This is a genomic window from Variovorax sp. OK212 (assembly GCF_900112425.1).
Classification (GTDB): Bacteria; Pseudomonadota; Gammaproteobacteria; order Burkholderiales; family Burkholderiaceae_C; genus Variovorax.
Window position 1 is genome coordinate 110753 of record NZ_FOLP01000008.1, and the last position, 55180, is coordinate 165932.

The 55180-nt window shown below is 68.1% G+C and carries 55 protein-coding genes (2 of these 55 cut by a window edge); 29 read left to right on the forward strand and 26 right to left on the reverse strand.

Annotated features, from left to right (window positions below; translation table 11 throughout):
* Window positions 1-64: the final stretch of an IclR family transcriptional regulator gene (locus tag BM004_RS22960; protein WP_093217404.1), read on the forward strand. The gene continues 698 nt to the left of window position 1, outside the view; the window shows 64 of its 762 coding nt (coding positions 699-762); its start codon lies off the left edge, out of view; the stop codon is at window positions 62-64.
* Between the two features lie 169 nt (window positions 65-233).
* Here the strand turns inward: BM004_RS22960 and BM004_RS42510 are convergent, their stop codons facing one another.
* Entirely contained in the window at window positions 234-362 is a 129-nt protein-coding gene (locus BM004_RS42510; protein WP_371270310.1) for an RcnB family protein, read from the reverse strand.
* A gap of 556 nt (window positions 363-918) precedes the next feature.
* Here BM004_RS42510 and BM004_RS22970 point away from each other — a divergent pair.
* The gene (locus tag BM004_RS22970) at window positions 919-2562 is read left to right on the forward strand and encodes an OPT/YSL family transporter (protein WP_256220002.1); all 1644 of its coding nucleotides are present in this window, start codon (window positions 919-921) and stop codon (window positions 2560-2562) included.
* A 47-nt stretch (window positions 2563-2609) separates the two neighbouring features.
* Window positions 2610-3674, forward strand: coding sequence for an S-methyl thiohydantoin desulfurase domain-containing protein (locus BM004_RS22975; protein ID WP_093217081.1), 1065 nt, complete (start codon window positions 2610-2612; stop codon window positions 3672-3674).
* A gap of 120 nt (window positions 3675-3794) precedes the next feature.
* Here the strand turns inward: BM004_RS22975 and BM004_RS22980 are convergent, their stop codons facing one another.
* Window positions 3795-6095 (reverse strand): NADP-dependent malic enzyme, encoded by a 2301-nt coding sequence (locus tag BM004_RS22980; RefSeq protein WP_093217084.1) that lies wholly within the window; start codon window positions 6093-6095, stop codon window positions 3795-3797.
* A 217-nt stretch (window positions 6096-6312) separates the two neighbouring features.
* On the opposite strand from BM004_RS22980, the gene BM004_RS22985 reads away from it, so the two are divergent.
* Window positions 6313-7650 carry an NAD(P)/FAD-dependent oxidoreductase gene (locus BM004_RS22985; RefSeq protein ID WP_093130334.1) on the forward strand — a complete coding sequence of 446 codons (1338 nt, stop codon included), beginning with the start codon at window positions 6313-6315 and terminating at the stop codon, window positions 7648-7650.
* 12 nt (window positions 7651-7662) lie between these two features.
* On the opposite strand, the gene BM004_RS22990 is transcribed toward BM004_RS22985, so the two are convergent.
* Genes BM004_RS22990 through gcl form a run of 3 tightly spaced genes read right to left on the reverse strand, consistent with a single transcriptional unit; the run spans window position 7663 to window position 11191 of the window.
* Window positions 7663-8571: a 2-hydroxy-3-oxopropionate reductase gene (locus BM004_RS22990; RefSeq protein WP_093130133.1), complete on the reverse strand. Its 909-nt coding sequence runs from the start codon at window positions 8569-8571 to the stop codon at window positions 7663-7665.
* Window positions 8572-8594: 23 nt separating this feature from the next.
* Window positions 8595-9380, reverse strand: a complete 786-nt coding sequence (gene hyi, locus BM004_RS22995) for a hydroxypyruvate isomerase (RefSeq protein WP_093217086.1) — start codon at window positions 9378-9380, stop codon at window positions 8595-8597.
* A gap of 17 nt (window positions 9381-9397) precedes the next feature.
* Window positions 9398-11191 (reverse strand): glyoxylate carboligase, encoded by a 1794-nt coding sequence (gene gcl, locus BM004_RS23000; RefSeq protein ID WP_093217089.1) that lies wholly within the window; start codon window positions 11189-11191, stop codon window positions 9398-9400.
* A gap of 111 nt (window positions 11192-11302) precedes the next feature.
* Here gcl and BM004_RS23005 point away from each other — a divergent pair, with 111 nt between their 5' ends.
* Complete coding sequence (locus tag BM004_RS23005) at window positions 11303-12205, forward strand: LysR family transcriptional regulator (RefSeq protein WP_093217091.1); 903 nt, start codon at window positions 11303-11305, stop codon at window positions 12203-12205.
* A gap of 40 nt (window positions 12206-12245) precedes the next feature.
* On the opposite strand, the gene BM004_RS23010 is transcribed toward BM004_RS23005, so the two are convergent.
* Window positions 12246-13112, reverse strand: a complete 867-nt coding sequence (locus tag BM004_RS23010; RefSeq protein ID WP_093217094.1) for a LysR family transcriptional regulator — start codon at window positions 13110-13112, stop codon at window positions 12246-12248.
* Between the two features lie 213 nt (window positions 13113-13325).
* Between BM004_RS23010 and BM004_RS23015 the strand changes: the two genes are divergently transcribed.
* A complete protein-coding gene (locus BM004_RS23015; protein WP_256220023.1) occupies window positions 13326-14174 on the forward strand; it encodes a DMT family transporter in 849 nt (282 codons plus the stop codon).
* A 28-nt stretch (window positions 14175-14202) separates the two neighbouring features.
* On the opposite strand, the gene BM004_RS23020 is transcribed toward BM004_RS23015, so the two are convergent.
* From BM004_RS23020 to BM004_RS41805, 5 genes are all read right to left on the reverse strand, one after another.
* Window positions 14203-15345 carry an AI-2E family transporter gene (locus BM004_RS23020; protein WP_093217099.1) on the reverse strand — a complete coding sequence of 381 codons (1143 nt, stop codon included), beginning with the start codon at window positions 15343-15345 and terminating at the stop codon, window positions 14203-14205.
* Between the two features lie 161 nt (window positions 15346-15506).
* Window positions 15507-16211, reverse strand: a complete 705-nt coding sequence (locus BM004_RS23025) for a GntR family transcriptional regulator (protein ID WP_093130126.1) — start codon at window positions 16209-16211, stop codon at window positions 15507-15509.
* Between the two features lie 5 nt (window positions 16212-16216).
* Window positions 16217-17569 (reverse strand): C4-dicarboxylate transporter DctA, encoded by a 1353-nt coding sequence (locus BM004_RS23030; RefSeq protein ID WP_093217102.1) that lies wholly within the window; start codon window positions 17567-17569, stop codon window positions 16217-16219.
* A gap of 653 nt (window positions 17570-18222) precedes the next feature.
* Entirely contained in the window at window positions 18223-19182 is a 960-nt protein-coding gene (locus BM004_RS40755; RefSeq protein ID WP_143072480.1) for a hypothetical protein, read from the reverse strand.
* A 6-nt stretch (window positions 19183-19188) separates the two neighbouring features.
* Window positions 19189-20013: a hypothetical protein gene (locus BM004_RS41805; protein ID WP_218152717.1), complete on the reverse strand. Its 825-nt coding sequence runs from the start codon at window positions 20011-20013 to the stop codon at window positions 19189-19191.
* On the opposite strand from BM004_RS41805, the gene BM004_RS42515 reads away from it, so the two are divergent.
* The 4 genes from BM004_RS42515 (at window position 20006) to BM004_RS23060 (ending at window position 23353) form a co-directional block, all read left to right on the forward strand.
* Window positions 20006-20551 (forward strand): hypothetical protein, encoded by a 546-nt coding sequence (locus BM004_RS42515; RefSeq protein ID WP_177206575.1) that lies wholly within the window; start codon window positions 20006-20008, stop codon window positions 20549-20551. The two genes, BM004_RS41805 and BM004_RS42515, sit on opposite strands and share 8 nt — an antisense overlap.
* 252 nt (window positions 20552-20803) lie before the next feature.
* Entirely contained in the window at window positions 20804-21799 is a 996-nt protein-coding gene (locus tag BM004_RS23050) for an ABC transporter substrate-binding protein (protein ID WP_177206576.1), read from the forward strand.
* A 1-nt stretch (window position 21800) separates the two neighbouring features.
* Complete coding sequence (locus tag BM004_RS23055) at window positions 21801-22577, forward strand: ABC transporter permease (protein WP_093217112.1); 777 nt, start codon at window positions 21801-21803, stop codon at window positions 22575-22577.
* Window positions 22578-22585: 8 nt separating this feature from the next.
* Window positions 22586-23353, forward strand: coding sequence for an ABC transporter ATP-binding protein (locus BM004_RS23060; RefSeq protein WP_093130122.1), 768 nt, complete (start codon window positions 22586-22588; stop codon window positions 23351-23353).
* A 75-nt stretch (window positions 23354-23428) separates the two neighbouring features.
* On the opposite strand, the gene BM004_RS23065 is transcribed toward BM004_RS23060, so the two are convergent.
* From BM004_RS23065 to hutG, 4 genes are all read right to left on the reverse strand, one after another.
* Entirely contained in the window at window positions 23429-24361 is a 933-nt protein-coding gene (locus tag BM004_RS23065; protein WP_093217114.1) for an electron transfer flavoprotein subunit alpha/FixB family protein, read from the reverse strand.
* Window positions 24362-24363: 2 nt separating this feature from the next.
* Window positions 24364-25113: an electron transfer flavoprotein subunit beta/FixA family protein gene (locus BM004_RS23070; protein ID WP_093130120.1), complete on the reverse strand. Its 750-nt coding sequence runs from the start codon at window positions 25111-25113 to the stop codon at window positions 24364-24366.
* A 148-nt stretch (window positions 25114-25261) separates the two neighbouring features.
* Window positions 25262-26263 (reverse strand): LysR family transcriptional regulator, encoded by a 1002-nt coding sequence (locus BM004_RS23075; RefSeq protein ID WP_093130119.1) that lies wholly within the window; start codon window positions 26261-26263, stop codon window positions 25262-25264.
* 103 nt (window positions 26264-26366) lie between these two features.
* Complete coding sequence (gene hutG / locus BM004_RS23080) at window positions 26367-27185, reverse strand: N-formylglutamate deformylase (protein WP_093217117.1); 819 nt, start codon at window positions 27183-27185, stop codon at window positions 26367-26369.
* A 186-nt stretch (window positions 27186-27371) separates the two neighbouring features.
* Here hutG and BM004_RS23085 point away from each other — a divergent pair, with 186 nt between their 5' ends.
* Together BM004_RS23085 and BM004_RS23090 are read left to right on the forward strand one after the other, a co-directional pair.
* Window positions 27372-28556 carry an NAD(P)/FAD-dependent oxidoreductase gene (locus BM004_RS23085; RefSeq protein ID WP_093217119.1) on the forward strand — a complete coding sequence of 395 codons (1185 nt, stop codon included), beginning with the start codon at window positions 27372-27374 and terminating at the stop codon, window positions 28554-28556.
* Between the two features lie 3 nt (window positions 28557-28559).
* On the forward strand, window positions 28560-29147 hold the full coding sequence (locus BM004_RS23090; RefSeq protein WP_093217122.1) for a HutD/Ves family protein: 588 nt from the start codon (window positions 28560-28562) through the stop codon (window positions 29145-29147).
* A gap of 30 nt (window positions 29148-29177) precedes the next feature.
* Here the strand turns inward: BM004_RS23090 and BM004_RS23095 are convergent, their stop codons facing one another.
* On the reverse strand, window positions 29178-30143 hold the full coding sequence (locus BM004_RS23095; protein WP_093217124.1) for a Bug family tripartite tricarboxylate transporter substrate binding protein: 966 nt from the start codon (window positions 30141-30143) through the stop codon (window positions 29178-29180).
* 76 nt (window positions 30144-30219) lie between these two features.
* Entirely contained in the window at window positions 30220-31479 is a 1260-nt protein-coding gene (locus tag BM004_RS23100; RefSeq protein WP_093217128.1) for a CaiB/BaiF CoA transferase family protein, read from the reverse strand.
* Window positions 31480-31587: 108 nt separating this feature from the next.
* Here BM004_RS23100 and BM004_RS23105 point away from each other — a divergent pair, with 108 nt between their 5' ends.
* Complete coding sequence (locus tag BM004_RS23105; RefSeq protein ID WP_093217130.1) at window positions 31588-32490, forward strand: SMP-30/gluconolactonase/LRE family protein; 903 nt, start codon at window positions 31588-31590, stop codon at window positions 32488-32490.
* Between the two features lie 26 nt (window positions 32491-32516).
* Here BM004_RS23105 and BM004_RS23110 read toward each other — a convergent pair whose 3' ends face one another.
* Entirely contained in the window at window positions 32517-33428 is a 912-nt protein-coding gene (locus BM004_RS23110; protein ID WP_093130112.1) for a LysR family transcriptional regulator, read from the reverse strand.
* A 99-nt stretch (window positions 33429-33527) separates the two neighbouring features.
* Between BM004_RS23110 and BM004_RS23115 the strand changes: the two genes are divergently transcribed.
* From BM004_RS23115 to BM004_RS23160, 10 genes are all read left to right on the forward strand, one after another.
* Window positions 33528-34619, forward strand: coding sequence for an LLM class flavin-dependent oxidoreductase (locus tag BM004_RS23115; protein ID WP_093130111.1), 1092 nt, complete (start codon window positions 33528-33530; stop codon window positions 34617-34619).
* A gap of 38 nt (window positions 34620-34657) precedes the next feature.
* Window positions 34658-35641 carry a flavin reductase gene (locus BM004_RS23120; protein WP_093217133.1) on the forward strand — a complete coding sequence of 328 codons (984 nt, stop codon included), beginning with the start codon at window positions 34658-34660 and terminating at the stop codon, window positions 35639-35641.
* Between the two features lie 95 nt (window positions 35642-35736).
* A complete protein-coding gene (locus BM004_RS23125; protein WP_093217135.1) occupies window positions 35737-36945 on the forward strand; it encodes an acyl-CoA dehydrogenase family protein in 1209 nt (402 codons plus the stop codon).
* Window positions 36946-36954: 9 nt separating this feature from the next.
* Window positions 36955-38085, forward strand: a complete 1131-nt coding sequence (locus BM004_RS23130) for an acyl-CoA dehydrogenase family protein (RefSeq protein WP_177206578.1) — start codon at window positions 36955-36957, stop codon at window positions 38083-38085.
* A complete protein-coding gene (locus tag BM004_RS23135; protein ID WP_093217138.1) occupies window positions 38082-38843 on the forward strand; it encodes an enoyl-CoA hydratase/isomerase family protein in 762 nt (253 codons plus the stop codon). Before BM004_RS23130 ends, BM004_RS23135 begins: the two co-directional genes overlap by 4 nt.
* 3 nt (window positions 38844-38846) lie before the next feature.
* Entirely contained in the window at window positions 38847-40988 is a 2142-nt protein-coding gene (locus BM004_RS23140) for an acetate--CoA ligase family protein (protein WP_093217140.1), read from the forward strand.
* Entirely contained in the window at window positions 40985-41749 is a 765-nt protein-coding gene (locus BM004_RS23145) for an SDR family NAD(P)-dependent oxidoreductase (protein ID WP_093130105.1), read from the forward strand. Before BM004_RS23140 ends, BM004_RS23145 begins: the two co-directional genes overlap by 4 nt.
* On the forward strand, window positions 41746-42138 hold the full coding sequence (locus BM004_RS23150; protein WP_093130104.1) for a VOC family protein: 393 nt from the start codon (window positions 41746-41748) through the stop codon (window positions 42136-42138). The genes BM004_RS23145 and BM004_RS23150 overlap by 4 nt, the downstream gene beginning before the upstream one ends.
* Window positions 42135-42695, forward strand: coding sequence for a nuclear transport factor 2 family protein (locus BM004_RS23155; protein ID WP_093217143.1), 561 nt, complete (start codon window positions 42135-42137; stop codon window positions 42693-42695). The genes BM004_RS23150 and BM004_RS23155 overlap by 4 nt, the downstream gene beginning before the upstream one ends.
* A complete protein-coding gene (locus tag BM004_RS23160) occupies window positions 42692-43861 on the forward strand; it encodes an acyl-CoA dehydrogenase family protein (RefSeq protein ID WP_093217145.1) in 1170 nt (389 codons plus the stop codon). Before BM004_RS23155 ends, BM004_RS23160 begins: the two co-directional genes overlap by 4 nt.
* Window positions 43862-43877: 16 nt before the next feature.
* On the opposite strand, the gene BM004_RS23165 is transcribed toward BM004_RS23160, so the two are convergent.
* Together BM004_RS23165 and BM004_RS23170 are read right to left on the reverse strand one after the other, a co-directional pair.
* A complete protein-coding gene (locus BM004_RS23165; RefSeq protein ID WP_093217148.1) occupies window positions 43878-44522 on the reverse strand; it encodes an FMN-dependent NADH-azoreductase in 645 nt (214 codons plus the stop codon).
* The gene (locus tag BM004_RS23170) at window positions 44519-44986 is read right to left on the reverse strand and encodes a GNAT family N-acetyltransferase (protein WP_093217151.1); all 468 of its coding nucleotides are present in this window, start codon (window positions 44984-44986) and stop codon (window positions 44519-44521) included. Before BM004_RS23170 ends, BM004_RS23165 begins: the two co-directional genes overlap by 4 nt.
* Window positions 44987-45258: 272 nt before the next feature.
* On the opposite strand from BM004_RS23170, the gene BM004_RS23175 reads away from it, so the two are divergent.
* The 3 genes from BM004_RS23175 to BM004_RS23185 are packed head-to-tail and all read left to right on the forward strand — an operon-like array spanning window position 45259 to window position 46982.
* On the forward strand, window positions 45259-45408 hold the full coding sequence (locus BM004_RS23175) for a hypothetical protein (RefSeq protein WP_093130100.1): 150 nt from the start codon (window positions 45259-45261) through the stop codon (window positions 45406-45408).
* A gap of 32 nt (window positions 45409-45440) precedes the next feature.
* The gene (locus BM004_RS41495; RefSeq protein WP_177206579.1) at window positions 45441-45782 is read left to right on the forward strand and encodes a hypothetical protein; all 342 of its coding nucleotides are present in this window, start codon (window positions 45441-45443) and stop codon (window positions 45780-45782) included.
* A gap of 51 nt (window positions 45783-45833) precedes the next feature.
* Window positions 45834-46982 (forward strand): YihY/virulence factor BrkB family protein, encoded by a 1149-nt coding sequence (locus BM004_RS23185; RefSeq protein WP_256220003.1) that lies wholly within the window; start codon window positions 45834-45836, stop codon window positions 46980-46982.
* 19 nt (window positions 46983-47001) lie between these two features.
* Here BM004_RS23185 and BM004_RS23190 read toward each other — a convergent pair whose 3' ends face one another.
* The gene (locus tag BM004_RS23190; protein ID WP_093130098.1) at window positions 47002-47196 is read right to left on the reverse strand and encodes a hypothetical protein; all 195 of its coding nucleotides are present in this window, start codon (window positions 47194-47196) and stop codon (window positions 47002-47004) included.
* A 403-nt stretch (window positions 47197-47599) separates the two neighbouring features.
* Here BM004_RS23190 and BM004_RS41500 point away from each other — a divergent pair, with 403 nt between their 5' ends.
* Window positions 47600-47758, forward strand: a complete 159-nt coding sequence (locus BM004_RS41500; RefSeq protein ID WP_177206580.1) for a hypothetical protein — start codon at window positions 47600-47602, stop codon at window positions 47756-47758.
* An 84-nt stretch (window positions 47759-47842) separates the two neighbouring features.
* On the opposite strand, the gene BM004_RS23200 is transcribed toward BM004_RS41500, so the two are convergent.
* The 3 genes from BM004_RS23200 to BM004_RS23210 form a co-directional block, all read right to left on the reverse strand.
* Window positions 47843-48181, reverse strand: coding sequence for a PRC-barrel domain-containing protein (locus BM004_RS23200; protein ID WP_093217158.1), 339 nt, complete (start codon window positions 48179-48181; stop codon window positions 47843-47845).
* A 265-nt stretch (window positions 48182-48446) separates the two neighbouring features.
* Window positions 48447-48644 carry a hypothetical protein gene (locus BM004_RS23205; protein WP_093217161.1) on the reverse strand — a complete coding sequence of 66 codons (198 nt, stop codon included), beginning with the start codon at window positions 48642-48644 and terminating at the stop codon, window positions 48447-48449.
* Window positions 48645-48708: 64 nt separating this feature from the next.
* Complete coding sequence (locus tag BM004_RS23210) at window positions 48709-50049, reverse strand: MFS family transporter (protein WP_093130095.1); 1341 nt, start codon at window positions 50047-50049, stop codon at window positions 48709-48711.
* Window positions 50050-50257: 208 nt separating this feature from the next.
* Between BM004_RS23210 and BM004_RS23215 the strand changes: the two genes are divergently transcribed.
* Window positions 50258-50506: a type II toxin-antitoxin system RelB/DinJ family antitoxin gene (locus BM004_RS23215; RefSeq protein WP_093217163.1), complete on the forward strand. Its 249-nt coding sequence runs from the start codon at window positions 50258-50260 to the stop codon at window positions 50504-50506.
* A gap of 175 nt (window positions 50507-50681) precedes the next feature.
* On the opposite strand, the gene BM004_RS23220 is transcribed toward BM004_RS23215, so the two are convergent.
* Together BM004_RS23220 and BM004_RS23225 are read right to left on the reverse strand one after the other, a co-directional pair.
* Window positions 50682-51296 carry a response regulator transcription factor gene (locus BM004_RS23220; protein ID WP_093217166.1) on the reverse strand — a complete coding sequence of 205 codons (615 nt, stop codon included), beginning with the start codon at window positions 51294-51296 and terminating at the stop codon, window positions 50682-50684.
* Window positions 51293-53482, reverse strand: a complete 2190-nt coding sequence (locus BM004_RS23225) for a sensor histidine kinase (RefSeq protein ID WP_093217168.1) — start codon at window positions 53480-53482, stop codon at window positions 51293-51295. The genes BM004_RS23220 and BM004_RS23225 overlap by 4 nt, the downstream gene beginning before the upstream one ends.
* 641 nt (window positions 53483-54123) lie before the next feature.
* Here BM004_RS23225 and pgaA point away from each other — a divergent pair.
* On the forward strand, window positions 54124-55180 hold the beginning of the coding sequence (gene pgaA / locus BM004_RS23230; protein ID WP_177206581.1) for a poly-beta-1,6 N-acetyl-D-glucosamine export porin PgaA. Its footprint extends 1229 nt past the window's final position; 1057 of the gene's 2286 nt are visible here — the first part of the coding sequence; the start codon lies at window positions 54124-54126; the stop codon falls past the right edge of the window.

A 55180-nucleotide genomic window follows, 5' to 3' on the forward strand; every position in this document is an offset into this window, starting at 1 on the left:
CTACGCATTGGCCGGCCGGCCGACGGCGCAGACACCCGCTGTCGTTTCGACCTGGCATCCCTGAGACCCCAGAGATCCCAGAGATCCGTGGGGAGGTCCGGCCAGGTCGTCGCGCGCGTCACGCGGTTCGATGAGGAGAGCCGGGCGAAGGGCTGAGCCGGCATCGCAGGCGCCACTGCAACGGCCACGTTGCAGCCGTTGCGGCCGTTGCAGTGGTGGGGGTAACGATCCGCTTACTGGGCGGCAATGATCTGCGCGATCACGCCGGTGGCGATGGCGGCCAGCACGAAGCCGCCTCCCACACCCACCCATGGGTAGCCGCGCGGCGGCTGTTGCAGGCGATGGCCGCGCCAGTCGTCCACGACGTGGTTGCGGCCCCGGTACTCGGCCGGAACACGGCCGCCGCGACGCCACTGCGCATGCGGCTGGGCGTGCCTCGACGGTCCGCCTGGCGGCCGTCACGGAAGTCCGAGCGGTCGTTGTGCTGCTGCTCCTGCCGCTGGCCGGGGCCGCGCTGGTCGTGGTCGTCGCCGCGGCGATCCTGCGCGAAGGCGCTGCCCGCCATGCACAGGGCCAACGCGGCGGTTGCGAGCGTCATGGCTCTGGATTTGCTGTTGTTCATTCGAGTGCCCTTCTGCCTGGATGAGGACCCACGGTGGTGCGGCCATGTGGCGCGGGGCCGCCGCCCACGTGTGCGCGGCAGCCGGCTCGGGAATCGGGTTTCCCTCACCGGGCATGAAGGCGCGCGCGAGAGCGCAAGACCTGCCCGTCATTGCCGGCGCGCGTGGCGGCCTGGACGCCGGGTTGCCGCCGGCCCTCTCTTTTTGGCAAGGGCTTTCAGCCTTGACAGCGCAAGGCGCGGTCCTATCATTGGTTCAGTTTTATTGGACTTAGTTCCATAAAATGGAACTACAAGGAATGACCATGACCCACGAGGCGACGGCGGCCACGCCGCTGCAAGACGACCGTGCCGCCCCCTTGCCTTCGGAGCTGCATCCGAAGGCGCTCGCCCCCGCCAACCTGATCCTCACGGTGGTGCTGAGCGTGTTCGGCGCCATCGTCGGCATCCAGATGCTCGCGAGCCTGGGCATCACGCCGAGCACCTCGCTGATCGGCGCGCTCGCGGCAATGACGCTGGCGCGCGTGCCGCTGGCCATGTTCCGGGGCTTCCGCTCGGTGCATGCACAGAACCTGGCGCAGACGAGCATTTCGTCGGCCACCTTCGGCGCGGCCAACAGCCTGTTCCTGCCGATCGGCATCCCGTTCCTGTTCGGCCTGCCCGACATGGTGGTGCCGATGCTCATCGGCGTGAGCCTGGCGATGCTGCTCGACGCGTGGCTGCTCTACCGCATGTTCGACACGCCCGCCTTCCCGGCCAGCAACCCGTGGCCGCTGGGCATCGCGGCGGCCGAGGCCATCAAGGCGGGCGACGGCGGCGGCAAGCAGGCGTGGCTGCTGCTGGGCGGGCTGGCCACGGGCGTGGCGGGGGCGGTGCTCAAGCTGCCGATGTCGGCCTTCGGCGTGGCGATGATCGGCGGGCTGGGCGCGATGGTCGCGTTCGGCGTGGGGCTGCTGGTGCGCGGGTATTCGGCGCCGCTGTTCGGGCTGGACATCGGCGCGCTCTACGTGCCGCACGGCATGATGATCGGCGCGGGCATCGTGGCGCTGGTGCAGGTGGGGCGCGTGGTGCTGAAGAAACGCGGCACCGCGCCCGGCACGGGCGCAGCGGCCTCGCGGGAAGCACGCGGCGCCACCGCGCTGGGCCGCTCGCTGCGCCTGGGCAGCGTCGGCTACCTCGCCATCATGGTGCTGCTGGCCGTGGGCACGGGCGTGTACACGGGCATGTCGCCGGGCATGCTGGTGTGCTTCGTCATCTACGGCACCTTCGCGGCCTTCGTGCATGAGCTCATCGTGGGCATCGCGGCCATGCACTCGGGCTGGTTCCCGGCGTTCGCGGTGGCGCTGATCTCGCTGCTGATCGGCATCCTCATCGGCTTTCCGCCCGAGGCGCTGGTGGTGCTCGCGGGCTTCTCGGCGGCCACCGGCCCGGCCTTCGCCGACATGGGCTACGACCTGAAGGCCGGGCACCTGCTGCGCGGCGAGGCATCGGGCACGCCCTTCGAGACCGAAGGCCGGCGCGAACAGATGATCGCCGGCATGGTGGGCTTCGCCGTGGCCATCGTCGTGGTGGCCTGCACCTACAGGATGTTCTTCGCCAACCACCAGACGGCGCCCATCAACGCGGCCTACGTGGCCGCCATCAAGGCCGGCATCTCGGGCGACACCGCGCGCAACCTCGCGCTGTGGGCCGTGCCCGGCGCGCTGCTGCAGATCGTGGGCGGCGCGCGCCAGCAGCTGGGCGTGCTGTTCGCCACCGGCCTGCTCATCGCCAGCCCCATGGCGGGCTGGATGGTCGCGGCCGGCATCGGCTGCCGGCTCGCCGTTCACGCCGTGCTCGGCGCCGGCGCGCGCGAAAAGCTCGAGGTGTTCGCGGGCGGCGTGATCGCCGGCGACGCGCTCTACAGCTTCTTCTCGGGCGTCGTGAAGAGCCTGCGCAAGTAGGCGCGCCGCCGTCCTCTTTCCCTTCATCACACAGGAACAACGAATCCATGAAACGCAATCTGACAAGCGACGACGTGCGCGCGGCCATCTGGGGCGGCGCCATCCTGGGCGGCGGTGGCGGTGGGCTCATCGAGTCCGGCGAGCGCGCGGCGCGGCTCGCGCTGCAGGTCGGCACGCCGCAGCTGTGGAGCGTCGACGAGTTCGACCCCGCGGCGCTCACCGCCACCATGGCACTGGTCGGCGCGCCGGCCGCGCCCGATCCGCATGTGCAGCCCGCGCACCTGCTGCGCACGCTGGAGCTGCTGCGCCGCGAGCTGCCCGCGGGCCGCAAGCTGGTCGGCCTGCATGCCAACGAGAACGGCGCCGAGACCACGGTCAACGGCTGGTTCCACGCCGCCATGAGCGGCCTGCCAGTGATCGACCTGGCCTGCAACGGCCGCGCCCACCCCTCGAGCGTGATGGGTGCGCTGGGCCTGCACACCGAGCCCGACTACCTCTCGGTGCAGGCCTATTCGGGCGGCGAGCCGCACCGCTATGTCGAAGGCGTGGTGTCGGGCCGGCTGGAGCAGACCTCGGCCGTGGTGCGCCGCGCCTCGGTGGAGGCGGGCGGCCTCGTGGCCGTGGCGCGCAACCCGGTGGACGTGGGCTATGCGCGCCAGCACGGCGCGCCGGGCGCCATCAGCCACGCCATTGCGCTGGGCCAGACCTACCTGGACGGTGGTGTCGATGCCGTGGCCCGATCGCTGGACGGCCGCATCGTGGCCGAGGGCACCGTGCGCACCTACCGCTGCGAGCAGCAGGAAGGGCTGGACGTGGGCATCGTCGAGCTCGACGACCCGGCGCGCACCACGCTGCGCTTCATCAACGAGTACATGCTGCTGGCGCAGCAAGGAAAACGCATCGCGCGCTTCCCCGACCTGGTGATGACCTTCTCGGACGACGGCAAGCCGGTGGTGTCGGCCCATGTGCGCCAGGGCGCGCGGCTGCGCGTGCTGGTGGCGCCGCGCGCGCGGCTGCTGCTGTCGCGCACCATGTTCATGCCCGAGCTGTACCGGCCGCTGGAAAAGTCGCTCGGCGAGGCCTTCGCGCCCGCCGAGGAAGCACTGGCCTGACGGGCGCCGCGCCCCAAGGCGCAACCGCACGGGCACGGCCACGGGCACGGCCACGGCAATGTGCCGGCGTGGAAGGTGGCCGCCCGGTCACCGTTCCACGCCCGAGCAAGCCGCGCCGGCTTACTTGTCGACCGTGACCTTCGCCACGGCCAGCGCCGTCATGTTGATGATGCGCCGCACCGTCGACGACGGCGTCAGCACGTGCGCGGAGCTCGCGGCGCCCAGCAGCACCGGGCCGACCGTGATGCCGTTGGCGCCGGTCATCTTCAGCACGTTGTAGAGGATGTGCGCCGAATCCAGGTTCGGGCACACCAGCAGGTTGGCTTCGCCGCTGAGCGTGGTCTCGGGCAGGGCGGTGCGGCGGATTTCTTCCGACAGGGCCGCGTCGCCGTGCATCTCGCCGTCGCATTCGATGTCGGGTGCCATCTGCGCGAACAGGTCGCGCGCCAGGCGCATCTTGCGCGCCGAGCCGCGGCTGGAGGTGCCGTAGTTCGAGTGCGACAGGAAGGCCACCTTCGGCGGCAGGCCGAAGCGGCGCACTTCCTCGGCGGCCATGACGGCGATGCTGGCCAGCAGCTCGGCGCTCGGGTCTTCGTTCACGTTGGTGTCGGTGATGAAGACGGTGCGCTTGTCCAGCGTGAGCGCGTTCAGCGTGGCAAAGCCCGGCGCGCCGCGCTTCAGGCCGATCAGGTTGCGGATGTGCTCCAGGTGCACGTCGAAGCGCCCGACCAGGCCGCAGATCATGGCGTCGGCGTCGCCCAGTTGCAGCATCAGCGCGGCAATGGTGGTGTTCGAGCGGCGCACCATGGTCTTGGCGGCTTCCGGCGTCACGCCGCGGCGGCCCATGATCTTGTGGAAGCTCTCCCAGTAGGTGCGAAAGCGCGGATCGTCCTCGGGGTTGACGATCTCGAAGTCGGTGCCCGTGCGGATGTGCAGGCCGGCTTTCTGGATGCGCGCCTCGATCACGGCGGGGCGGCCCACCAGGATCGGGCGGGCCAGGCCTTCGTCGACCGCCCACTGGGCCGCGCGCAGCACGCGCTCGTCTTCGCCTTCCGCGTAGGCCACGCGCTTGGCGGTGGCGATCTTGGCGGCGCTGAACACCGGGCGCATGAACATGCCGGTCTGGTAGACGAAGCGTGTCAGGTGCTGGCGGTAGGCCTCCATGTCCTCGATGGGGCGCATTGCCACGCCGGAGGCCGCCGCGGCGGCGGCCACGGCCGGCGCGATGCGCAGGATCAGGCGCGAGTCGAAGGGCTTCGGAATGATGTAGTCGGCGCCGAAGGCCAGTTCCTGGCCGGCGTAGGCGGTGGCCACCTCTTCGCTGATGTCGGCCTTGGTCAGGTCGGCGATCTCGCGCACGCAGGCCAGCTTCATCTCTTCCGTGATCTTGGTGGCGCCGCAATCGAGCGCGCCGCGGAAGATGTACGGGAAGCACAGCACGTTGTTGACCTGGTTCGGGTAGTCCGAACGGCCCGTGGCGATGATGCAGTCGGGCCGCACGGCCTTGGCGAGCTCGGGGCGGATCTCGGGCTCGGGGTTGGCCAGCGCCAGGATGATGGGCTGCGTGCCCATGGTCTTGACCATTTCGGCCGACATCACGCCGGGGGCCGAGCAGCCCAGGAACACATCGGCGTCCTTCACCACGTCGGCCAGGGTGCGGGCGCCGGTGTCTTTCTGGGCGTAGCGGGCCTTGGACTCGTCGAAACCGCCTGCGCGGCCCATGTAGATCAGGCCCTTGGAGTCGCAGGCGTAGATGTTGGCGGGCTTGGCGCCCAGGCCGACCATCACGTCCAGGCAGGCGATGGCGGCGGCGCCGGCGCCCGACACGGCGATCTTCACGTCCTCGATCCTCTTGCCCACCAGCTCCAGGCCGTTGAGCAGCGCGGCGGCCGAGATGATGGCCGTGCCGTGCTGGTCGTCATGGAACACCGGGATGTTCATGCGCTCGCGCAGCTTCTTCTCGATGTAGAAGCACTCGGGCGCCTTGATGTCTTCCAGGTTGATGCCGCCCAGCGTGGGCTCCAGCGCCGCGATGATGTCGACCAGCTTGTCGGGGTCGTTCTCGGCCAGCTCGATGTCGAACACATCGATGCCGGCGAATTTCTTGAACAGGCAGCCCTTGCCTTCCATCACCGGCTTGGCGGCCAACGGGCCGATGTTGCCCAGGCCCAGCACGGCCGTGCCGTTGGTGATGACACCCACCAGGTTGCCGCGCGCCGTGTATTCGTTGGCCAGCGACGGGTCGGCCTCGATGTCCAGGCAGGGATAGGCCACGCCCGGCGAATAGGCCAGCGACAGGTCGCGCTGGTTCAGCAGGGGCTTGGTCGGGGTGACCGAGATCTTGCCCTTGACGGGCGAGCGGTGGTATTCGCGCGCTGCCTCGCGAAGTGCTTCTTCTGCGGGGGAAAGGGGTGCAGCCATGAAAGTCTCCTTTTTTCCAGACGGGCAACGAGGCTACCGCAAAAGCGCGGGTTGTTCTCGCAGGGGAAATGCCGAAAACGCCTGACCTCATCACTTTGGTGGGGCAGGGCGCCGGTTCGCTAAACTCCGCGGCTGTTAACCATAGTCAAACAAGGTTAACAAAGCCACACGTCAACCACATCACAGAACGACAGCGGAGGGGCAGCGCATGAGCGGCATGAGTCACGGACCTTTCACCACCACCGACCCCGACGTCGTGGTCATCGGCGGAGGCCCTTCGGGCTCCACGGTGGCCGCGCTGCTGGCGGACAAGGGGCACGACGTGGTGCTGATCGAGAAGGCGCAGCATCCGCGCTTTCACATCGGCGAGTCGCTGCTGCCGATGAACATGCCGCTGTTCGACCGCCTGGGCGTGCGCAGCGAGGTCGAGGCCATCGGCATCAAGAAGCACGGCGCGGAGTTCGTCTCGCCCTGGCACGACCACACCAGCCACTTCGACTTCGGCGAGGCCATGGACAAGAGCTTTCCGTACGCGGTGCACGTGCGCCGCTCGGAGTTCGACGAGCTGCTGTTCCGCCACGCCGGCAAGCGCGGCGCGCGCACCTTCGAGGGGCAGCGCGTCACGGGCGTGGACATGGACGCCGACAAGAGCGCCGACAAGCGCCCGCTGCTCAAGGTGAAGGCCGACGACGGCACCGAGACCACCTGGCGCCCGCGCTTCGTGATCGACGCCAGCGGGCGCGACACGCTGCTGTCGAACCAGTTCGACGCCAAGCGCCGCAACCGCAAGCACGCCAGCGCGGCGCTGTTCGGCCATTTCGAGAATGCCGAGCGCCGTCCGGGCCGCTTCGAGGGCAACATTTCGCTGTTCTGGTTCGACCATGGCTGGTTCTGGTACATCCCGCTGAAAGACGGCACCGTGAGCGTCGGCGCGGTGGCCTCGCCGGCCTACTTCAAGAACCGCAAGGGCTCGCTCGAAGAGTTCCTGATGGAGACCATCGCGCTGGCGCCCAAGCTGGCCGCGCGCCTGAAGAACGCCACGCTGATGGAAGGCGCCACCTCCACCGGCAACTACGCCTACGACTCCGCGTTCTGCCGCGGCGACCGTTTCATGATGGTCGGCGACGCCTACGCCTTCGTCGACCCGATGTTCTCCTCGGGCGTGTACCTGGCGATGAACAGCGGCTTCGAGGCCGCCACCGCGGCCGACCACTGGCTCAAGGGCGACATGAAGGAGGCCGAGAAGGCCTTCCGCCACTACGAGAAGGTGATGAAGCACGGGCCGAAGATGTTCTCGTGGTTCATCTACCGCATCACCTCGCCGGCCATTCGCCGCCTGTTCATGGCGCCGCGCAACGTCTGGCGCATGCAGGAGGCGCTGCTGTCCATCCTGGCCGGCGACCTGTTCCGCGACACGCCCATCGCGCCGCGCTTCTGGGGCTTCAAGGTGACGTACTACGTCTCCTGCCTGGGCATCCTGCCGCAGGCCGTGAAGACCTGGGCATGGCGCCGCCGCAACCTCAAGGAATCCCTCGAGGCGGCGGCGAAGACCTGAACGGCCTGGGGGTCAGTCCGGGCTGACCGTGTGCTGGGCCAGCGCTTCGAGCGCCTTGACCAGCGCCGAGTGGTCCAGCTGGCCGTAGCCCAGCGCCGCGCAGGCGTTCATCAGCTGCGCCGCGTTGGCCGTCTGCGGCAGCGCCACGCCCAGCGTGCGCGCGCTCTGCATCGCCAGGTTCAGGTCCTTCTGGTGCAGCGAGATGCGAAAGCCCGGCGCGAAGGTGCGCTTGATCATGCGTTCGCCGTGCACCTCGAGGATGCGCGAGCTCGCGAAGCCGCCCATCAGCGCCTGGCGCACCTTGGCCGGGTCGGCGCCGGCCTTGGAGGCGAACACCAGCGCCTCGCTCACCGCCGCGATGTTCAGCGCCACGATGATCTGGTTGGCCACCTTGCAGACCTGGCCGTCGCCCGCGCCGCCCACCAGCGTCACGTTCTTGCCCATCCTGTCGAGCAGCGGCTTCACGCGCTCGAAGGTGCCTTCGTCGCCGCCGCACATGATCGTGAGGCTCGCGGCCTTGGCGCCCACCTCGCCGCCGGAGACCGGCGCGTCGATGTAGCCGGCGCCCAGCGCGGTGATGCGGCGCGCGAAGTCCTTCGTGGCAATCGGGTCGATCGAGCTGCAGTCGACCACCACCTTGCCGCTGGAGCCCTTCAGGCCGGCGGCCACGCCTTCGGAGCCGGGCGCGCCGAACAGCACTTTCTCGACGTCGGGCGTGTCGGGCACCATGATGAAGACGATGTCGGCCTGCCGTGTCACCTCGGCCGCCGAGGCGCAGATGGTGGCCTTCGACACGAAGGGCTCGGGCGTGTTGCCGTGCGTGTTCACGAACAGCTGGTGGCCCGCGTCGAGCAGGTGGCCCGCCATGGGCGCGCCCATGATGCCGAGGCCGATGAATCCGATTTTTTGCTGGGTTGCCATGTCTCTGTGTCCTTGTTCAACGTTCATTGCTTTTGCGTGAGGGCTTCGCGCCAGCCGAGGCCTTCCACCGTGGTGGCGCGGGGCTTGTATTCGCAGCCGATCCAGCCGTCGTAGCCCAGCGCATCGATGTGCTGGAACAGCCAGGGGTAATTGATCTCGCCCGTGCCCGGCTCGCCGCGGCCCGGGTTGTCGGCCAGCTGGATGTGGCCGATGCGCGGCAGGTGCTTGCCGAGCGTGTTGCCCAGCTCGCCTTCCATGCGTTGCGCGTGGTAGATGTCGTACTGCACGCGCAGGTTGGGCGAGCCCACCTCGTCGATCAGTGCCAGCGCCTGGTCGGTGCGCGTGAGAAAGAAGCCCGGAATGTCGAAGGTGTTGATGGGCTCGATCAGCAGGCGCAGGCCCGCCGCCTCGAGCTCGCGCGCGGCCAGGCGCAGGTTGCCCGTCACGGTGCGCTTCACCGCCTGCGCATCGGCGCCTTCGGGCACCTTGCCGATCAGGCAGTTGACCTGCGGACAGCCCAGCGCCGTGGCGTAGTCGATCGCCATGCCGATGCCTTCGGCGAACTCGCCCGTGCGCTCGGGGTGGCAGGCGATGCCGCGCTCGCCCTTGTCCCAGTCGCCGGCGGGCAGGTTGTGCAGCACCTGCTGCAGGCCGTTGGCGCGCAGGGCGGCGGCCAGCTCCTTCTTCTCGAAGGCGTAGGGGAACAGGTACTCCACGCCCTTGAAGCCCGCCTTGGCGGCGGCTTCGAAGCGTTGCATGAAGGGCAGCTCGGTGAAGAGCATCGTGAGGTTGGCTGCGAACTTGGGCATGTGTTTCCTTCGGGGTCTCAGTCGAGCATCGCCACGGCCAGCGCGGTGGGCGCGTCGGCGGCGCTCTCGGCCAGCGGCTCGAATTCGTTGATGGCGTCGATCTCGGTGCCCATCGCGATGTTGGTCACGCGCTCCAGCATCACCTCGATCACCACCGGCACCTGGAACTCGGCCATCAGCGCTTCGGCACGCGCAATGGCGGGTGCCATCTCTTCCTGCTTGCGCACGCGGATCGCCTTGCAGCCCAGGCCCTCGACCACCTTCATGTGGTCCACGCCGTAGCTGCTCTCGATGCCCGCGTCGGGCGCCGCGTTGATGTTGTCGAACGCGAGCTGCACGCAGTAGTCCATCTCGAAGCCGCGCTGCGCCTGGCGGATCAGCCCGAGGTAGGAGTTGTTGACCACGATGTGCAGGTACGGCAGCTTGAACTGTGCGCCCACGGCCAGCTCTTCGATCATGAACTGGAAGTCGTAGTCGCCCGAGAGCGCGACGATCTTGCGCGTGGGGTCGGCCGCGCGCACGCCCAGCGCGGCGGGAATGGTCCAGCCCAGCGGGCCGGCCTGGCCGCAGTTGATCCAGTGGCGCGGGTTGTACACGTGCAGGAACTGCGCCGCCGCGATCTGCGACAGGCCGATGGTGCTCACGTAGCAGGTGTCGCGGTCCAGGTGGTTGTTCATGCACTGGTACACGCGCTGCGGCTTCATCGGCACGTCGGCGAAGTTGGTCTTGCGCAGCATGGTCTTCTTGCGGTCGCGGCATTCGCCGGCCCACTGCGCGCGGCTGGGCAGCTTGCCCGCGGCCTTCATCTCCTCGGCCACTTCGACGAACAGCTGCAGCGCGGCCTTGGCGTCCGACACGATGCCGAAGTCGGGCGTGAACACGCGGCCGATCTGCGTGGGCTCGATGTCCACGTGCACGAAGGTGCGGCCCTTGGTGTAGACCTCGACCGAACCCGTGTGGCGGTTGGCCCAGCGGTTGCCGATGCCCAGCACGAAGTCGCTCGCCAGCATGGTCGCGTTGCCGTAGCGGTGACTGGTCTGCAGGCCGCACATGCCGGCCATGAGCGGGTGGTCGTCGGCAATGGCGCCCCAGGCCATCAGCGTGGGAATCACCGGCACGCCGGTGGCTTCGGCAAAGCGCACCAGCAGGTCGGCCGCATCGGCGTTGATGACGCCGCCGCCGGCCACGATCAGCGGCCGCTCGGCCGCGTTGAGCATGGCGATGGCCTTCTCGGCCTGGGCGCGCGTGGCGGCCGGCTTGTAGGGCACGAGCGGCTCGTAGCTGTCGATGTCGAACTCGATCTGCGCCATCTGCACGTCGAAGGGCAGGTCGACCAGCACCGGGCCGGGGCGGCCCGAGCGCATCAGGTGAAAGGCCTGCTGGAACACCTGCGGCACCTGGCCGGGCTCGCGCACCGTGACCGACCACTTGGTGACGGGCTTGGAGATCGACTCGATGTCCACCGCCTGGAAGTCTTCCTTGTACAGCCGCGCGCGCGGCGCCTGGCCGGTGATGCACAGGATGGGAATGGAGTCGGCCCAGGCCGAGTACAGGCCCGTGATCATGTCGGTGCCCGCCGGGCCCGAGGTGCCGATGCACACGCCGATGTTGCCGGCCACGGCACGGGTGTAGCCCTCGGCCATGTGCGAGGCGCCCTCGACGTGGCGCGCCAGGATGTGCGCGATGCTGCCGCGCTGGCGCAGCGCGGAATACAGCGGGTTGATCGCCGCGCCCGGCACGCCGAAGGCCTGCGTCACGCCTTCTTTTTCCATCACCAGCACCGCGGCCTGGATCGCTGTCATCTTTGCCATTGAATGTCTCCTTGAGGTGGTCCCACTGTAGGAAGCGGGGCGCGTTCGAAGAAGACGGCTGCGGACCATAAAACCTATTCCATGGCGGAATAAGTGACTACGATGCGGGCCATGGACAGACTGTTGGCAATGGAAATGTTCGTGCGCGTGGTCGAGACCGGAAGCTTCTCGAAGGCGGCGCGCGAGTTCAACACCACGCAACCCACCGTGACCAAGCAGGTCGCGGCCACCGAGGCGCGGCTGAAGGTGCGCCTGCTCAACCGCAACACGCGCGGCGTGAGCCTCACCGAGCCCGGCGCGCTGTACTACGAGAAGTGCAAGACCATCGTGCGCGAGGCCGAGGAGGCCGAGAGCATCGTGCAGCTGCGCCAGAACCAGGCGCAGGGCCTGTTGCGCGTGGGCACGTCGGTGGCGTTCGGGCGGCGCGTGGTGGTGCCGCTGACGCTCGAGTACATGCGCCGGCACCCGCAGGTGCAGCTCGACCTGAGCTTCGAGGACCGCTACGTCGACCTCATCGCGCAGGGCGTGGACGTGGCCATCCGCATGGGCAAGCTGGCCGATTCGTCACTGGGCGCGCGCTACCTCGGCGCCAACCCGTGGGTCATGGTGGCCTCGCCCGCGTACCTGAAGAAGCACGGCACGCCCCGTCGCGCGCAGGACCTGAGCGCGCACGTGGCGCTCATCTACAGCAGCGTGGTGGGCGACGAGTTCTGGCGCATGCACACGCCCAAGGGCGACGCGGTGACGGTGCCGGTGTCGGGGCGCTTCCGCTCGAACAACCTGTCGGCCGTGCTGGCCGCGGCGCGCGACGGGCTGGGCATTGCGCTGATGCCGCGCTACGTGGCCAGCGACTCGCTGGCCGCGGGCAAGGTGCGCGAAGTGCTCGGCGACCATGCGCTGCCCGAGCAGGAGATCCACGCCGTGTTCCCGTCGCCCAAGCTGGTGCCGGGCAAGGTGTCGGGCTTCGTCGCGTTCCTGCAGGGGCGTTTCGACGAGGGGTGGTGGGCCGCCTGAGGCGTGCGATGGGCCCTGGCGTCCCGCCAGAAGCGCGCGATCAGCCCTGGCGCCCCGCGTGGCGCAAGGTCTGCAGCAGCATGTGGTGCAGGCTGTCGACCGCCTTGGAGCCGCGCGAGGCGCTGCTGCGGTACAGCGCGACCTGCATCGGCTCGAGCGGGCCGAGGTCGTGCGCCGCGCCCAGCACCTGCAGGTGCGCGGGCGCGCTGCACTGCGTGAGCGCCGCCACGGCCAGCCCGCTTTCCACCGCCGCGATCTGCCCGGCCAGGCTGGAGCTGTTGTAGACCACCTTGTAGGGGCGGCCCTGCAATGCCAATGATTGGATGGCGCTGCGCCGACCCAGGCTGGCTTCCTCGTAGACGGCGATGGGCAGCGGGTTGCGGCTCCACACGTCGAACTGCGCAGAGCCGACCCATACCATCGGCTCGTGGAACAGCAGCGTGCCGCGCCGCACATGGTCGCGCGAGACCAGCGCCAGGTCGAGTTCGCCGCGCGCCACGCGCGGAATCAGCGAGGTCGACTGCTCGCAGTCGAGCTGGATCTCGACGCCGCCATGGCGCGGCGCGAAGCGCTTGAGCACGGGCGTGAGGTACTTGCTCGCGTAGTCGTCGGGCACGCCGAGCCGCACCAGGCCCGAGACGCTGTCGCCCTGCAGCGCGGCCTGCGCCTCGGCATGCAGGTCGAGCACGCGGCGCGCGTAGCCCAGCAGCGTCTGGCCTTCGTGCGTGAGCTCCAGCTGCCGCGCGCCGCGCACCAGCAGCCGGCAACCCGCGGCCGACTCCAGCTTCTTGAGCTGCATGCTCATCGCCGACTGGGAGCGGTGCACCTCGGTGGCCGCGCCGGAGAGCGTGCCGGCATCGACCGCCGCAACGAAGCTCTTGAGCCAGTCGATCTGCAGGTCTCTCATGTATTCGAAAAGCGGATGGTTATGTTCAAAATTATGCGCTTTTCGGTTTGTACGGCGGGCGGCACAGTCGGGCCGATGAACTCGACGACTTCCCTGCGCGCCGTGACGGCGGCTCCCGCGACCCGTGCGACTCCTGCAGCCCCTGCCGGCGCCTTGCCGCTCTCGCGCCAGCCGGCCGCGCCCGGCCCGCTCGACGGCCGCGCCATCGGCGTCATGACGCTGCTGTGCCTCGCCTGGAGCCTGCAGCAGATCTCGCTGAAGGCCATTGCCGGGCAGGCCAGCCCGATGCTGATGGTGGCGCTGCGCTCGGGCATCGCGCTGGTGCTGTTGGCGGCACTGATGTGGCACCGCGGCGAGCGTCCGCACGCCGCGCGCTGGAAGCCCGGCGCGGCCGTCGGTGCGCTGTTCGCGCTGGAGTACCTGCTGGTGGCCGAGGCGCTGCGCCTCACGGGCGCGTCGCACGTGGTCGTGTTTCTCTACACCGCACCCATCTTCGCCGCGCTGGGGCTGCATGTGCGGCTGCCGGCCGAGCGCATGGGCGCGCGGCAGATCGGCGGCATCGCGCTGGCGTTCACGGGAATCGCGGTGGCTTTTCTGGGAAGCGATGCGGGTTCCGCCGACGCGAGCGGCCGCGCGCTGCTGGGCGACGGACTGGCGCTGCTGGCCGGCGTGGCCTGGGGCGCGACGACGGTGACGATCCGCTGCTCCAGCCTTGCCGCGGCGCCCGCCACCGAGACGCTGCTCTACCAGCTGCTGGGCGCCTTCGGCCTGCTGCTGCCGGCCGCGGCACTCATGGGGCAATGGCACTTCGAGCCCTCGGCCGCCGTCTGGGCGCACCTGGGGTTCCAGAGCCTGGTGGTGTCGTTCGCGAGCTTCCTGACGTGGTTCTGGCTGCTGCGCCGCTACCTGGCGTCGCGGCTGGGCGTGTTCTCGTTTCTCACGCCGCTCTTCGGGGTGGTGCTGGGCGTCGGCCTGCTGGGCGAGCCCATCGAGCTGCCGTTCGTCGCGGGCAGCGTGCTGGTGCTCGCGGGCATCGGGCTGGTGGCGCTGCGCCGCCGCTGAAAGCGCGGGGCGCGGCAGCCCCGGCGCTTCAGCCCTGCTTCTTCTTCTCTTCGCGCGCGGCCTGCACGGACGGGTCGGCCGCTTCGGGGGTTTTCGGCGGATCGATGGCCTCGTGCCCGTTGCCCACGTGGCCCGAATCGGCGAACAGGCTCCACGCCGCCATGAACAGCGCCGCGATCACCGGCCCGATCACGAAGCCGTTGATGCCGAAGATCGCCATGCCGCCGATGGTGGACATCAGCACCACGTAGTCGGGCATCTGCGTGTCCTTGCCCACCAGCACCGGGCGCAGGATGTTGTCGACCAGGCCGATCACGAACACGCCCACGAAGATCAGCACGCCGCCCTGCCACAGGTGCCCCGTGGCCAGGAAGTAGATGGCCACCGGCCCCCAGATCAGCGCCGCGCCCACGGCCGGCAGCAGCGACAGGAAGGCCATGAGCACCGCCCACAGCAGCGCGCCCTGCACGCCCAGGAACCAGAACGCCAGCCCGCCCAGCGTGCCCTGCGCGATGGCCACGGCCACGTTGCCCTTCACGGTGGCGCGGATCACGGTGGTGAACTTGTTCAGCAGGTAGTGCGTGTGCGGCTTGGCCAGCGGCAGCGCGTCGCGCACTTTCTTGGAAAGGTCCGCGCCGTCGCGCACCAGGAAGTACAGCAGGTACAGCATCACGAAGAAGCTGACGATGAAGTCGAAGGTGTTCTGGCCGATGGCCAGCGCCTGGCTCGCGATGATCTGGCTGGCCTGCCCGGCGGCCGCCGAGATGCGCGCCTGCCAGGCCGCCATGTCGCCCAGGTTGAAGCGCTCCACCAGGTTCAGCAGCCATTGCGGCGCTGCGTCCAGGATCTGCTGGAAGTAGGCCGCGAAGTTGATCTGGCCCGAGCGGATGTTCTGCGTGACCAGCGCCACCTCCTGCACCAGCGACACGCCGACCATGGCCAGCGGCAGGATCACGATGAACAGGCAGATGGCCAGCGTGGAAAGCGCGGCCGCGTTGGGCTTGCCGCGCATCTTGCGCAGCAGCCATTTGTACAGCGGCGTGAACAGGATCGCCAGCGCCACGCCCCAGAGCACCGCGCCGAAGAACGGCATCAGCACCCAGAGGAAGGCGCCGGTCACGACGGCGAGAAGGGCGAGGAACACGCCGCGCTGGAGTTGGGGGGAGTTCATAAGTGTCTCGGACTGTAGCCGAGCCGGAACCCGCGCCTGTGTCAGCCGGTGCGCCCTTGTGCGGCGCGGCAGGTTCCCGCAGGGAATTCGCCCGATACGCGCACCGCAGTTACGTAGTGCGCTATGAAATAGATAGCGAAGTCCGGAATTATTTCACAGCTTCAGCGCTTGGCTCGCGGCAGCGCCACCGGTGCCAGCGTGGCACGCAGCCGGCTCGGCGCGTCGGGCTCGGCGGCGGCATCGACCTCGAGCGCGCGCTCCACATTGCCGATGTGCGCCAGCATCAGCTGGCGCGCCTGCTCGGTGTCGCCCGCTTCGAGCGCCGCGACGATCGCGCCGTGCTCCGCGCACGACTGCCCGGCCTCGTGCTTCGACTGGTACAGCGTGGCCGCCAGCGTGGTGCGCGCCGTGAGGTCGCGCAGCACGTCGACCAGCAGCTGGTGGCCCATCTGCTCGGCCAGGCACACATGGAAGTCGGCCAGCAGGAAGGCGCGCGTGGCCGCGTCGGCGCCTTCGATGGCGCGCTGCTCGTCGGCGATGTGGTCGCGCAGCTTGCGGATCACCTTGGCCAGCGGGCGGCCCTCGCTCGCGGCCAGGATGCCGGCCTCCACGATGCGCCGCGCCGAGAACGCGTCGCGCGCCTCCTCGGCCGACGGCTCCACCACATACCAGCCGCGGCGCGACTGCACCTCGACGAAGCCGCGTGCCTGCAGCTGCATGAGCGCCTCGCGCACCATGGTGCGGCTCACCGAGAAGTTCTCGGCCAGTGCCTGCTCGCCGAGCCGCTCGCCTGGCGCGAGCTTCTGCGCGAGGATGGCCTCGACGACGCGTTCTGCAATGGCGGTGGGGCTGACGTCGGCGGGCATGGAGTTCAACGGGCGCTGGTGGCTGCGGTGGCGGTGCCGGTGTTTACCACGGGCGCGCCGCTGGCTTCGGCTTCGGCCAGCGGTTCGTCGTCGGGCGAATAGCGCCCGTCGAGCACCGCATGCGCGCGCTCGCGGTCGATGTCGCCTTCCCACGCCGCAATGGCCACCGTCGCCACGCAGTTGCCGATCAGGTTGCCCAGCGCGCGGGCGATGCCCATGAACCAGTCCACCGACAGCACCAGCACCAGGCCGATGGCGGGAATCGCCGGAATCGCATGCAGCGTGGCGGCCAGCACCACGATGGCCGAGCCCGGCACGCCGTGCGCGCCCTTGGACGTGACCAGCGCGATCGCCAGGATCGTCAGCAGGTCGGCCATCGAGATGGGCGTGTTGGTGGCCTGCGCGATGAACACGGCCGCCAGCGTGATGTAGATCGAGAACGCGTCCAGGTTGAACGAGTAGCCCGTGGGAATCACCAGGCCCACCGTCGAGTCGCGGATGCCCATGCGGCGCAGCTTGGCCATGATCTGCGGCAGCACGCTGTCCGACGAGGTGGTGGCGAACACGATGGTGAGCTCCTCGCGCAGGTAGCGCAGCAGCTTGATCAGGCTGAAGCCCGACAGGCGCATCACCAGCCCGAGCACCACGAACACGAAGATCGCCACCGCGCCGTAGAAGAGTGCCACCAGCATGCCCAGCTGCTTGAGCGAGCCGATGCCGTACTGCCCCACCGTGAAGGCGATGGCACCCAGCACGCCCAGCGGCGCCAGCTTGATGATGATCCCCATGATCTTGAACAGCACCAGCGAGAGCGCGTCGACCACCACCGCCACCGGCTTGCCGCGATCGCCCAGCAGCGTGAGCGCGCAGCCGAACAGCACCGCGAACAGCAGCACCTGCAGCACGTCGCCGGTGGCGAAGGCGTTCACCACCGTGGTGGGAATGAGCTTCATGAGGAAGTCGACCGTGCCGCCGCTGGTGAGCTTGTCGGCGTTCGACGCGTAGGCGCTCATGGCGGCCGGGTCGAGCTTGGAGGGGTCCACGTTCATGCCCGCGCCGGGCTGGAACACGAAGGCCAGCGCCAGGCCCATGGCCAGTGCGACGGTGGTCAGCACCTCGAAGTAGATGAGCGACTTCACGCCCACGCGGCCCACGCGCTTGAGGTCGCCCGCGCCGGCGATGCCGTGCACCACCACGCAGAACACCAGCACCGGAATGATCATCTTGATCAGCTTGATGAACCCGTCACCGAGCGGCTTGAGCTTGACGGCGTACTCGGGAGCGAAGAGCCCCGCGAGCACGCCGAGCACCAGCGCGATGACCACCTGACCGAAAAGCGATTTGGCGAAGCGAGGCATGGAAGCTCCTGTCTGTCTTGTCGAGGGTTTGCATGCAAGGCCTGCCGTGTCTTGCATACAAGAAATGTAGGCAAGACGGGTTGACGGGGGTCAGAGGGTATTCCCGGGCCGGGTTGCTGCCTACGGGGAATTAAGTCGTGGACTGGTGTTGATTGCCGCCGAAAATTGACCCCCCTAGGGTCAGAGACCGGCGGAATTCAACAAGCAGGGCCCGCGCCGCCATCCAAGCGAGCAACATTGAATGCATCGAGATTAATCGGGCGGTCGTCCGTCGTGGCGAATTTGTCATTCCCATCCATAACAGAGCGATCTACGGAGCCTTCGAGAATCGCAAAGGCCGGTGCCTTAGTCTCCTTGGCGATTTCCGCACAGCGGTAGAGCGCGTAGGCGTGGATGGCCCGCTCGCTTGTACGGCGATTGCCTATGAACGAGACCCGGAAAAGCGTTTCGTCCAGTTTGGCACTGCTGTAGCCGAGGCCGCCGGGCCGATCCGCGCCGACAGGTTGCTATGGCGTGGGAGGCATCGCGCAGCCGGACAGCAAGGCGGCGGTGGCTGCAAAGGTTATCCAGAGGGCTGAGGTCTTCATGAAATTTCTTGTCGAGCGGAATGACGAAACGCATGCCGAAGCACAGATTTATTGGGCTCAGAACCATCAAGCGGCATCAGTCCGCGATGCTTCGATAAGTGACGCCAACGAAATCTCCTCATCAAAATGCGGCCAGTCCTGGCGCACCCGCTCCAGTGTTCCGAGCATCAATGCATCTGGCACATAGACGGGCGGCGTTTCCGGAAAACGATCAAAAGGAGCTTCCATCAGCGGATGATCAAGCACGGGGTTGGAGAGTCCAATCAGCTCTCGCAACCGAAGCACCAAGAGAATCTCCAAAGGTGTTCTCGCGAACTGGCCGCAGTCGGACAAAGACTCTTCTCCTTTCGCTTCTTGCGTATGGTGATCACATGCCGCTAACAACCACGGCTTAAGTGCCTCGGGATCGGATTCCCGCCACATGGCAAGAAGCTCTTCGTACAAAGGCTGCGCACAAGCAAATGCAGGCCAGTCATGCTTTGCATCGCCGCGCCAATCGGCAAACAGGCGCAGCATGAAAGCGTGGCAGCGATGGTGCTGCTCCTCATAGGAAAGTTGGAGTTGAAAGGTTTGATTCAAGCCCGCATGGGTCATGTAGCCCATGTACACCCCCTCATCGATTTGCCCAAGCATGAAATACCACGCCATACATTCCGTCGTGGACTCCCAACTGAGCATTCGCAGGGGTTGATGTGGATTTTCAAATATTCTTTGAAATTGACGATGCCAAAAATAATTCAACTGATGCCCGAATTTCAAATACCCCAAGGCGTCGATGGTCGCTTGCTCCCAAGATTTAACGCTCAACGCAAGCGCCTCAGCCTTACCAAGCAATCGAGCTCCAACTGGGTAATAGGAAGAATTTGGAGGTAAATTGTGGATATTTTTTACATCTGCTCTTGCATTGTATTTTTTCGCTTGCTCCATGTCCCAAGGGGTTGTTTTTTCCACCCATTGAATTATTTGCTTGCGTGTAGTCCAATGCGGATCAATGTTGATTTTCGCTGGAGTTTTAGGGTTGTTCATTTCTCTTTACCGCCAAGGATCTATTTTAATCTGAGAAATCCCGCTCACCCCAGGCGCGGGAAGTCCCATTTGAACCTGAACTCCCACGATTTGATAATTAAATGCCAGCGCATCTTGAATAGATTGAGCAAGTGCTAGATTCCCAAGCGGCTGAGCCTGCCAAGTAGAGCCAGGCAACTGTCCTCGAGGGGGATTTAATGAGTTATCAACCCAGCCCCGTAAAAGAGCTGCTGGATTCCCTTGTGCTATGGCAGCATTGTCAATCCCATTCTGCGAGGACTTGACTTCCGCCACATAGATGATTCTGGCGTTGTCATCAATGGCAACGCCATCCGCACCTTGATTGCTATTGTTTTGCAAAGGCGCAAAGTTCAGCCCCGTGCGTGTATTCAACGTCTGAAGAGCCACCCTCTCACCAAGCGTGCCATTCTGAAGCCCCGGAGTGTGCGACACCGCACGCCCAATCAGTGTTTGCCCAAACAGGCTCGAAACCGGCTGCGGGGTGTTCTCGGGATTGGGCAGCGCAAGAGGGCTGGGCAGCGTGCTTGCCACATTCGTTGGCAACGCGAGAACTTGTCCGGCCGGCGACATCATCATGATCTCGCCCGTGCCTACGTTCAGCACGCCACGGTACCCTGCCGGCAAATTGCCAACATCCATCGGCACATAGCGGGATGGCAGGGCAACCGCAGTACTGGGTCTGATCAGCGTCAGTTCGCCTGTGACGGGATCGATTTCGCCAACGATAGGGCCCTTGCCGCCCGAGCCTCGAGTGAATCCGGGCGGAAGGCCATCGGCGACCACGGGTTTGGTCGGCGCCTTGATGATCACAGCGTTCGGCACCCTCATCCGCCGAAGCGAATGCCGCCTCTTCGATCGGCCGCCGCGGATTCCAGATATTGTTGCGGAAGATGCCACCCAGGCCCGCGACCTTGTACCCGGCGATCTCGACGATCCGTCCGTGCAGGTTGCGGTCCGCGAGCTCCGATCCCCACAGGTTGTCGTAGTCGGCGTGCGAGTCGGTGTCGTGGTTCCCATGGATGAACCAGACCTCGGTGATCCCCATGATCGGTTGCAGCTCGAGGTGCAGCGGCTGGCGCGCCTGGATATCGCCCCGCAGCACGATCGCCTCAGGCCGGAAACGTTCGACCGCGGCGATCACGAGGGCGAAACTGCAACGCGCCGGACAAGAGCGCTCCGCGCTGTCGCCGTGCCGGCGTCTCATGCGTGTCGGCAATTCACCGGCCCGATGAATCCAATTTGCAATCAGCATCACCGAACGCGATCAATTGCATTCGATTTGCCAATTCAGGGTTTTCAGGCATTGATCCTGCATGGGCGAACCCTGAAACTCGCCTGCGCTTATTGAAAGCCCTGCTTTGGGGCCGAATTGGAATTCGGATTTCAAGCCATTGCCGATTGCCGGATGTTCGCCCGCATCCATTCCCAAGATGGTGCACCGAAGGCGCAAGTCCCGCCCGGCGGGGCGAGGGGGAGCGTCATCGGGGCGAGCGAAGCCCGGGACTGAAAGACAGCATCAAGTTTGCTTATGCTGTTGGCTTCCAAAGTGCGACCCATAAGATCGTGGAATTTAACCCTGACCTTAAGGTGTTGCACTTCCATGCCAATGACTCGACGCGCTCTGGTTCGCACCGCTGCAGCTCTCATTCCTGCAATTGGCGGATTTCCTCAAATTGGCCGTGCGGCAAATCGCGCATTCACGTACGGCGGGTCTGCCTGGCTCGGGCATTACTCCGCGTATATCGCCATCAAGACCGGAATATTCGCTAAGAAGGGCCTCGAGATCAAGTGGCAGAGCTTTCCGACCTCGTCCGACCGCATGGGCGCGGTGATGGCGGGTAGCATCGACCTGGCAGGCACCGGCGTGGTGTCCTCGCTGGCGCTCATGGCCGCCGGCGCCACGCAGTTCAAGGTGATTGCCACGCCCAACAACTTCGGCCGGGCCGAAGGCGTGCTCGTGCGCCCGAACGTCGCGGGCATCGCGCAGCTGAAGGGCATGAAGATCGGCGTGACCTTCGCTTCCAGCGCGCACGTGCTGATCCTCGACCTGCTCAAGCAGGCGGGCATGAATGCCGACAGCGATGTCTCGCTGATCAACCTTCCCGCGCCCAACCTGCTGTCCGCCTACCAGGGCAACCAGATCGATGCCGCCGTGGCCTGGACGCCGGCCTTCGACCGCATCAAGACGCTGCCCAACACGCGCGTGCTGGCCGACGACACCTCGTTCTCGCTCTACAAGGAATACAACATCACGCCGGGTCCCGACGTGCTGCTGGCCACCACCAAGCTGGCCAAGGAAGACCCGGCCGCGATCAAGACCTTCCTGCAAGGCATCTTCGAGGCCAACGCCATGCTGACCAACGCGCCCGAGGAAGCAGCCAAGGTGCTGCTCGAGGTCACCGGCCTCACGCTGGACGAACAGGTCAACACGATCAAACAGACCGGCTGGTACAGCGCCGAGCAGCAGCGCGGCCTGCTGGTCGCGCCGGGCGGCTTCGTCACCGGCATGCAGAAGCTCTCCGAGATGCTGGTGTCGCTCAAGCAGATCGACCGGGCGCCGGTGGTTCGCAACTGGCTCGACGCTTCCTACATCTGACATGGCCGAAGCTTCGAAACCCCGCAGAACACCGGCATCGCTGGCATGGCTGAGCGTGCTGTCGCTGCTGATCTTCCTGCTCGGATGGGAGCTGGTCTGCCGCGCCGGCGTGGTCGATCCCATCTTCCTGCCACCGCCGTCGCAGGTGCTTGCCAGGGCCTCCAACATGTGGGGGCAGGGCACGCTGGTGTGGCACGTGCTGGCGTCGACGCGGCGCGTGATGGTCGGCTTCCTGGCCGCCGTCGCGGTCGCGATCCCGCTGGGCATCTGGCTCGGCACCTCGCGCATCGCCCGCGCGATCTTCGACCCGGTGATCTCGTTCCTGCGCCCGCTGCCTTCCATGAGCTGGATCCCGCTGTCGCTGCTGTGGTTCGGGATCAATGAAACGCAGAAGTACAGCATCGTCTTCATGGGCTCGTTCGTGCCGGCGCTGCTGTACGTGATGGAGGCCACGCGCAGCATCGATCCGCTGCTGATTCGCGCCGCGCGCAACCTGGGCGCGCAGCGCTGGCAGGTCATGCGCGAGGTGCTGCTGCCGGGCTGCCTGCCGCAGATCATCTCGGGCATGAAGATCATCCTGGGCCTGTCGTGGACCTGCGTGATCTCGGCCGAACTGGTCGCGGCCAAGGAGGGCCTGGGCTTCATGATCATGAACGGCAAGGAGTTCTTCCAGACCGACACCGTGGTCCTGGGCATGGTGCTCATCAGCTTCACCGTGCTGGCGACCGACCTGCTCGTGCGCGCGCTGGAGCGCTGGCTTCTCGATTGGCAAAAATGACAAACAGCATGATCAGTATTCGCGACGTGTCGAAGAGCTTCGGCGACAACCACGTCCTGTCGAGCCTCGACCTCGAGGTGAAGAAGGGCGAGTTCCTTGTGCTGCTGGGCGCGTCGGGCTGCGGCAAGTCGACGCTGCTGAACCTCATGGCGGGCTTCGAGAAGCCGACGCACGGCACCGTGTCGGTCAACGGCAAGCGCATCGACGACGTCACTTCCGCCTGCGGCATGGTGTTCCAGCAGTACGCGCTCTTCCCGTGGCAGACGGTGCAGCAGAACGTGGAGTTCGGGCTCAAGATGAAGAAGGTGCCCAAGGACGAGCGCGCGGCCGTGGCGCGCCGCTTCATCGAGATGGTCGGCTTGAAGGGCAGCGAGAACAAGTACCCGCAGGCGCTCTCCGGCGGCATGAAGCAGCGCGTGTCCATTGCGCGCGTGCTGGCCAACGACCCCGACGTGATGCTGTTCGACGAACCCTTCGCCGCGCTGGACGCCATGACGCGCCAGGTGCTGCAGGACCAGCTGCTGTCGATCTACGAGCAGAGCGGCAAGACGATCGTCTTCATCACGCACTCCATCGACGAGGCCCTGATGCTGTCGACCCGCATGGTCATCATGGGCTCGCGCCCGGGGCGCGTGGTGCAGGACATCCGCAACGAGCTGCCGCATCCGCGCACGGCGGAGATCCAGCTGTCGGAAGACTTCATCGCACTGAAGCGTTCGATCTGGGAAACGGTGCAGGAGGAAGTCGGGCGCACCCTGGCGGTATCGCGCGGCTGAACTGCAGGCCTCAATGAAAAAGCACCGGGACTTTGCGTCCCGGTGCTTTTCTTCATGGGCGCGTGAAGGCGCGAGTCAGAGCGTGTTCGTGAGTTCGGGCACGGCCACGAACAGGTCGGCGACGAGGCCGTAGTCGGCCACGCTGAAGATCGGGGCTTCTTCGTCCTTGTTGATTGCGACGATGACCTTGGAGTCCTTCATGCCGGCCAGATGCTGGATCGCGCCGGAGATGCCCGCTGCGATGTAGAGCTGGGGGGCGACGATCTTGCCCGTCTGGCCCACTTGCCAGTCGTTGGGGGCGTAGCCCGCGTCGACGGCTGCGCGGCTGGCACCCAGGCCTGCGTTGAGCTTGTCGGCCAGCGGGGCCATGACCTCCTGGAACTTCTCGGCGCTGCCGAGTGCGCGGCCACCGGAGACGATGATCTTGGCGGCCGTCAGTTCAGGGCGTTCGCTCTTCGTGACTTCGCGGCCGACGAAGCTGCTCTTGCCGCTGTCCGCGACGCCTTCAGCCGTTTCGATCGCTGCGCTGCCACCGGTGGCTGCCGCGGCGTCGAAGCCGGTCGTGCGAACGGTGATGACCTTGGTGGCATCGCTGCTCTGCACGGTGGCGATGGCGTTGCCGGCGTAGATCGGGCGCTCGAAGGTGTCGGGGCTGTCGACCTTGGTGATGTCGCTGATCTGGGCCACGTCCAGCTTGGCGGCCACGCGGGGGGCCACGTTCTTGCCGTTGGCGGTCGAGGGGAACAGGATGTGGCTGTAGTTCGCTGCGATGGCGAGGACTTGAGCGGCGACGTTCTCGGCGAGGTTTTCAGCGAGGCTCGGGCTGTCGGCTGCGATGACCTTGGTCACGCCTGCGATCTGGGCAGCGGCCTTGGCGGCTTCTGCTGCGTTCGCGCCTGCGACCAGCACGTGGACCTCGCCACCGCACGCCAGTGCAGCAGTCACGGTGTTCAGGGTCGCCGGCTTGATGCTGGCATGGTCGTGTTCGGCAATAACAAGTGCGGTCATGTTCAGATCACCTTCGCTTCGTTCTTCAGTTTGTCCACCAGCGCTGCAACGTCAGGCACCTTGATGCCGGCACCGCGCTTGGGAGGCTCTGCGACCTTGAGGGTCTTCAGGCGGGGCTTGACGTCCACGCCCAGATCTTCGGGCTTGAAGACATCCAGCTGCTTCTTCTTGGCCTTCATGATGTTGGGCAGCGTCACGTAGCGTGGCTCGTTCAGGCGCAGGTCGGTCGTGATGACCGCGGGCAGCGTGAGGCTCAGCGTTTCCATGCCGCCGTCGACTTCGCGAGAGACGGTGACCTTGTCGCCAGCGACTTCGACCTTGGAGGCGAAGGTGGCCTGGGGCAGATCAGCAAGAGCAGCCAGCATCTGGCCGGTCTGGTTCGCGTCGTCATCGATGGCTTGCTTGCCCAGGATGATCAGCGAGGGCTGTTCCTTGTCGACCAACGCCTTGAGCAGCTTGGCAACCGCCAGGGGCTGCAGCTCTTCGGTCGTCTCGACCAGGATGCCGCGATCGGCACCGATGGCCATCGCCGTGCGCAGCGTTTCCTGGCACTTCGCATCGCCGCAGGAAACCGCGATCACTTCCGTGACCACGCCCTTTTCCTTCAGCCGCACAGCCTCTTCGACAGCGATCTCGTCGAAGGGGTTCATGCTCATCTTCACGTTGGCAATGTCCACCCCGGTGCCGTCGCTCTTCACGCGCACCTTCACGTTGTAGTCGACGACCCGCTTCACGGGCACAAGGATCTTCATATTCGCGTGAACTCCAGAATTGATTTGAAAGACGGCGGGCTGATGCCCGATTCGGCGCGCGCCTCGACGCGCCCTGTGCGCAGTGTTGCCAACCGGCAAGCGATCCGGCGAAGAATAAGTCTCGCCGATGCAATGCTTAAGAACCGATTCAGTCGCCGCTCTCGGAGGCGACGAGCGCGTCCGCGTCCAGCTGCAGCGCGTCGGTGATTTCCCTGGACAGCTGGCGCTTGACCGCAATGCGGATCAGGTCCCGCACCTCGGTGGGCAAGGCGCCCAGTTCGCCCTGCCGGTAGGCCAGGTAGAAGGTGCGGCTCACATCGACGTAAGGCCGGCCGCGCCGCACGAACGCGGACATGGGCAGCACGCGGATGTCCGGCAGGAACTGGCGCGACTGCCAGATGCACAAGGGCGTCGTCAGCGCGAACCCCATGCCGTTGGCGACCAGGCTGAGCAGCGGGTCGGTGGTGTCGAACTCGTAGGTGCGCTCGAGCATGTCGCCGCTGCGCTGCAGGTAGTCGTCGACCTGCTGGCCGATCACCGACCTGGCGCTGTAGCGAATGAACTTGAGTTGCCGCTCGAGTTCCGCGAGCGACCCGAGCGGGCCGGCATCGAATCCCGGCGGGAGCACCGCGTAGAACTTTTCCGAGAACAGCGGCGTGCGCGCAATGCCCGCGGAGCCATGCAGGCTGGTGGTGACTGCCAGGTCCAGTTGCCTGCTCTCGATGGACGCGTCGAGCGTGGGCGTGATGCCGGACCACAGCCGGATCTGGTGCGACGAACCCGACAGGCCCTTGATGAGCATTGGCCCGACCGTGGCCGCGAACGAGTCGACGCATCCGATGCGCACGGTCATGCGCTTGGCGCGGCTGACGCTGCGCACGCTCTCCACCAGCTGGTCGGCCTGCGTCAGCAGTTCCTTCGCGTGTTCGAACAGCCGCTGCCCCGCGGCCGTGGGCTGCGCGGGGCGCGTGGTGCGGTCCAGCAGGGCGGTGTCGAAGAAGGTCTCCAGCTGCTTGATGCGCTGGGACACGGCGGCCTGCGAAATCTTCAGGAGCTGTGCCGCGTCGGACACGCTGCCCGACTCGATCACCGCGATCCAGCTGACAAGCAGATCCCAGTCGGGCAGACCTTTCTTGCTGTTGGAATTCATAGGGGGTGCCGGCAAGGACGAAAGATCGAACGCTTGCATTCGGTCGTCGAAAGAAGCTGTCTTTCTCATTACAGCATAGCCCCCTGGCGCGCGAGCCGGTGAATCAGCGGCCCGCGGGAGCGCTGGACTGCACCTGCGCCACGGCCGCCGCCAGCATGCGGGCCAGCAGCGGTTGCACCTTGGCCGCGGTGTCGGCACGGTACTCGAACGGCGCCTCTTCGTTCATGTACAGGCTCTGGCACATCTCCAGCTGAATGGCATGCACGCCCGATGCGGGCTGCCCGTACGAGCGGGTGATGTAGCCGCCCTTGAAGCGGCCGTTCACCACATGCGTGAACGGCGAGCCCTGGTCGGCGGCCGGCCGCAGCGCCGCCTCGAGCACATCGGCGGCGCAGGACGCGCCATCGTTCGTGCCCACGTTCAGGTCGGGCAGCTTTCCGTCGAACAGCCGCGGGAGCACGCTGGCGATGGAATGCGCTTCCCACAGCAGCACCTGCCCATGCAGGGCGCGAAGCCGGTCCAGCTCCGCCCGCAGCGCGTCGTGGTAGGGCTGCCAGTACACCGCGCGGCGGCGCTGGACCTCGGCATCGGTGGGCGCGCGGCCGGGCAGGTAGAGCGGCTCGCCGCGAAAGCTCTCGGTCGGGCACAGGCCGGTGGTGGTCTGGCCCGGGTACAGGCTTTCGCCGCCCGGCGGCCGGTTGAGGTCGATCACGTAGCGCGACACGCGCGCACCGATCACCGAGGCGCCCATGTCCCTGGCGAACCCGTACAGCGTGTCGAGGTGCCAGTCGGTGTCGCGCACGCCGAGCGCTTCGGGCGTCAGGTCGCGCCGCACCTCCTCGGGCAATGCCATGCCCAGGTGTGGAATGGAGACCAGCAGCGGCGCGTGGCCCTGCACGAGATGGAATGCGTTCGACGTCATGGGAAGAAAGGAGGGGAGAGGGGCATGGAGGGGCGCGCGGCGGTGGCACATCGTGGGTTGTGCCGGCGATGCGGGCGACAACTCAAGCGGGGCTGATGCTGAAAATCAGTTCCCCCAATGCCCAGCGGGAAATGGAGAGCGGCTTTTACGCTCCGGCTCATCCGTTTATCTTGTCAGGACTGTGGAATGAAAACCTATGACGCGATCGTGATCGGCGCCGGTGTGATCGGCACCTCGGTCGCCTACCATCTCGCCCGCCTTGGCTGCACCAACGTTCTGGTGCTGGACCGCACGCAGATCGGTGCCGGCACCACCTCGCAGTCCAGCGGCATCCTGCGCACGCACTATTCCGTGATCGAGAACGTGCGCCTGGCACAGACGTCCTGGCGCATCTTCAACGACTTCGCCAACTACCTGGGCGACGACGAGGCATCGGCGGGCCTGGTGAAGTCGGGCTACCTGATCGCGGCGCCCGAAGGCCCGAAGCTGAGCCCGCTGCGCGCCGCGCTCGACGCACAGCGCGCGCAGGGCATCCAGGTCGACCTGCTCGACGCGCAGCAGGCCGCGAGCCTGCTGCCGATCGCCCGCTTCGACGATGCCGCGCTGATCGGCTACGAACCCGAAGCCGGCTTTGCCGACGCCTACCTGGTGGCGACCAGCTTCGCCCGCACGGCTCGCCGCCTGGGCGTGAAGATCATGGAAGGCGTGGAGGTGCACAGCCTGGTCGTCGAGAACGGCCGCGTCGCCGGCGTCGAGACCTCGCAGGGCCGGTTCACCGCGCCCACGGTGGTCAGCGTGCAGAACATCTGGTCCACCGACATCGAGCGCTGGACCGGCATCCGGAGCCCGGTGAAGGCGGAGCGCCACGCGGTGCTCGCCCTCGAAGGGCCCGAGGCCTACACCTTCAAGATGCCGGTCTACAAGGACCTGGGCTCGCCGGGCATGCTGTACTGCCGCAGCTACGGCGGCAACCAGATGCTGGTGAGCGAGGGCATCGTCGGCGAAACGCTGGACAGCCCCGACAACGAGCAGGGCGACATCAGCATGGACTACATGGTCGAGGTCGGCGAACAGGTGGCCGGGCGCTTCCCGAGCTTCGAGACCGCCGGTGTCGCCTCGTCGTGGACGGGCGTGTACGACGTCACGCCCGACTGGAACCCGGTGCTGGGGCGGTTGCCGGAGCTGCCGGGCCTGGTGGTCGGCTACGGCTTCTCGGGCCACGGCTTCAAGCTGTCGCCGGCTGTGGGACTGGTGCTCGCGCAATCGGCGCTGGGGCTGAAGACCGAGGTCGACATCGAGCCCTACGCCCTCGAGCGTTTTCGCACCGGCGGGTTGCTGACCGGAAAGTACGGGCTCGGCGCGGTGTCCTGACGCGTGACCCGTTTCGACCTTGCCCGGTTGCCCGCCACGCCTTGGCGCAACGGCGGCGGCTGGACGCGGGAAATCGGTGCGGGTGTCTTCCTCTCATCGGTCGGCGAGGCTCGCGCCGACCTGGATTGGGACTGGCGCCTGAGCGTCGCGTCCATCGCGAAGGACGGCGCGTTCTCGACGTTCGCGGGCATCGACCGCGTCGCCGTGCTGGTCGACGGCGCCGTCACGTTGCAGTCCGGGGCGGCCATGCTGTCGTGGTGCTCACAGGGCGATGCACATGCGTTCGCGGGCGAGGCACCGTTCGACGCCCGGCTCCAGGCCGGCCCCGCGCGCTTCTTCAATGTGATGACGCGGCGCGCGAACGCCCGCGCTGAAGTCCGCGTGCATCGCCAGGGGTTTCGGCTGGCGGCGACGGGTGCGGCGCAGGTGTGCCTGCTGGTGCTGAAGGGGCGCTTTCGCGTCGTCACCCCTTCCGGTGAACAGCCACTCGACGCGGCGCACGGGCTGATCGGCGAACCTCCAGCGGAAGCACTGGAGATCCGGATGCTCGGCGAGGCCGGATGCATCGCGCAGGTGCAGCTGTTGCGCTGATGCGCGGCGCCGCACGCCGGCCGTCGCGCCTCAGTGCGACTGCTTCGGCAGGTTCAGGCTCTTCAACATCGGCACCCAGCGCTCGAACTCCGTCTGCACGAACTTCGCCAGCTCTTCCGGCGTGCCGCCGCGCGGCTCCATGCCCATGGCGCGTGCGCGGGTCACGAAGTCGGGCTGCGCGATGACTTCGTTCACGACCTTGTTGAGACGGCGGATCGAATCGGCCGGCGTGCCCGAGGGCACCGAGAGCGAATACCACAGCACCGCCTCGAAGTCGTAGCCCTGCTCCTTGAAGGTCGGTGCGTCGGGCACCTGCGGCAGCCGCTTGCTGTCCATCACGCCCAGCACGCGCAGCTTGCCCGCCTGGATCAGCGACAGCGAACCCGTGAGCGAGGTGCCGTGGATGTCGATGGTGTTGCTCAGCAGCGCCTGCACGGCCGGCGCGTCGCCGTTGAAGGGCACGTGCGTGGTGCTGAAGCCCTGGGTCTTCTCGAAGCTCAGCGGCGCCAGGTTGGTGAGGATGGCCTCGCCCGGCGAACCGCGGTTGATCTTGCCGGGGTTGGCCTTGGCGTAGGACACCAGTTCCTTGATGTTCTTGTACGGCAGGTCGGTGCGCCCGACGATGATCGCGGGCTGGTAGCCGATCTGCGTGACGGGCGCGAAGTCCTTCTTCGGGTCGTAGGGCAGCTTGTCGTACAGCACGGTGTTGTTGGCCAGCGTGCCGAGCGAGGAGACCAGCACCGTGAGGCCGTCGGGGCGGGAGCGGGCCACGTAGTCGGCGGCCACGATGCCGCTCGCGCCGGGCTTGTTCTCCACGATGATCTGCGTGCCCTTCTTGGCGAGCTCGGAGGCCAGCAGGCGCACGTACTGGTCGGTGCCGCCGCCGGCCGCGAAGGGCACGACCATGCGGATGGGTTGCTGTGCCTGCGCCGAGCCCGCACCCGACATCAAGGCCAGCCCGAGCAACAGCGGGGCGATGAGTTTTCGATGAATCACTTTGTCTCCGATCTCTTTTCAAAGGGTCGATGGCGCCGGGCCAGTACCGTCGAGCCAGTCTATCGACGGGGTTGCATCAACGTGCTGCAAGGTGTGAAAAGCTGCTTTGTAGGTTTGACGCCGGTGCGGGCGGGTTCACCCCCTTGACGACGCGGGCCTCATGCAGTGCTTCGATCTCCGCGGCGCCGTAGCCGGCCTCGCGCAGGATCTCTTCCGTGTGCGCGCCGTGCGCCGGCGCCGCCTGGGTGGCGCGGCGCGGCGTGTCGCACAGTTCGTAGGGCAGGCCGAAGCTGGCGTAGCCCGGGACGTCGCCGTTGGGCGCGGCCTCGATGACCATGCGGCTGGCGCGGAAGTCGGCGCCCGCCAGCGCGTCGGCGTAGCTGCGCACCACGCCCACCACGATGCTGTGGCGCGTGAGCAGGTCCACGCATTCGCCGGTGCCGTAGTGCGCGAGCCGCTCGCTCACGGCCGCCTTCATGGCCGGGCGGTGCTGCACGCGCAGCTCGTTGGTGAGAAAGCGCGGGTCCGCAGCCAGCGCGGGGCAGCCGATGGTCTCGCACAGCCGCACCCAGTGCGCCTGCACGTAGGCCGAGATCACGACCATGCCGTCGCGCGTGTGAAAGATGTCGGCCGCCGGCGCGTTCATCGGCTGGCCGTCGCCGCTGCGCGTGGGCTCCACGCCGCGCACCAGGTAGTCGCTCCAGTTGGCCAGCTGCAGGTTCAGCGCCACCTCCAGCAGCGACACGCGGATGGTCTCGCCGTGCCCCGTGCGCTCGCGGCGGAACAGCGCGGCCAGGATGGCCTGCGTCGCCACCTGCACGGTGGCCGTGTCGATGATGGTGGCGCCCACCTTCTGCGGCAGGCCCTGCGGCTCGCCGGTCATGGACATGAGGCCGCTCTCGGCCTGCGCCGCGATGTCGTAGCCGGGCCGGTCGCGCGAGGGCGCGTCCGCCGGGAAGCCGCTGATCGACACGTGAACGAGCCCCGGGTGCGCCGCGCGCAGTGCCTGCGCGCCCAGGCCCAGCGCGTCGGCGGCGCCCGGGCGCAGGTTCTGCACGACCACGTCGGCGCCGGCGATCAGCCGGCGCGCGACCTCCAGGCCGCGCGGCTGGCGCAGGTCGAGCGCAATCGACTTCTTGCTGCGGTTGTAGGCGCGCAGCATCGCGTGGCCGAAGTGGCCCGTGTGGCGCGACATGTCGCCTTCCATCGATTCGATCTTCAGCATCTCGGCGCCGAGATCGCCCAGCGACATCGCCGTGCCGGGGCCCGCGATGTAGTTGCCGAGCTCGACGACGCGGATGCCCTGCAGGGGCGGGGGAGCGGTGGGTTGGGTCATCGGCCGGACTCTAGGAGCGCGCGGGCGCCATGGGAAAGCACGATGCGCAAAGCTGCTTTGCACGATGCGCCACCGGCCGCGCGCCGTCTGTCGCCACACTGCGGTCCCATGGACGCATGGACTGTTCGAGAGCTCGGCACGACCCGGGATTTGCTGGGCGAAAGCCCCTGCTGGGACGCGCGCGCTGCGGGTGCCGCGGGCACCGTGGGCGCGGTCTGCTGGATCGATTCGCTCGCCGGCACGCTGTACCGCCACTGGCCGGACACCGGGGAATCGGAGCGACACAGCCTGCCCGCCCCCGTCGGATCGATCGCGCTGTGCGCGAGCGACGCGGTGCTGGTGGCGCTGAAGCACGGCTTCGCGCGCTACGACCTGGGCACGCGCACGCTGCGGACGCTTGCGTCCATCGACACCGACCACCCGGACGTGCGCCTCAACGATGGCAAGTGCGACCCGTGGGGCAACTTCGTGGCGGGCACATTGCATGTGCACCGCCAGCCCGGCGAGCCCATCGGCGGCGGGCTGTACCGCTTGCGGCCCGGCGGCGAGGTCGAGCTGCTGGCGCAAGGCTTCTCGCTGACCAACGGCCCCTGCTTCAGCCCGGACGGCCGGACCTTCTACGTGGCCGACAGCCCGCTGCGCACGATCTGGGCCTACGACTACTCACCCACGGGGCCGCTCGCCAACAAGCGCGCCTTCGCGCAGACCGAAAGCTTCGCCTCCGGCCCCGACGGCGCGACCGTGGACGCCGAGGGCTTCGTGTGGAGCGTGCTGCCGCGCGTCGGCAAGATGGCGCGCTTCGCGCCCGACGGCCGCGTGGAACGGGTCATCGCGCTGCCCGCCACGCACCCGACCAGCCTGTGTTTCGGCGGGGCGCAGCTCGACAAAGCCTTCGTCACCTCGCTCTCGAAAAGCACGAACCTCTCGGGCGACCGCCCGCAGGACGGCGCGTTGTTCGAGCTGAGCGGCTTGCCCGCGCCCGGGCTGCCGCCGCACCGCTTCGGCGGCTGAAGCGCTCCTTCAGGCTTTCCAGGGCCTCAGGCGCTGTCGTTCTCGCGCAGCGCCTCGGCCATGAAGTCGACGAAGGCGCGCACCTTCAGCGGCAGCGTGCGGCTCTGGCGGAACACCGCGTAGACGCCGTTCGAAAACGCGCGCACCGCAAAGCGGTACTCGGGCAGCAGCCGCACCAGCGTGCCGTCCTGGATGCCGCTGCGCACCGTGGGCTCCGACAGCAGCGCAATGCCCATGCCGCCGATGGCTGCCAGCCGCAGCAGCTCGCCGTTGTTGGAGTTCAGCACGCCCTGGATCGCCAGCTCCTGCTGCACGCCCTGCTCGTCGATGTACTTCCACGTGACCGCCTCGTGCTCGCGCTTGTAGGTGAGGCAGCGCACCTGCATCAGGTCGTTCGGGTGCCGGATGCGCTTGTGCACGTTCATGAAGGCGGGGCTCGCCACCAGCACCTCGTCGCTGCTGAGCAGCCGCTTGATGACGAAGTTCGAGTCGTTCGACTCGCCGGTGCGGATGTCGATGTCGAAGTTCTGCTCCACCAGGTTCACAGGGTGCTCCGACAGCTCCAGCTCCAGCTGGATGTCGGGGTGGCGCTGCGCGAAGCCCGGCAGCAGCGGCCCGATGACGCGCAGGCCGATCTGCGTGCGCGAGTGGATGCGCAGGCGCCCTTCGGGCAGCAGCTTCGAGTTGCGGGCCGCTTCCTCGGCCCGCGCCATGGCCTCCAGCACCACCTCGGCGTGCTCCAGGAAGGCCTGGCCGGCCTCGGTGACCTTCAGGTTGCGGCTGGTGCGGTCGACCAGCTGCACGCCGAGTTCTTCTTCCAGCGCGCTGATGCGCCGCGAGATGGTGGCGGGCGACAGGCTCAGGCTGCGGCCGGCCGCGGAGAGGCTGCCCTTCCTCTGGACGATCACGAAGATCCGCAGCGAATCGAGGGCCTTCATTTCAATAAGCGCAAAGAAGCTGTGCGAAGCATGGTGAGCCGGGCGGGTGCCCCGCTCCTACGATCAAAGCACGTAACCAAGCCTACAAGGAGACCAGCGATGGATTTCGGAATCTTCATATTGATGCAGCAGCGAAACAAGCACAAGACGTCCCACCAGATCCTGCGCGACGCCGTGGAGCAGACGCGCGTGGCCGACGAGCTGGGCTTCGGTGCCGCGTGGTACGCCGAGCACCATTTCAGCAACTACGGCCTGTGCTCGTCGCCGCTGACCATGATCGCGCATTGCGCCGCGGTCACCCGCAACATCCGGCTGGGAACCGGCATTGTCGTCGCACCGCTGTACCAGCCCGCGCGCCTCATCGCCGACGTGGCCATGGTCGACCAGCTGTCCAACGGCCGGCTCAACCTGGGCATCGGCTCGGGCTACCAGCATTTCGAATTCGAGCGCTTCGGTGTCTCGCTGGACACCGCCAAGGCACGCACGCTGGAAATGCTCGACATGCTCGAGCTGGGCCTGAAGCAGCCCAAGTTCAGCTACGACGGCGAGTTCTACCAGCAGCCCATGAGCGCCATCAGCCAGCGCGCGGTGCAGCAGCCGATGCCGCCCATGTGGATCACCAGCGTCGACCCGACCTTCGTGACGCGCGCGGTGCGCGGCGGCCACCACGTGTTCGTCTCGGGCGGCGACGGCGGCGTGGAAAAGCTGCGCCAGACCCGCAACCTGATCGACAAGGTCGCGCTCGCCGAAGGCAAGGACCCGGCCCAGATCAAGGTCGGCGTGCTGCGCGCGGCCTACGCCAGCGACAACAAGGACGAGGTGGAGCGCTACCTCGACTGCGCCCGCTTCCAGCGCCGCATTGCCGTGAGCCTGAAGCGCCGCACCGCGCAGGTGGCCGACGACTACCAGGTCGAGGAGAACACGGTCGAAGGCGAATCCAGCCTCGAGGAAATGCGCGCCAACCTGCCGGTGGGCTCGGTGGACCAGGTGATCGAGCGCGTGGTGAAGGAAATCCGCACGCTCAAGCCCTGCCACTACGCGTTCCAGACGCAGATGGGCGACTTCGACCACCCGACCATGCTGCGCCAGCTGGAGCTGTGGGCCAAGGTGATCATGCCCGCCGTGCAGCGCGAGATTGCCAACGACCCGCCGCACGTGGCGCAGGTCCAGCCCGAACTCGCCGCGGCCTGAAGCGGCGCCGGCCCAGTGACTCACCCGAGGGGAAAGCCATGACCCATGCCGTTTCCGACGTGGCCCGCGACGAGCCCGCCGCGCAGGTCGCACCGATCGAGCCGACGCTGTTTCGCCAGCTGCTCGGCTGCTTCCCGACCGGCGTGGCCGTCATCACGACGCGCGACGCCGGCGGGCGCCCGGTCGGGCTGACCTGCAACTCGTTCAGCTCGGTGTCGCTGGAGCCACCGCTGGTGCTGTTCAGCCTGCGCAAGGCCAGCAGCCTGCTGGGCACCTTCCGCGCGGCCGAGGGCTTCGCCATCAACATCCTGTCGCAGCGCCAGGACGCGCTGTCGGGCCGCTTCGCCTCCAGCAAGATCGCCGACAAGTTCGAGGGCGTGGCCTGGCGCGCCGGCCCGCTGGGCATGCCGGTGATCGACGACTGCCTGGCCAGCTTCGAGTGCAGCGTGCACGCCTGCCACGAGGCGGGCGACCACCACGTCTTCATCGGCGAGGTGAAGCACATGGGCGGCGGCGGCGCCGACCACGCGCTGGTGTTCTACAAGGGCGCCTACATGATGCTGGCGGAGTCGCTGCGCACGCTGGTCGTGCAGGGGCGGCTGGGCTCGGCTGACCTGGACGAGGCCTACCGCACGCTGTACGGCACGCTGCTGCGCCTGGCCAGCGAGCGCGCCACCGACGCCGAGCTCGACGCGATCGAGATGGCGGTGGACGACATCGAGCGCCACCAGGGCAGCGACACGCTCGCGCAACGCATCGAGTCGGCCAGCCGCTTCTTCTGCGCCATTGCCGACGCGGGCCACAACGAGGCCCTGACGCTCATGGCGCAGACCATGACCACCATCCTGCGCGAACGCATGACCCACGTCATTCCCGTGCTGCCGCGCCCCGACCTGTTCCCGCTGCGGCGCGAGGTGGTGCAGTGCCTGCGCCGGCGCGACGCCGGCGGCGCCGTGGCCGCGCTGGACGAGCTGATCACCAAGCTGCGCAAGGACGCACCCGTGCAGGCCGCGGCCGCCTAGCGACGCCAGGCCCCCGATGCGCCGCCGCCGGCGGCGCATCGACGAAATCGATGGCGCGGCAAGCGCTGCGCCCGGACCACAGGACAGGAGACAACATGTCGAACACCGACACCCCGAACGACACCGGCACCGATGCCGGCGCGCAAGCCGACGCCTACGCCGGCTTTCGCCGCGAGCTGGAAGACTTCGCGCGCAGCGCATGCCCGCCCGAGATCCGCGCCGTCGTGGCCGCGGGCCAGAAAGTCACCAAGCGCGAGTACCTCGGCTGGCAGCAGATCCTCACCGCCAAGGGCTGGGGCGCGCCCAGCTGGCCGCGCGAGCACGGCGGCACCGGCTGGGACATCACGCAGCGGCTGGTCTTCGAGGAGGTGATGGCCGAGTCCGACTGCCCGCCGCTGTACCACCACGGCCTGGGCCACATCGGCCCGGTGATCATCCGCTTCGGCACGCCCGAGCAGAAGGCGCGCTTCCTGCCGCGCATCCTGGACGGCGCCGACTGGTGGTGCCAGGGCTACAGCGAGCCGAACTCGGGCTCCGACCTGGCCTCGCTCACCACCAGCGCGCGGCTGGACGGAAACGAGTACGTCATCAACGGCCAGAAGATCTGGACCTCGCACGCGCACGAAGCCAACATGATCTACATGCTGGTGCGCACCTCGAAAGAGGCCAAGAAGCAGGACGGCATCTCGCTGATCCTGGTGCCCATGGACACGCCCGGCATCACCGTGCGGCCCATCCACACCATCGACGGCTGGCACCACCTCAACGAGGTGTTTTTCGACGAGGTGCGCGTGCGCGCCGACAACCTCATCGGCGAAGTCGGCAAGGGCTGGACCTGCGCCAAGTTCCTGCTCGAGCGCGAGCGCCTGCCCCCGGCCAACGTGGCGCGGCTGGAGCTGGTGCGCCGGCAGGTCACGCGCGTGGTCGAGGAGGCCGCCAAGGCGGCCGCCGGCAAGCGCGACTTCAGCAGCCTGCGCTACCGCCTGCTGCTGGCCGAGGCCGACGTGAAGGGCGCGCGCGTGCTGCTCGCCAACGCCACCGACGACCTGAAGAACCAGCGCCCGCTGGGCGTGCAGCCGTCGGTCATCAAGCTGATGTGCAGCGACGTGGCGCAGCGCCTGACCACCATCGCGCTCGACGCGGTGGGGCCCGATGCGGCGCACCGCTTCCTGGTCGACCAGGGAGAGGGTGAGCCGGGCGCCGCCTGGGTGCAGAACTACCTGTTCACCCGCGCCCGCACCATCGCCGGCGGTACGTCGGAAGTGCAGCGCACCGTCGTTGCCAATGAATTGCTGGGAGCCTGAAAAGTGTCGATGTCATTCACCCCCCTGTTTCCCGGCATGCTGCTGGACGCCGCCGCGCGCTTCGCGCAGGACAACGAGAACACCAAGGACTTCGCCGGCACCGACCCCGTGCGCGAGATGGGCTGGACCTGCACGCTGGTGCCCGAAGCGGCCGGCGGCGTCGGCGGCACGCTGGGCGACCTGGCCTCCATCGTCGTCGGGCTGGCCGCGCACGGCGTGCACCTGCCCGTGGTGGAAACCTGCGCGGTCGCGCCGCTGCTGCTGCAGGCGGCTGGCGCCGACATTTCCGCGCGCTGGCTCGAGGCGGTGTGCGAAGGCAGCGCGAAGATCGCGCCGCTGACGGCGCTCTCGGCCTCGCTGGACGACATCGCCGTCACGGCGAAGCAGCTGGACATCGGCTACGCCTTCACCGGCGAGGTGAAGGGCGTGGACGTGTCGCTCGCGGCCACGCACTACATCGTGCCCGCCGTGCTGCAGGGCAGCGATGAAACGGCGCTGTTCCTGGTCGACCTCGAGCACATGCCCGCGCCCGCGGCCACCTACCGCACGATGGAAGGCCGGCGCAGCGCCGACTTCAGGCTCGACGGCGTCACGGTGCCGGCGGTGGCCTGCATCGCACGCGGCGCCGCGGCCGACGCGGCCATCGAACAGGCCGACAACGCCGCGCTGCTGCTCACCGCGGCCGACACCGTGGCCGCGCTCACCACGCTGATCGAGCAGACCGTGAAGCACCTGCAGGAGCGCCGCCAGTTCGGCGTGGCGCTGGCGTCGTTCCAGGTGCTGCGGCACCGCACGGCGGACATGTACGTGCGCTACCTCTGCGCCAAGGGCCTGATGCTGCATGCGTTCCAGGAGCACGAGCGGGGTGCCGCCAACCTGCGCCGCACGTTGCGCCTGATGAAGGTCGCGCTGGCCGAGACGGCTCGGCTGTGCGCCGAAGGCGCCATCCAGATGCACGGCGGCATGGGCGTCAGCGAAGAGGTGCTGGCCACCCGCATGGCGCAGCGCCTGCTGGCCTCCGAGTTCCGCTACGGCGACCGCATGACGCATGCGTCGCGCCTGCTCTATTCCCCCGCCGAAGCGGCCGTTGCGCAGGCAACCGCTGGCGGCATGTCCCCCGTCTCCAGGAGTTCGTCATGAGCGTCAGTCTTGAAGTTTCCGAGTTCGTCGCCGTCGTGCGGCTGGACAAGCCGCCCGTCAACGCCCTGAGCCGCGAGACCCGCCATCGCCTGATCCAGGTGTTCGACGAGGTCTCCGAGCGCGACGACATCCGCGTGGCCATCCTCACCGGCACCGGCAAGTTCTTCTGTTCCGGCGCCGACCTGAAGGACCGCCCCTCGGCCGACAAGCCCGGCGACTTCCTGGACCACAACCGCTGGACCCGCGAGACCGGCAACGCCATCCGCGAGTGCGCCAAGCCCGTCATCGCGGCCGTCAACGGCCCGGCGCTGGGCGCGGGCTTCGGCCTGATGGCCGCGTGCGACATCTTCCTGGCGTCCGACGATGCGAGCTTCGCCATGCCGGAGATCAACGTGGGCCTGGCCGGCGGCGTCTCGATGCTGCGGACCATGTTCGGGCGCTCGTTCACGCGCCACATGTTCTTCACCGGCATGCGCGTGCCGGCCGCCGAGCTGTACCGCCGCGGCGTGCTCGACGAGGTGGTGCCCGCGGACGAGCTCATGCCCACCGCCCTGCGCCTCGCGCAGGAGATGGCTTCCAAGAGCCCGATTGCGCTGGCCTATGCCAAGCAGGCCGCCAACATGATGGACGTGATGCCGCAGCGCGACGGCTACCGCTTCGAGCAGAACATCACCATGGCGCTGTCGCGCACCGAGGACGCCAAGGAAGCGCGCCAGGCCTTCCTGGAAAAGCGCCCGCCCGTGTTCAAGGGGCGCTGAGCGATGGCCACAGGTGTCCAAGTAGACGTTGAAGTTGGCAGGGGTTTGGAGGCGCTCTTCAAGCCGCGCTCGATCGCGATCTTCGGCGCGTCCGACGACGTGACCAAGATCGGCGGGCGGCCGCTGCAGTTCCTGCAGAAGTACGGCTACCGCGGCGCGATCTACCCGGTCAACCGCAAGGGCGGCACGGTGCAGTCGCTCCCCGCCTATGCGAACGTGGCCGAGCTGCCGTCGGTGCCCGACCTGGCCGTGATGGCGGTGCCGCCCGACGCGGTGCTCGAGGCGGTGAAGGACTGCGCCGCGCGCGGCGTGCGCGCGGCCGTCATCCTGTCGTCCGGCTTCTCGGAGATGGGCGAAAAAGGCAGCCGCCTGCAGGCGGCCATCGGCGAGGTTGCGAGGGCGTCGGGCATGCGCGTGGTGGGGCCGAACTGCCTGGGCTCCATCGGCGTGGCGGACAAGAGCATCGCCACGTTCTCGGTGGCGCTGGAGTCGGCCTTTCCGGCCGCGGGCCCCGTGGGCATCGTGTCGCAGAGCGGCAACCTCGGCAGCTACACGATGCGCCTGGCCGCCGAGCGCGGCATCGGCATCAGCCGCCTGCTGACCACGGGCAACGAATGCGACGTGGACATTGCCGACGGCATCGCCTCGCTGGCAACCGATGCGGCCACCTCGGTCATCCTGTGCTGCATGGAAACCTGCCGCGACGCGCCCAAGCTGGTGCGCGCACTGGGCATGGCGCGCGAGGCCGGCAAGCCGGTGGTCGTGCTGAAGGTGGGTGTGTCGTTGGCGGGCAGCGAAGCGGCGGCCTCGCACACCGGCGCGCTCGCGGGTTCGGACGCCGTGTTCGACGTGGTGCTGCGCAATGCCGGCGCCATTCGCGTGCCCAGCATCGAGCAGTTGCTCGAGGTGGGCCATGCCGTGTCGGTGGTCGGCACGGCGCGCGCGCCCAAGGGCAACCGCGTGGCGCTGGTCACCGCATCCGGCGGCTTCGGCGTGCTGATGGCCGACGCGGCCAGCGCGCAGGGGCTGGAACTGCCGAAGCTCTCCGCGGCCACGCAGCAGCGCATCGTGGCGGCGCTGCCGTACGCATCGCCGGGCAACCCGGTCGACATGACGGCCCAGGTGTCGAGCCGGCCCGAGCTGCTGGTGCAGGTGCTGTCGGCGGTGGCGGAAGACGCCAGCTGCGACGCGGTGATCCTGCAGTCGGCCTACGCCTTCCAGATGCCGCGCCTGCGCGACGTGTACATCGCCGCGCTGGAAGAGGTGCGCCGCGCGCACCCGTCGCGGCTCATCCTGCTGTGCTGCAAGGCGCCGCGCGAGACCATCGCGCAACTCAACGAGATGGGCCTGCCGACGGTGGAGACCATCGACGCCGCGTGCGCCACGCTGGCGGCGCTGGTGCGCCTGGGCACGCGCGGCGAGCAGGTGCAGGCGCCGACGGCATCGCCTTCGCCCGAAGCGCTGCCGCCCGAGGCCTTTGCCAACGAAGCGAGCGCCAAGGCCGTGCTCGCGCAGGCCGGCATTCCGGTGCTGAGAGAAGTCACGGCCAGCGGCTGGAACGAGGCACTGGCGGCCGCGCGCGACATCGGATTTCCGCTGGTGCTGAAGATCGTCTCGCCCGACATCGCGCACAAGACCGAGGTCGGCGGCGTGGTGGTCGGCGTGCGTTCGGAGGCGCAGCTGCGCGAAGCGTACGACGCCATGCTGGCCCGCGTGGCGCAGAAGGCGCCGCGGGCGCGCATCGCCGGCGTGCTGGTCGCGCAGATGGCGCAGGGCGGCACCGAGCTGATCCTCGGCACCACGAAGGACCCGGTCTTCGGCCCGGTCGTGATGGTGGGCCTGGGCGGCATCTTTGCCGAGGTGCTGCGCGACGTGGCGCTGCAGGTGGCACCCGTGACCGAGGCGCAGGCGATGCAGATGCTGCGCTCGCTCAAGGCCTTCGCGCTGCTGGACGGCGCGCGCGGCCGGCCGAAGGCCGACGTGGCGGCCGCGGCGCGCGCCGTGGCGGCGCTGTCGCAGTTCGCCGCGCGGCATGCGCAGAGCGTCTGCGAGATCGACATCAACCCGCTGGTGGTCCTGGACCACGGGCAAGGTGCCTTCGCGCTCGACGCGCTGCTGGTGCCCGAAACGAAAGACAAGCCATGAATGCACCTCTGTCCCTCGAAGGCCGCGTGGCCTTCATCAGCGGCGCGGGCCACGGCATCGGCCGCGCCACCGCGCTGGCCTTCGCCCGCCTGGGCGCGACGGTCGGCGTGAACGACCTCAAGGCCGAGTTCGTGGAAGACACCGTCGCCGAAATCCACCGGCTCGGCGGCAAGGCCGTGGCGGTGCCGCAGGACGTGTCGAGCCGGGACGGCATGCGCCTGGCCGTGCAGCGCCTGCACGCCGAAGCCGGCCGGCTCGACGTGATGGTCAACAACGCGGCCTGGGTGCGCTACCAGCCGTTGATGGAAGTCACGCCCGAGGTGATGGACCGCATGGTCGACATCGGCTTCAAGTCGGTGATCTGGGGCATCCAGGCCGCGGCCGAGGTCATGGACCCGGAACGCGGCGGCTCCATCGTCAACGTGGCCTCCATCGCGGGCTTCAAGTCGCCCGCGCGTTCGGTGGTGTACAGCGGCCTGAAGGCCGGCGTGCTCGGCATCACCCGCGCCGCGGCGGCCGACCTGGGCGCGCGGGGCATCCGCGTGAACGCCGTGGCACCCGGCGCCGTGCCGACCGAAGGCACGGCCAAGCACCGCAATGCCGAGCTCGACGCCAGGCGCATTGCACGTACGCCGCTGGGCCGCCTCGGCACGGTGGAAGACATTGCGGACGCCATCTGCTTCCTGGCCGGCGACGGCTCGCGCTTCGTCAATGCCGAGGTGATCCGCCTGGACGGCGGTGCGTCGGAGACCTCGCTGTGAGCACCGAAGGCACTCCTGTCGACCCTTCGCCGCTGCGCCTGCAGAACGTCTACGTGGTCGCGCAACGCCCGGCCGAGCTGCATGCCTTCTACGAATCGGCGCTGGGCCTGAAGCTCAAGTTCCGCGACAAGGACCGTTGGTTCCAGTACGGCGTGGGCAACACCAGCGTGGCGCTGGCCTGCACCGAAGAAGCCGCACCGGCCGCGTCGGGCCTGGTGATGGTGTTCGAGGTGAGCGACTTCGCCGGCGCGCAGGAGCGCATCACCGGCGCGGGCGGCGAAGTCATCGGCACGCGCGACATGGGCTCGCACGGCGCGGTGATGTCGCTGCGCGACCCCGAAGGCAACGTGGTGCAGCTGTTCAAGCGCGCCGCGGCCCCGGCGGCATGAACCCGCGCGCACCGCTGCAGGCGCTGCTCGACCGCGAGGCCATTCGCGAGTGCCTGTTCCGCTATTGCCGCGGCATCGACCGCGTCGACGAGGAGGCGCTGCGCTCGGCCTACTGGGAAGACGCCACCGACTGCCACGGCGCGTGGAACGGCAGCGCCGACGGCTTCATCACGCAGGCGCTGCAGCGGCTGCGCCAGGGCGGGCGGCGCGTGCACCAGGTGAACAACATCTCGATCGAGCTGCACGGCAGCACGGCCGCGGTGGAAAGCGGCTTCTTCGCGCTGCAGGCGCCGGCCGACGCGCCCGCCAGGCGCACCTTGCTGTGCGGGCGCTACCTCGACCGCTTCGAGCGCCGTCTGGGCGAGTGGCGCATTGCCGCGCGCACCGTGGTGTACGACTGGATCGAGGAGCGCGAGCGGCCGGAGCTCGTGCGCAGCGACGCCGTGCTGTTCGGCGCGCGCCAGCCGGTGGGCTGCGCGGCGCCGCACGACATGCTGTATGCGTTGCTGCGCGATGTACGCGATGCAGGTGCAGCGGACAACGGAACGAACACATGATCAGAGACCGAGAAAAGTTCCAGGCCCTGCTTGGCACCGTGCGCCGCTTCGTGCAGGACGAATGCCGCCCGGTCGAAGCACAGGTCGACACCGACGACGAGATTCCCGAGCCGCTGGTGCAGCGCATGCGCGACATCGGCCTGTTCGGCCACAGCATTCCCGAAGACTTCGGCGGCGCCGGCCTGACCACGGAAGAACTCACGCTGGTGAACCTCGAGGTCTCGCAGGTCGCCACCGCGTTCCGTGCGCGCTTCGGCGGCAACACCGGCATCGCCTCCGAATCGCTCGTGGTCGACGGCACGCCGGCGCAGCAACGCCACTACCTGCCGCGCCTGGCCAGCGGCGAGCTGACCGGCTGCTTCGCGCTCACCGAGCCCGAGGCCGGCTCGGACGCGACGGCGCAGAAGACGGTGGCGGTGCGCGATGGCGACAGCTTCGTCATCACGGGGCAGAAGTGCTTCATCACCAACGCGCCGATCGCGAACCTGTTCACCGTGTTCGCGCGGACTGACATGAGTGCCAAGGGTGCTGCGGGCATCAGCGCCTTCCTGGTCGAACGAGGCGCGCCGGGCCTGTCGACCTCGCAGCCTTACCGCAAGATGGGCCAGCACGGCTCGCCGGTGGGCGAGGTCACGCTGGAGCGGGTGCGCGTGCCGGCGTCTGCCATCGTGGGCGGCGTGGAAGGGCAGGGCTTTCGCACGGCCATGAAGACGCTGAACAAGCAGCGCATCAACCTGGCCGCGCTGTGCATCGGCCCGGCGATCCGGCTGGTGGAAGAGATGGCCCGGCAGGCGCAGTCGCGCCGGCAGTTCGGCCAGCCCATCGGCGAGTTCCAGCTGGTGCAGCAGATGATCGCCGAGAGCAACACCGAGGTGCATGCGGCGCGCGCGCTCGTGCTCGAAACGGCGCGCCAGCGCGACGACGGCATCGACGTGACCATGGAGGCGTCGATGTGCAAGCTCTTCGCCTCCGAGATGTGCGGCCGCGTCGCCGACCGGGCCGTGCAGGTCTTCGGTGGCAGCGGCTTCATCGCCGGCAACGTGGCCGAGCGCTTCTACCGCGACGTGCGGCTGTTCCGGCTCTACGAGGGCACCAGCCAGATCCACCTGGTCAACATCGCGAAGCGCACGCTGGCGCTGGCCGCGAAGGACGCCGCGGCATCCTGAGAACGCAGGGGAGCGCTCAGGCCGTTGCGAGCGGCATCGGCAGCTTGCGGTCGAGCAGCGCTTGCACGCCGCGCAACGCCTCGGCCAGCACCTCGGCGCCCAATACCGTGCGCTGCAGCGGGAAGAAGTGCAGGTCGCGGATGCCGATGGTGCGGAACACCGCCTCGAGGTAGGGCGTGAGGAAGTCGGGCTGCAGCGTGCCTTCGCCCGTGTAGCCGCCGCCCGACGCCACCGCGATGTAGACCGGGCGGTCCGCGAGCAGTCCGACCTTGCCCTCGGCCGAGAAGCCGAAGCTGCGGTGTGCGCGCAGCACATGGTCGATCCAGGCCTTCAGCACCGACGGCACCGTGTAGTTGTGCATCGGCGTGCCGATGACGAGTGCGTCGGCCGCCTCGAGCTCGCAGATGAGCCGCTCGGACTGCGCCAGCGAGCCGGGCCGCTCGCAGGCGTCGGGCCGCAGCGGCCATGAGCCCGCCAGCGTGTGGCCGTAGGTTTCGTCCACGTGCGGCAAGCCGATGGCGCCGAAGTCGCGCCGCACCACGGCCGCATTCGGGTCGCGCGCCAGCAGCCGCTCGACGATGCGCTGCGAGAAGTTCACGCTGAACGACGCATTGCCGCGCGGGCTGGCCGTGATGTGCAGGATGCTGCCGATCGCCTTCATCGCGCGGCTCCCTGCAGCACCTTGCTGAAGCGCATGGCGCCGGTCAGCATGCCCTGGCGGAAATAGAAGCGCTGGGCCAGCGCGTTCGACAGGCCGGTGTCGAGCACCAGCTTCATGCAGCCGGCCTCCTCGGCGATGCGCGTGGTGGCGTCGATGAGGCGCGCGCCCCACTCGCCGCCGCGCTCGCTCTCGAGCGTGACGAGGTCGTCGACGTACAGGAAGCGCCCGTAGACCAGGTTTTCCTGCAGGCGGTAGCCGGCCAGCGCGATGACCTCTTCGCCGCGCCATGCGGCAAGGATGCGGTAGCCGTCCTCGCGCATGCGGTGCACGCGCTGCGCCATGTCCTGCGCGCTCTGCAGGTGCGGGCGCAGCTGGTGCATGGCGCTCCAGCAGGCCTGCAGTTCGGCCTCGCTCTCGGCGTGGCGGATGGCGAAGCCGGCTGGCATCGTCGGTGTGGCGTTCATTCCTTGTCCTTGGTCAGATGGCATCAAGGAATTCTGGCGATGAAGAGGCCCAGGCGACAGGCCCAAGAAATGCATTTTGGACTGGGCCATGCAGGCCGCTGCATGGCGTTGTCGAGCGCGCCCCGGCACGTCGGCCTGGCCGTTCGATGCCATGAGGCCGCGCACCGGTTCCCGCAACGGCAGGTGAAATTGTCCGACACCGAGCGTGCGCAGCGCCGCCCAGATTGAAGGTTCGCGATCTTCCAACCCATGAACCGTTCAAGGAGCTTTCGATGATCCGCAAACTCGCTTCAGGCGAATACCGCCTCTACGCCCGCAAGGTCGATCCCAAGACCCACAAGCGCCGCAACCTCGGCACCTTCGACTCGCTCGCGCAAGCGCAGCAGCACGAACGGGAAGTCCAGTATTTCAAGCGCCACTGACGACGGCCCCGTACCAACCCAGGAGAACACACATGAGCACCACCGCCCCCAACCCCGGCGTGTTTGCGTTTCCCACATCGGCCCATCATCCGGCCGCGTCGCCCGAACGCACGAAGCCCGTCACCGAGACGCCGACCGAGCCGGCCATCGACCACGGGCTGGAGGAGTCGTTTCCGGCCAGCGACCCGGTGTCGGTCAGCGTGAGCAAGGCCGTGCATCCCGCGTCCCATGGCTCGCAGGGCTTGCGCGATGCCGCGCCGGCCAGGCGGTCGTGGCGCTCCGCGGTGCCCAAGGCGGTCGGCGCCGGCGTGCTGGCTGGCGGCGCGGCGCTGGCCGTGGGCTATGCGCTCACGAAGCTTCGGCGCGTGCACTGACCGGGCGGTCCGCGGCGAGGCGAGACATTGACTTCGCCCCGGAGCATGCCCTTGACCTCAACCACCACCCTGCCCACCGCAGCGCCCGAACCTGACCCGCGACCCGCATCGACGCTGGCGAAGCTCCTGCGCCTGTGCAAGGACGCGGTGATGGCGTGGATCGACGACTTCGCGCCCAGCATGGGCGCGGCGATCTCGTACTACACGATGTTCTCGCTCGCGCCGCTGCTGGTCATCGTCATCGCCGTGGCGGGTGCGCTCTTCGGCGCCGAGGCGGTACAGGGGCAGATCGCCGCGCAGCTGTCCGGCCTGATCGGGCAGGAGGGCGCGCTGGCCGTGCAAGGCCTGATTCGCAGCGCCAGCGAGCCATCGCGCGGGCTCATCGCCGGCGCCATCAGCATCTGCGTGCTGGTCGTCGGCGCGACCACGGTCTTTGCCGAACTGCAGAGCGCGCTCGACCGCATCTGGCACGTGCCCGAGCGTGTGAAGCCCAAGGGCGTGTGGGGCGTGCTGCGCGCGCGGGTGCTGTCGTTCGGGCTGATCCTGGGGCTCGCGTTCCTGCTGATGGTGTCGCTGATCGTCAGCGCCGCGCTGGCGGCCTTCGGCAGCTGGAGCACCGGCCTCTTTCCGGGCTGGGAGCTGCTGCTGCAGTCGATCAACGTGCTGGTGTCGCTGGCCATCCTCACGCTGCTGTTCGCGATGATCTTCAAGTTCATGCCGAGCGCGCCCATCGCGTGGCACGACGTGTGGATCGGCGCCGTCGTCACCGCGGTGCTGTTCGAGGTCGGCAAGGTGCTGATCGGGCTCTACCTGGGCAAGAGCGGCGTGACCGAGTCGTTCGCGGCGGCCGGTTCGCTCGTGGTGCTGCTGGCCTGGGTGTACTACGCGGCGCAGATCTTCCTGCTGGGCGCGGAGTTCACCAAGGTCTACGCGAGCACGCACGGCTCGGTGGCCGCGGCCAAGGCCCAGGCCGCCACGGACAAGACCGCGCGGCAGGCCGAGGCGGGGACCGATGCCGTGGGCCGGCCGGCGCCGGGCAGTGACGCGAAGCTGCGGAAGACGCAGCGCCTCGTGGAACGTCGCACGCGCACGGCGGTGTCGGCGCTGGCGCGCCAGCTGATGGTGCTGGCGGTGGTGAGCGTGGCCAGCAGGATGCTTTCCCGCCGCAAGCGGCGCGTCCGCCCCCGGCAGGCGGTATGAGAGAGCTGGTAGGCGCCGCTTATTTCAGCGGCGCGTGGTCGGCCATCACGGCGAGCGTCTCGATGAGGCGCGCCTCGAAACCCCTGGACGGGTCGGTGAAGGCCTCGCAGGCCAGCAGTGCGAGTGCGAGCACGATCGGCACCGCCGACCAGCCCATGGCGCGCCGCTCTGTACTCACTTCTTCGCGTGGATCTTCCGCATGGATGGTGTTCATCGCCGAAGCCTTTCAACCCTGTGGTCCAAGGCTGCGCCTGCGGCCGCGGTGCGTCTGTAGGACGGCTTCCGCAACGCGATGATCGAAAGAGGTAGGCCACCCCGCGAATGATCTGCGGCTATTGCTTTTGTCTACGCCGCTTGATGGAAGTGGGCATCAGGTGGGAATTTCTTGCGGCGTTGAACAGCAAAGCCGTGCGGCTCGTTCGCTGCTGTCGTGCACGTTGTGCGTGCAGTCATGCGTCCATGAAGGCAAATGCCGCGCCGCAGGATTGCGCTTACACACGCTGCGATGCTTGTCTCACCGCTGCGCTCCTGAGCGGGCCTAGGCTGAAATCCTGTTCTGCAAACATCCAATCCAATCCACCCAGCAGACAGAGACAGTCAAAGCCAAGGAGGCCGACATGACCACGAAGAGACGCAGCGTCGATTCCCCCGGCAGCCCTTCCAAGACCGCCGAGCCCAAGACCGGCATGAACCCCGACGGGCGCACGCCCGCCGAGTTGCCCAGCGACCCGAAAGCCGCACCGGCGCCAGCCGAGCCGAAAAAGGCCGGGCACTGAGGCCGGCACGAAGCCGGCATGCGGCCCGCCCGGAAGCGGGCGTTACGCATGCCCGGAAGCGGGCGTGCCGCATGCCCGAGCGCGTCAGAACCCGTAGTACTTGTTGACGCTGCTGGTGTAGCTGTCGTCATAGGCCGGCACGCTGGCGTTGGCATACTTCGGCGCGCCTTCGAGCGTGGCCTTGTCCAGCGGCACGACGTAGCCGTCCTGCGCGGTGTCGTACTTCAGCACGTTCCAGGGAATGGGGTAGCGGTCGGTGCCGATGCCCAGGAAGCCGCCGAACTCGAGCACCGCGTAGCGCACCTGCCCGGTGAGCTTGTCGATCATCAGGTCGTCGATGGTTCCGAGCTTGTCGCCGGCCGCGTTGTACACGCTGGTGCCCTCCACCCGGTCCGAAGAAATCACATTTGCCGAGATCGCCATGGCTGTCTCCTTGCCGGCACGTCTGGGAGGCGCCGACCTTGCATCAAAGCCCAGGACCGGAGGTTTCTCGCGCATGGCGGCGGGGCCTGATCGGCGATGCGCGACTTGCGCTGTAGGGATTCTTCCCGGCGTGATTCGAGAGGCGCGAAGGGAGGCGAAGAAGAGGCGAAGGAATGGCGAAGGAAGGGCGAAGGAAGGGCGAAGGAAGGGCGAAGGAAGGGCGAAGGAAGGGCGAAGGAATGGCGGGAAGAGAGGCGTGACTGCGTCAGCCGGCCGGGCGTTCCCGTTCCTCCGTCCACCACCTCGACAAGGCGGTGAGCCCGCCGATGTTGCCGATCATCTCTTCCATGATCGCGCGGGTGGCCGGCGTGTCGGCCATCCAGCCGGTGGACACCGCGTGCTGTGCGGTGTCCGCGGCGAGCCGATATTCCCAACAGAGCCGGACCTCTTTCGTCGTGCGCATGGCACGAGCTTAAAGCCGATCCGTGACGCCGCCGGCCGGCGCCTCTGTCGTCGTACGGGCCTGCTTACTTGTCGTGGTGCAGGTAGGAGGCCTGCTTCGGCAGCAGCAGGCTCACCAGGAACGCGAGGGCCATCATGCCGGTCACGTACCAGTAGAAGTAGGACTCGTGGCCGATCGACTTCAGGCCCAGCGCCACGTACTCGGCGCTGCCGCCGAAGATGGCGTTGCCCACCGCGTACGACAGGCCCACGCCCAGCGCGCGGATTTCGGGCGGGAACATCTCGGCCTTCACGATGCCGCTGATCGAGGTGTAGAAGCTCACCACCGCCAGCGCCAGGGTGATCAGCACGCCGGCCATCAGCGGGCTGCCCACGTTCTGCAGGTTGCTGAGCACGGGCACCGTCATCAGCGCGCCCAGCGCGCCGAACAGCAGCATGTTGGTGCGGCGGCCGATGCGGTCGGACAGCGCGCCGAACACCGGCTGCATGCACATGTAGATGAACAGGCAGGCCGTCATCACGTTGCTGGCGGTCTTGATCGACATGCCGGCCGAGTTCACCAGGTACTTCTGCATGTACGTGGTGAAGGTGTAGAAGATCAGCGAGCCGCCGGCCGTGTAGCCCAGCACCACGAGGAACGCGCGCTTGTGGTGGGTGAACAGCTCGCGCATGGTGCCGGCGCCCTTGGCGGCACGGGTCTTGTTGCTGGCGGTCTCGGTCAGCGTGCGGCGCAGCATCAGCGCGACCACCGCGGCCAGGGCGCCCAGCACGAAGGGAATGCGCCAGCCCCAGCTCTTGAGCTCGGTGTCGTCCAGCAGCTGCTGCAGCACCACCACGACCACCACGGCCAGCAACTGGCCGCCGATCAGCGTGACGTACTGGAACGACGAGAAGAAGCCGCGCTGTCCGCGCATGGCCACTTCGCTCATGTAGGTGGCGGTGGTGCCGTACTCGCCACCGACCGACAGGCCCTGCAGCAGCCGCGCGGCCAGCAGCAGCGCGGGCGCGGCGGCGCCGATCTGCGCATAGGTGGGCAGGCAGGCAATGATCAACGAGCCCACGCACATCATGGTGACCGAGACCACCATCGAGGTCTTGCGGCCCTTGCGGTCGGCCAGCCGGCCGAACAGCCAGCCGCCCACCGGGCGCATCAGGAAGCCGGCGGCGAACACGCCGGCGGTGTTGAGCAGCTGCACGGTCGGGTCCGACTTGGGGAAGAACGCCGGCGCGAAATAGATCGCGCAGAAGGCGTAGACGTAGAAGTCGAACCATTCCACGAGGTTGCCGGACGAAGCGGCAAAGATGGCGAAGATGCGCTTGCGCTTCTCTTCGAAGGTGTAGGGCGTGTGGTTGTCGGCGTCGGAGGCTGCCGTGGTGGCGCCGCCGGCATTGGCGAGGGTGGTCATTTTGGGGGAGTCCTTGTCGTCTTGCCGTCGAGTCTGTCCGGCAGGCGCCGCGCTGTCGTCCGTAGCCGCCCGCCGCGCGGCTACGTATCGGTACGCAAGGGTAAATACCTAGAAAGACTTACAGAACGTCTCCTGGACCCAGTCTGAGCGCTGGTTTGTCATTCAGCTGAATTGCACTGACGCCCTTGCCACTGACTGGAGGTTTGCCATGGCTGCAAGCGCATTGATACAGGCCCGCATCGACGCCGAGGTGAAGGAACGCGCCACCGAGGTGCTGGGCAACATCGGCCTCACCGTCCCGGATGTGGTGAGGATCGTGCTGACCCGTGTGGCCAGGGAGGGCGCGCTGCCGCCGGGCTTGACCGTCAACGAGGAGGCCCATGACGCCTGGTTCCGGGCCAAGGTCCAGGAAGCCTTGGACGATCCGCGCCTGGCGCTTTCGCATGAGCAGGTCTAAGCGCATTTCGCCAGGCGCCGTGCGGCTGCGCGGCGCAAGGTGTGAGCCAAGGGCAGCGCGTGAAGCTCGAATGGTCGCCGTTGGCGATGGACGATCGGGAGCGGATTTTCGATTTCCGGAGGGTGGGCGCCCCGGCCGGCGGTCGCCACGCGCACCTCACTGAAACAGGCAAGCCTTAGAGGTCGTGTTCTCGCAGGAACCTGTCCAGCTGGTGGCTGTTCGCCAGCCCCAGCTTGGCGAACGCGTGGGCGCGGTGGGTTTCCACCGTGCGCTGTTCCAGCGGCGCGAGTTCCTGGGCGATCTGCTTGTTGGGCTTGCCCTCGGCCACCAGCCGGGCCACCTGCATCTCGCGCGGGGTGAGTTTGTCCCACAGCGCCTGCGCGGCCTGGCGGGCCTGGCGGCGCAAGGCGATCTCGCCGGCCCGCTCCAGCGCCCGGGCGATGCTGTCGAGCAGGCGCTCGTCGTTGCAGGGCTTCTCCAGCCAGCCGAAGGCACCGTTCTGCACCGCTTCCACCGCCATCGGAATGTCGCCGTGGCCGGACAGGAAGAGCACGACCAGCGGGCTGTCCTGCGCGCGCAGCGCGTCGAACACCTGCAGCCCGCTCACGCCGTCCATGCGCAGGTCGAGGATGACGCAGCCCGCGCGCTGCAGGTCGGCACCGCCCAGGAAGGCCTCGCCCGACGCGAAGGTCTGCACCGCGTAGCCGCGCGACAGAAGCAGCAGGCCGAGCGAGCGGCGCACGGCCTCGTCGTCGTCCACCACGCACAGGTTGTTGGCAAGAGCGTTCATGGCGATGGAATTTCCAGCTCGAGGGTGAAGACGGTGCCGCCGCCGGGCCGGTCGGCAAAGGAAAGCCGGCCCCGGTGCGCTTCGACGATGGTGCGGCAGATGTTCAGGCCCAGCCCGAGCCCGCCCGGCTTGGTGGTGAAGAAAGGCGCGAACACCTGTTCGGCCAGCGCGTCGTCGATGCCCGCGCCGCGGTCGGCCACGCGAATGTGCACGCGCGCGCCCAGCCGCTCGGCCTCGACCTCCACCACGCGCTGCTCGGGCGGCGTGGCCTGCATGGCCTGCAGGCTGTTCGACAGCAGGTTCAGCAGCACCTGCTCGAGCAGCACGCGGTCGCCGCGCACCGGCGGCAGCCCGGGCTGCACGCGCACCTCGGCGCGGGCCTGGCGCTGGCGCATCTCGCCCTTGAGCAGCGCCAGCGCGTTGGTCACCAGCGCGGACACCGCGCAGTCTTCGGTGCCGACGGTGCGCTGGCGCACGAAGCCGCGGATGCGCCGCACGATCTCGGCGCTGCGCTGGGCCTGCGCCATGGTCTCGTCGAGGCTGTCGACCAGCAACTGCTGGTTGCCCTGCTCCGCGAAGGCCTTGGCCGCGCTCGCGAAATTGCTCAGCGCCATCAGTGGCTGGTTGAGTTCGTGGGCCAGCGTGGAGGCCATTTCGCCGAGGCTGGCCAGGCGCTGCGCGTGCTGCAGCTGCTCGTCGTTCTGGCGCTGGCGCAGCTCGGCGCGCTTCTGCTCGGTGATGTCGACCACCGAGCTCATCCAGCCGCTGTGCAGGCCGTCGGCGTCGATCAGCGGCGCGGTGTAGACCATGGTGATCACCTCGTGCCCGTCGCGGTGCCGCAGGCGCGACTCGAAGCCCGAGCGCGCGGGCTGCCCGCTCATCATGGCGTCGTAGTGGTGCCAGTGCTGGCTCACGTCGTCGGGGTGCCAGTAGGGGTAGGGCGGCAGCTTGCCGAGCAGTTCGCCGGCGCCGTAGCCGGTCATGTCGCAGAAGGCCGGGTTGACGTAGGTGATGCGGCCCTGGCGGTCGCGCGCGCGCATGCCCACCAGCAGCGAGTCTTCCATCGCCTTGCGAAAGGCGTGGGCCTCGTCGAGTGCGTGGGTGCGTTCGCGCACGCGCAGCTCCAGGTCGCGCCGCGCGTCGCGCTGCTCGGCGAAGCGGCGCTCGCGCAGCCGCCAGTACAGGCCGCCCAGCAGCAGCACGCCCGCGCCCAGCAGGCCGAGCATCCAGGTGCGCTCGCGCGCGCGGGTCACCTCGGCGTGGTCGGCCATCACGGTGAGCGTCCAGCCCAGGTCGGGCAGGGGCTCGTCCACCGCCAGGAAGCGGCGCGGCTTGCCGCCGATGTCGGTGGCGACCAGGTAGCCCGGCTGCTCGTCGCTTCGCTGCACCTTCCACGGCAGCGCCGGGAAGCTGGTGCGCGCGCCGTACTGCTGGTCGTGCCGCACGCGCTCGAGTTCGCCGGGGGCCAGCGCGCGCCGCGTCTGGTAGAGCCACGACGGCACCGAGCTGAGGAACACCACGCCGCGCGCGTCGCTCAGCAGGATCGGGTCGCGCACGAAGGTCCACGCCTCCTGCAGCTGGCGCAGGCTGACCTTGACGGTGACCACGCCCAGCACCGCGCCGCCGTCGGCGCGCACCGGCGCCGAGATGAACAGGCCCGGCTCGCCGGTGGTCTGGCCCACGCCGTAGAACATGCCGCCGCGGCCCGCGCGCGCGTCGATGAAGTAGGGCCGGTTGGCATACGACTCGCCCACGAAGCTCTGCGGCGTGTGCCAGTTGCTGGCCGCCAGCGTGAGGCCCTGCAGGTCGCTGAGGTACAGCGCGTCGGAGCCGGCCTGGCGGTTCACCTCCTCGATGTACAGGTTGGCGCGCTGCTTCACGGCGGCGTCTTCCGGGTGTGCCAGCGCGGCCAGCACGGCCGGGTGCACGCCCGCGGTGTACGGCAGGTAGCTGTACTTGCCGGCCGAGTCGCGCAGGCCGAGCACGTGGACTTCCATGGCGCGGCGAATGGAGTCGGCCTGGAAGTTCGCCTCGCGGGTGGCGGCCCACTGGGCCGCAAGGCCGATCAGGAGCAGGGCGAGCGCCAGGGCGGCCAGCCAGGCGGCGGCCCTGCGCGTGCGCCGGCGCGGCGGGGGCGGCGGCGTCGCGATGGACGGCACGGGCGGTTCAGGTGAAAGAGGGGGCATGGGGCGGGATCGGCGAAAGGCGCCGACCGGTGCGGCGGGGCGAATTTTGCCCTTCGCGTGAAAACACGCGCCGTGGTGCCGAGCCAAAGGGGAGGAACTGGCCAGGGCCGCGATGCCGTCGATGCGGAGATCCGACGCTCCAGGCGTATCGCACGCGCACCGTCGAGCATCGGGCCGAATGAATCGGCGGGGCCTGTCCGAAGCCCATACACCGCAACATCCGGTTGCGTGGATTTCATTCGGCAAGCAGATGTTTCGCCTGGCTGGCGCGATGCCGGCATTTCGCCGTACGCCCCTGAGGGCGTACGGCGCTGCTCGCGTTTTGGATTCAACTTCCGCTGGTTAGCTAACGTGTGCTTACCAGCAGACTCACTTTCTTGATCATCTCCTACAGCCGGTTCCATGGGTCGGGCGATATGGTTCGCAGACATAAGTAAACGAACCAGAAGAACGTTCCAAAAACGTTTCGCCGGACCTTGAGAAAAAACAACGCTGTCACACACCCCGCCCGCCCCGACCTCAAAGCCCCACACGCACGCACCCTCACCGCTTCAGCCACGACGCTCGTGGTGGCCGTTGTGTGGCTGACTGCGTCCGCGCCGGTCTTGGCGCAAACCGCTTCGACACTTTCGGATGCGCCCGTGGCGACCCGCCCGGAGCTGCCCACCGCGCCCGTTGCACTCGTTGCGCCCACGCGCTACAGCGCGCAGGCGCATGACGCGCTCGTCGAACAGGTGCGCGCAGGCACCGTCACGCCGCCCGATGCGTTCGCCGCCCTGACGGGTTGGTTCGCGCAAGCCACCACGAACGCGCAGCGCGATCGCATCGCGTCCGACGCCGTGGTGTGGGCGCTGGCGGCCGACCAGCCGCAGGAGGCCGTGCGCTGGGCGCATGCCGTGCCGCTGCAGCGGCTCGCGGCCTACGCCGTCGAGCCCGCCTTCGTCGCGGCACGCCGTGTGGACGACCGCATCCTGCAGCTGCGCCTCACGGCGCTCGCGCCCACGCAGCGCGTGGTGCGCCGCGAGAACGCATTCGCGCTGGAGGACATGGGTGCCATCACCGAAGCGCTCGCGCAGGCCGAAGCGGCACAGCGCGCCACGCCGGGCAGCTTCAGCGACTTCGAACTCGCCAGCCTGCGCCAGCAGGCCCTCGGCCAGCGCCTGCGCTGGGCCATCGGCGAGCGCGACCAGCGCGTGGGCGAGGGCGCGGGGCGCTTCGAGCGCATCGACGAATTGCTGCCGCTGTATGCGTCCGAACTGGGCAACGCGGCGGACCATGTGCAACACAGCGCACCCGCGGGCGACGAAGAAGCGCCGCGCTGGAAGGCGCTCTACCTGCGCCTGTACGCGGACCATCTGACGACTCTTTCCGCGCGCGGCCGCTTCACCGAAGTGACCGCGGGCTACGCGCAATGGCAAGCGCAGCACGCCGATGAGCCGCTGCCGTACTACGCGCTGTCCGATGTGGCCGGCGCCTACCAGCAGCAGCGCCGCTCCGACCTGGCCGTGCCGATCTACGAAGCCGCGCTGCGCGCCGGCGGCGAAGCGATACCCGTGCCCAGCGACACCCACACCGGCCTGGTGTACGCGTACCTCGACACCGCGCGTTTCGAAAATGCCGAGTCGCTGCTGCGCCAGCTCGAGGCGGCCACGCCGCCGCTCTTGCGCCTCACGCCCGAGCAGGGCCGGCCCAACCCCG

Excerpts from the sequence above, each read along its gene's own strand:
- BM004_RS22970 (WP_256220002.1), top strand. The coding sequence starts at position 919 with ATGACCATGACCCACGAGGCGACGGCGGCCACGCCGCTGCAAGACGAC.
- BM004_RS22975 (WP_093217081.1), top strand. The coding sequence starts at position 2,610 with ATGAAACGCAATCTGACAAGCGACGACGTGCGCGCGGCCATCTGGGGC.
- BM004_RS22980 (WP_093217084.1), bottom strand. The coding sequence starts at position 6,095 with ATGGCTGCACCCCTTTCCCCCGCAGAAGAAGCACTTCGCGAGGCAGCG.
- BM004_RS22985 (WP_093130334.1), top strand. The coding sequence starts at position 6,313 with ATGAGTCACGGACCTTTCACCACCACCGACCCCGACGTCGTGGTCATC.
- BM004_RS22990 (WP_093130133.1), bottom strand. The coding sequence starts at position 8,571 with ATGGCAACCCAGCAAAAAATCGGATTCATCGGCCTCGGCATCATGGGC.
- hyi (WP_093217086.1), bottom strand. The coding sequence starts at position 9,380 with ATGCCCAAGTTCGCAGCCAACCTCACGATGCTCTTCACCGAGCTGCCC.
- gcl (WP_093217089.1), bottom strand. The coding sequence starts at position 11,191 with ATGGCAAAGATGACAGCGATCCAGGCCGCGGTGCTGGTGATGGAAAAA.
- BM004_RS23005 (WP_093217091.1), top strand. The coding sequence starts at position 11,303 with ATGGACAGACTGTTGGCAATGGAAATGTTCGTGCGCGTGGTCGAGACC.
- BM004_RS23010 (WP_093217094.1), bottom strand. The coding sequence starts at position 13,112 with ATGAGAGACCTGCAGATCGACTGGCTCAAGAGCTTCGTTGCGGCGGTC.
- BM004_RS23015 (WP_256220023.1), top strand. The coding sequence starts at position 13,326 with ATGACGCTGCTGTGCCTCGCCTGGAGCCTGCAGCAGATCTCGCTGAAG.
- BM004_RS23020 (WP_093217099.1), bottom strand. The coding sequence starts at position 15,345 with ATGAACTCCCCCCAACTCCAGCGCGGCGTGTTCCTCGCCCTTCTCGCC.
- BM004_RS23025 (WP_093130126.1), bottom strand. The coding sequence starts at position 16,211 with ATGCCCGCCGACGTCAGCCCCACCGCCATTGCAGAACGCGTCGTCGAG.
- BM004_RS23030 (WP_093217102.1), bottom strand. The coding sequence starts at position 17,569 with ATGCCTCGCTTCGCCAAATCGCTTTTCGGTCAGGTGGTCATCGCGCTG.
- BM004_RS40755 (WP_143072480.1), bottom strand. The coding sequence starts at position 19,182 with ATGAACAACCCTAAAACTCCAGCGAAAATCAACATTGATCCGCATTGG.
- BM004_RS42515 (WP_177206575.1), top strand. The coding sequence starts at position 20,006 with ATGATCACAGCGTTCGGCACCCTCATCCGCCGAAGCGAATGCCGCCTC.
- BM004_RS23050 (WP_177206576.1), top strand. The coding sequence starts at position 20,804 with ATGCCAATGACTCGACGCGCTCTGGTTCGCACCGCTGCAGCTCTCATT.
- BM004_RS23055 (WP_093217112.1), top strand. The coding sequence starts at position 21,801 with ATGGCCGAAGCTTCGAAACCCCGCAGAACACCGGCATCGCTGGCATGG.
- BM004_RS23060 (WP_093130122.1), top strand. The coding sequence starts at position 22,586 with ATGATCAGTATTCGCGACGTGTCGAAGAGCTTCGGCGACAACCACGTC.
- BM004_RS23065 (WP_093217114.1), bottom strand. The coding sequence starts at position 24,361 with ATGACCGCACTTGTTATTGCCGAACACGACCATGCCAGCATCAAGCCG.
- BM004_RS23070 (WP_093130120.1), bottom strand. The coding sequence starts at position 25,113 with ATGAAGATCCTTGTGCCCGTGAAGCGGGTCGTCGACTACAACGTGAAG.
- BM004_RS23075 (WP_093130119.1), bottom strand. The coding sequence starts at position 26,263 with ATGAATTCCAACAGCAAGAAAGGTCTGCCCGACTGGGATCTGCTTGTC.
- hutG (WP_093217117.1), bottom strand. The coding sequence starts at position 27,185 with ATGACGTCGAACGCATTCCATCTCGTGCAGGGCCACGCGCCGCTGCTG.
- BM004_RS23085 (WP_093217119.1), top strand. The coding sequence starts at position 27,372 with ATGAAAACCTATGACGCGATCGTGATCGGCGCCGGTGTGATCGGCACC.
- BM004_RS23100 (WP_093217128.1), bottom strand. The coding sequence starts at position 31,479 with ATGACCCAACCCACCGCTCCCCCGCCCCTGCAGGGCATCCGCGTCGTC.
- BM004_RS23105 (WP_093217130.1), top strand. The coding sequence starts at position 31,588 with ATGGACGCATGGACTGTTCGAGAGCTCGGCACGACCCGGGATTTGCTG.
- BM004_RS23110 (WP_093130112.1), bottom strand. The coding sequence starts at position 33,428 with ATGAAGGCCCTCGATTCGCTGCGGATCTTCGTGATCGTCCAGAGGAAG.
- BM004_RS23115 (WP_093130111.1), top strand. The coding sequence starts at position 33,528 with ATGGATTTCGGAATCTTCATATTGATGCAGCAGCGAAACAAGCACAAG.
- BM004_RS23120 (WP_093217133.1), top strand. The coding sequence starts at position 34,658 with ATGACCCATGCCGTTTCCGACGTGGCCCGCGACGAGCCCGCCGCGCAG.
- BM004_RS23125 (WP_093217135.1), top strand. The coding sequence starts at position 35,737 with ATGTCGAACACCGACACCCCGAACGACACCGGCACCGATGCCGGCGCG.
- BM004_RS23130 (WP_177206578.1), top strand. The coding sequence starts at position 36,955 with ATGTCATTCACCCCCCTGTTTCCCGGCATGCTGCTGGACGCCGCCGCG.
- BM004_RS23135 (WP_093217138.1), top strand. The coding sequence starts at position 38,082 with ATGAGCGTCAGTCTTGAAGTTTCCGAGTTCGTCGCCGTCGTGCGGCTG.
- BM004_RS23140 (WP_093217140.1), top strand. The coding sequence starts at position 38,847 with ATGGCCACAGGTGTCCAAGTAGACGTTGAAGTTGGCAGGGGTTTGGAG.
- BM004_RS23145 (WP_093130105.1), top strand. The coding sequence starts at position 40,985 with ATGAATGCACCTCTGTCCCTCGAAGGCCGCGTGGCCTTCATCAGCGGC.
- BM004_RS23155 (WP_093217143.1), top strand. The coding sequence starts at position 42,135 with ATGAACCCGCGCGCACCGCTGCAGGCGCTGCTCGACCGCGAGGCCATT.
- BM004_RS23160 (WP_093217145.1), top strand. The coding sequence starts at position 42,692 with ATGATCAGAGACCGAGAAAAGTTCCAGGCCCTGCTTGGCACCGTGCGC.
- BM004_RS23165 (WP_093217148.1), bottom strand. The coding sequence starts at position 44,522 with ATGAAGGCGATCGGCAGCATCCTGCACATCACGGCCAGCCCGCGCGGC.
- BM004_RS23170 (WP_093217151.1), bottom strand. The coding sequence starts at position 44,986 with ATGAACGCCACACCGACGATGCCAGCCGGCTTCGCCATCCGCCACGCC.
- BM004_RS23175 (WP_093130100.1), top strand. The coding sequence starts at position 45,259 with ATGATCCGCAAACTCGCTTCAGGCGAATACCGCCTCTACGCCCGCAAG.
- BM004_RS41495 (WP_177206579.1), top strand. The coding sequence starts at position 45,441 with ATGAGCACCACCGCCCCCAACCCCGGCGTGTTTGCGTTTCCCACATCG.
- BM004_RS23190 (WP_093130098.1), bottom strand. The coding sequence starts at position 47,196 with ATGAACACCATCCATGCGGAAGATCCACGCGAAGAAGTGAGTACAGAG.
- BM004_RS41500 (WP_177206580.1), top strand. The coding sequence starts at position 47,600 with ATGACCACGAAGAGACGCAGCGTCGATTCCCCCGGCAGCCCTTCCAAG.
- BM004_RS23200 (WP_093217158.1), bottom strand. The coding sequence starts at position 48,181 with ATGGCGATCTCGGCAAATGTGATTTCTTCGGACCGGGTGGAGGGCACC.
- BM004_RS23205 (WP_093217161.1), bottom strand. The coding sequence starts at position 48,644 with ATGCGCACGACGAAAGAGGTCCGGCTCTGTTGGGAATATCGGCTCGCC.
- BM004_RS23210 (WP_093130095.1), bottom strand. The coding sequence starts at position 50,049 with ATGACCACCCTCGCCAATGCCGGCGGCGCCACCACGGCAGCCTCCGAC.
- BM004_RS23215 (WP_093217163.1), top strand. The coding sequence starts at position 50,258 with ATGGCTGCAAGCGCATTGATACAGGCCCGCATCGACGCCGAGGTGAAG.
- BM004_RS23220 (WP_093217166.1), bottom strand. The coding sequence starts at position 51,296 with ATGAACGCTCTTGCCAACAACCTGTGCGTGGTGGACGACGACGAGGCC.
- BM004_RS23225 (WP_093217168.1), bottom strand. The coding sequence starts at position 53,482 with ATGCCCCCTCTTTCACCTGAACCGCCCGTGCCGTCCATCGCGACGCCG.